Here is a 57,354-nt window from a genome sequence, read left to right as displayed (position 1 = left end):
TCGAAATTTCCCCGCAAGCCATACGTCTGAGACATCTACCGCAACCGGCGTGGCGATCTCTTGCATGTTCTGGACACACGCCCAGGCGTATGCTTCCGCCGAGCGTGCATCCTCCTCGCTCAGCACGCCATTCACCGTCCTACTTTGGCGCTTCAATGCGCTAGAGAGCGCATAGTACACGTCCTTAAGGCTGCTCACAGCGAATGCCAACGTCACGCCCCGTTCGAATGCAGTGTCGAGCAAGACATGGGCGCGCATATGCTGTTTGCGATCACCGTCAAAAGCATCGATCCAGATATTCGTATCGATAAGGAGCGTGGGTCCACTTTTCATAGCAGGTAGCCCTTCTCCCTAAAATGCTCGTCCCTGAGTAGGTCGGTGTACTCTCGATCGGATAATTCGTTACACTCTGGGTCTTGTTCCGCTATGTTCATCGTGGTTCGGACATCTTGCCACAGGGAAAGGCATCTATGATATGCGGCCGCCTTGCGTTGGCGTTCGGCAAGTTCGTCTGCAGAGGGTTCGGCGGAATCTGGGTCAAGGGTGGTGCGCAGTTTCTCCGGTTCGTCCTGATAGCGCACGGCAAGCGACCACAGCATGCGCACCGCCTGTGTAGGCGTAAGTCCAGCGGCGGCGAGTGCAGCATCACCCGAAGCTTTCAAATTGGCATCGATACGCGCGTTCACCTGGGATTGCGCGGGCTTTTGTTCAGGTTTTGCCGAAAGACCCGGCCGAGTCCGCGCTCCACGCGTCGCGCGTGCAGGCCGGGAATCATCCCCCGCAGCTTTCTTACGAACCGGCGCCCCTACCACAGCATTCGCCCGAGTCATAGCTACCTCCTCGAAATAGCCCACCTTGATGGTAACGCGCTGCGGAACGCCTGTAAAGCATGTAAAGCATGTCAAATTACCCCAGGGGTTTTCGGCATCACACGTACCGCGCATAATCCTGAAGCGAGTGGAAGATATGCGCGACCACAATCTTGTCGTCGCGATGAGCGTACAGAACGATGTAGCGCATCACCGGCATCGCCCGATAGCCCCGTGCAGCCACCTCGCTCATACGGCTGAGCGGGTACATCTCTGGCTGCCCGCAAACTAAGGCGATGTTCTTCTCGAACGCGTCAACGAATCGTGCGGCAGCCGAAGGGCTCGCTAATTCGACAGAGAGATAGCGAACGATGTTTTCGAAATCCATCTGCGCCCGAGGGAGAAGAACATAACTACAAGCCATACTGTTCCCTCATGGCAGCGATGAACGTGGCACCGTCTACATACTCGCCCTGCTCATATGCTTTGTCGGCATCAGCCAGCACCCGCACGAGGCGCGCTTTTGCAACCTCCTCGCGCATCATGTCGTAGTCCTCGCTGCGCATGACCACGAACTCGCTATACCCGTTCTTGGTAACTGTGATAGGTTCGGGGGATTCTTTAACGAGCTTGGCGAACGCCGCCGTGTCTTTCATGTCTCTGACCGGAACGCAAACCGCCATGATCGCCGCCTTTCGCCACTGCAGTACGTGGCCTTATTGTACCACAGCATGATAATGCAGAAATGCTCGTCGGAAGTCCGCACTATATCTCTTATTATCCCGTAGCAATCTCGAGATACTCCGCACAGGTCACCGCCCGCACACGCGACCGTTTGAACGCACGGGCATCGCGCGTGAGGATGAAATCGACGTCGTTGAGCTCGGCGACAGCGCGCACAAGCCCGTCCTCAAAATCCGGCTCCCCCGCATGGAGCGACAGCTCGCATTCCTCCGCGCCCACGGGCGCAATAACGAGCAGATCCATCAGCAGGCCGATGGCCTCGCGCGCGGCGGCTTCCCTTCCACCGCGACCGAGCACGTAGTACACGTCCTTGAGCGAACCCGAGGTAACGAGGCCCATATCGCCACCGCCGTTGCAGCGACGCAGAACCTCCCAAGCCTCCTGAGACTGCGGCCTGCCCTCGACGAGCGCGTCGAGCAGAACGTTCGTATCGAAGAGCAGCCTCCGGTCGTTGAAGTTACGCATAGCGGCTCGCAATCATGTCCCTCATCTGGTTGTCATCGAGACTGACAAGGTCTTCGCAAGAACCAAATGACGCGCGAAGCTCACCAAGCCGCTCGAGTGAATCGGGTGCAGCGTCAAACTGCTCGGCACCATCGCCCGCGTCGGGAATCTCGCCTGTCCGCGCGATGCGCTCCCACACCACACGGATCACGTCGCCCGACGAGAGCCCCGCTGCACGAATGAACGCATCCGCACGCGCCTTGACCTGCGCGTCAACCCTGCCGGAAACCACCGCCGTAGCCATACGCGCCTCCTTGTAGACGTGTATACATTATAGCAGATGGGGGATGCGGAATCGGGCTTACGCTGACTGTGCCGATCCTATACCAAGCGCTGTTTTTCGACATAAGTTGGCTCTAGGTTGCCAGGCTATCGCTCGGAAACCGATGTCTGATTACCGTGAGCTCACCGATACCTCTGGTTCATCAACGCCTCGATTGAACTGTCCGACATCAAGGTTGGCCAAGAACCCTCAAAGAGCGTTGCAACCTGGGATCCGTCGCGAACCGTTATCTGAGGGCGCCCGTCATACATCTCTACGGTGCCGCTGATTCGAAACGTAACCGTTATGGGCTGGTCACTCTTAGACCATTCAACGTAGTTATGCAGCTCGTATTGGTCAAAGCTCGCGAGGTCTTGACTCCAGATGACAGCGGCAAAAGCTCCGTCCCCCATATTGATGAAGTAGGGCGAGCCATTGGAAGATCCGGCATACACGATGCTCGAGGGCACTCCCTCGACTGTTACCTCCTGTCCCACGTAGGCGCTCGCGTCTGAGTAGCTGATAACTCTACCTTCGTTATACGTATTTTCCCAGCCGGATTCGGCATCATGCTGGTACAGGTTGGGGTATGGCGTGGGAATATCGCTATATGAGTCGTATCCCGAGGCACTCTCAGAAGAAGCCCGCTCCGCTTCCGAAAAACGACTCTGAGGAGTGTCCTCTACCGGCTGATCGTACGACGGAGTCGATCCGCACCCTGGCAGGAAAGTAATCACCGCAAAGACGAGTACGAGCGCGGCGAGAGAGCGTTTCACACGTTGAAATACCATAACCCCACCAACCTTCATTGGCATAACTTTATAGAAATCCAGCGACAAGCCTTGATAATCCGATGGTAAACCGACGCCCTCGAAACCGCCACAAGCAATCCGGCCCGTTACCACTGCGACGATGCATGCCTCGATGCCGATACGATTGTGGGGCTTGGGGCACTTTTCCGGCATCAGATGGCTGACCAGAAGTCGCTTTCCCGGTCAGTCATTGCCATTCCGCACAATCTATTTGTGATGCTGAGACCGCTTTCCGTAATGCGTTGAATAGTACCAGCTGACCCCAATCGACCAAGCGAGCCATGCTGGGTAGGCAATTAACCCAATCTGCAATGAAATCACGCTGGCAATGCACGGCCCGACAGAGGGAATCCAAGAGTTTAGAACCACCATACCGCAAACAAGCTTTCTCAACTCGTAATCTCGATCCGACGCGTCTTGTACACAAGCGTTCGCGCCAGAAACAAGCAGCCCGACAGTCACTGCCCAAACGAACCAAATCAATGTCCAGTTAGCATTTCTCCCCATATACGGATCAGACAGTTCAATACAGGTAATCACTGTCGTAATCCAGAGAAGCAATGTTCCTGCCGTCAATCTTCCCATGACCTTACTCCCCACTCGCAGCTTATTTTGGATATTTGAAGCGTATATCAGGAGATATACCGAAATAGTTCCTCAAGGGGAAGATGTCGATAAGCCCGTAGAATATCTGCTTCACGCTTCCTGGGGCAACGGGAGTAATGGGGAACGGCTGGAGCAGCTCGGCAAGCTTCAGGGCATTGAGAAGATCCTCATTGGCTTCTCGTGCGTTCTCGATACCATCCTCACATATACCCCAATATGCCTTCGAACGGTCAAAGGGGTCATGAAGCGCTCCGAGGCGCACAAGTTCACTGTAAGCCCAATTAAACGGAGCGTATGAAATAAGCTCGTTCATTGAATTCATCGTCTCGTGAAGCTGGGCGTCCATTACAAACTGGACAAATGCTGCGATGCAATATGCAAGACCGTATATCGAGAGCCAGATATCGGAGTTGTTCCAAATGAAGTTTCCGTAATGGAACGCATCCATATAGTCATCTAGGGTGTCAATGTGGGTCGACCCGGCTTCGCCGGGATTGCGAGCAGGTGCGAGGTTTTCATATATCCCCAGTCTTCCATACATCTGCCTGGCCGATGCCGCAGTAGCAAATGTTGAGATATCAAGTACCAAATACGCAGGCAACGAAAGGATCGCCAAAGCACCAGGGTTAAACGCCCCGGTTACCATTGCAGGAGTTACTGTCAAGTAATCGCCGCGATACGATGTTTGCACGCTTACATTTTGAAGCATGGTAATGCCGCCTTGTTCACGCGTTGAGGAAAAGAAATTGTGCTTCGAGAGCAGCAGGGAATGAACCTCGGACTCCGTTAAATCGCCCAGGTCATATGAGACACACGTTCGCATTAAGCTGAAAAGCACATCAGGGCTCTCCGCGTTTATTGGCATGCTATCAAGAGGAAGATCCATAGCATTGTTTCCGATGTAGCGATAGGAATACGATTTGAGGTTTACCGTGGTGGGATAGGCTTTTCCCTGCTGTATCTGAAATCCTCCACCCATTCGTACCGCTCGAAGAATGTTGAAGTTTCCGAACGCGTCGAACATCGTCATGCCGTTTGGTATGCCCATAAGATCACCCCCTAAAAACTAGGCTCAATGCCACCAAGCTTGATTCCGCCTTCATTTGCAATAATGTCTGGCAAGTTCTTATAGAAAAGCTCGCGGAAACTCGCCATATCGACACCCAGCAGCGTCGTTACTGCATCGTGCACGCGTCGGTATTCAGATCCCGCAAAATAGGTCATGAGGTAGAAGATCGATTTGAACATGAGCTGCTTATCTGTCGTCCTGTGAGCGCGGCAGATGTCTTGCTCTATTGAGCGGAAATTCTGCTTTCTACCAGCAGGGATAAAATCCATTCGGTCATAGCCAAGGTATGCACCGGGGTTCTGCCCGGCAAACCCATGATAGACGAGCGTTGTAATGAAGTGCCTGACTGCCATCTCAAACGTAAGGCCAGGATTGGCGGCCGCAATATTCTCAAGCCTATTAATCTCAATCGAAATGTACTTATAGAGATAGACGTTGAAGTAAAACACAAATAAGTTGCGCTTAGCGCTCTTAATCAATCGCTGGCTCCGATGCTCTTGAACACAGGATTCTACCGACTTCTCTGCCGGCCAGATTCCAAACGGGTCACAATAGATATAGAGCAGGAAATCAATATTGGGCTTGCACGCGTTTTTCCATGCATTCATCTCTTCCGACATGCGACCCTGCACTGCATCGGGGAGCGTTGAGAACGTTGACTCCAATAAGGCATCGTACAGCTCTCCAACAGTATGGTTCGACCAATCTTCTGAACGAGCAAGATCCATTGCCACTGGGGTAAGATATGCCATTGCAACTCCTCCATTTTCCAACGCAGCTCGAAAGGCAATCGCGCTTATAACGTTGCCGTCATCATAGGAGTGGCCATCTCATCCCATTTCCCAATACACCTGAAGAAATGTTTTTCCCAGCTATCGATGGCGTGGTGCAGTGTTTCTCGCACTCGTCGGCGCATAGACATTACTAATGATCCATTGGGAAATGACCTCCCAGATCTGCCCCACAATGCACATCAACGGAACGGCGCTATCGGGGCGCCTGGAGCAAAGGAGGCCATCATGGCATATCGCGGTCATTACTCAAGCGGCAGGAGCAGCTACTCAGGCGGCGGGTTCGTAAACCACCGCACCGGGGCGTACGTCTCCGCGGCGCGCGCCCACCAGCACGTGGGGCAGAGCTTCGGCGGGTTCACCAAGACGAGGAGCAGCTCCTCGGGCAACTTCTACATGAAGGGCAGCTCATCGAATCGCAAGTAGCGTCACGCACTATGGCGGGTTGCAGCAAAGCCGCAACCCGCCATTGACCTGATTAACCATATCAAAGGAAGGAGCGATCATGAGATTCGTATCTGCCAAATGCCCGGCGTGCGCAAAGGACATTGAAATACCTGCCGAGGAAACCGAGTTCTTCTGCCCCTACTGTGGCAGCAAGTTCCTGCGCGACGCAGCGTACGCCTTCGCCGCAATGCCGGAAATGAGCACCGGAGATGCCGACCTGTCCGATTTTGTAATTGTTGGGACAACGCTGGCTGCCTACCGAGGAACAAAAGCACACGTAATCATCCCATTAAATGTAACAACCATTGCGGACGAAGCTTTCATGGGGAATAAATCCATCTCGAGCATAACTATCCCCGATAGCGTGACTTCGATTGGGGCTGACTGCTTCAACGGCTGCACGTCATTGGCGACGGTTGCTATGTCGAATCGGATTACCACGATAGGCAACAAGGCATTCAAAGGATGCTCTTCGCTGACGGAAATCGACCTTCCTCAATCTTTGGAAATACTTGGGCATAATTCTTTCCAGGGCTGCACATCGCTAACCCTAGCGCTCGTTCCCTCAAGCTGCACGCTCGGCGCGTTCCTATTTGATGGTTGTCCAGTAAAGGTAATAAAACGATAGCCTAATATGCTTCGATCTAAAATTGAAGCAGCAAAGAGCCGTCCGGTTTCAGGTCGCGCCGGACGGCTTTTGCCATTATGCTAGGTGCCCTACCGCGCCACGTTGTACACCAGCTGTGACCCGTCGGACTGGATGTCGGCAATCTGCAGATCGGTCTGGGCACTCTGGAACGGGATGAGCTTGTCCAAGATGAAACCGGTTAGCAGATTGCCATCCACGTAGTAGGAAACCTGCACCACCTGGTCGGGGTTCGCATAGAGCCCGTCCGACGAGCTGTAGCCGATCCGCACGCGCTGGCCAATGTACGCGTCATCCGGAATATAGCCCTCGAGCAGCAAGAACGTCCCCGTCTCGAGCATGTCGTCCGACGCCGTCATGGTGTACAGGCGCACCACAATGGCATCCTCGCCGCGGTCGACGATCGTGCCTTCGCTCACCAAACGCCCGCTCACGATGTCTGTATCCCAATGGCTGTAGGGGATGAAGAAGCATGCGATGAGGGCGACAGCAGCGCCGATGGCGATCAGTGCACGCCTGTCTTTGACTTCGTCCAAACTACTCCTCCGCTGGCGCTGGATCGATCACAATCAGAGGATTATAGTCATTAGCCTCAGCCTCAAACGATTCAAAGAGCTCGTTTTCGCTGGTGTAGGTCAACACAGAAGTCGTTCTGCCCGTGCACCATGCAAGCCAGTTTGCCGTCTCTTGATCTTTGGCACGAGCCTCATTAATCTCTCGTGCGTTTCCGGTATATTCCATATCTGCCCAGTCATACATGAGGTAGATTGCAGCGCTTTCTGGCTCAAGCGTATATTCACAGGTAAGAGGTCTCCCATTTTGCCTGTGTGCTTCTTGGAGCCCCGCACAGTAAAAATCAAGATATTCCTGCGCGTGATCCCTGTTATATGCAAGCGCCTCTTGGACAACGCCCTTGAGCACCTCGGTATCGGTCGCAAGGTCTTCATCGCTCGCTTCTGAATAGGGCGCATAATACAACTTGTATAAGTAGCCATCCTGGGTGTAGCAGACACATATTATCGATGTTTTCAGTTGAGCAGCCATGGTGCGGAACCGCTCAACATTGCTGTCGCCTTCAGCAGATGGAGTTGACATATGGTGACCTGCGGGAATAGTTTCGGACCTATACGCCCTAAACAGCACATACGTCCCGCCGTCCTCGTATTCCTCGCGCTCCCAGCCATTCTCAAGCGAATCGGCAATCTCCGCATCGATGATCGCCTGACGTTCCTTCTGAATGGTCTCCTCGGTCTTGCCTATGGTCACCTGAACATGCACGGCAGCATCGTTCCGTACAAGCAGCTCGCCTGCCGCGGGATCAGTCTCCTTCACCTCATAGCCAGCATAATTCCTGATGCTCGAGACATCTTCACCCTCATCCGTCGCATACGAGATCTCCCATGCTCCGGAAAGCTCCGCGAGGGCGTTTTGGGCATCGGTCGGCGTATATCCCGTTATATCCGGCATGGTCGCAAACTGCGTAAGATACACGACGACCGCCACGGCGATAACGAGAACAATACCGCCCGCAATCGCCGCCAAGCGACGCGGATGTGCCTTGAGCTTGTCTAACAGCCCCGCGACCGAGGACTTCTCCTCTTTGCACTCCTCGATGTCTTCCGTCCGGTCAACAGACTCGCCACGTTCCTCAAAACGCACCTCGCTCGCATCATCCTCTGCAGTCCCAACTTCACGGCTATCGCTATCAGAATTGCCCGTCACCACATTCACACCCCATTACAATCCAGAGGCTTCCCATAATTCGGGCAGCCGGCATCGACGACTAGCCCTCTATTCCAGAATCGGTCGGAGCCCCCTCGCTAACCGACCAGAGATCAATAGACAGAGCATTGAGGTTGCTGTTCGCCCACGCCGCAATCTGGTCGGTTCCCTGCGCCGGCTCCCAGTATCCATCCCGACAGAAACCGAGACACAGCATTCCGGAATCCCCAACGTGAAGCTCAGTGAAGCCCTCATCTTGCACGAACATATCAAAATCTTGTGCTTGATAGAAAAATGAAACGTCGCTGATGCCATCCGCCTCAAACCATGCCTCGTACCTCATGCCGGTAGTGATAGGAGGAACGTTCTGACCAGATTGAACAGCAAGAACATAGGCCTGGAATGCACGGAGATACCCCTGGCGCCAATCAGCAGAGGCTACTGCCTCGTTTGTCGCCTGGACTGAGGACGCCTCGAAACCGCAACGTTCCAAGATAGATGAAGGGTCAGCAAGAATTTCTTCGGTAAATGGCTGAAGAATCGTGCATTCGCTCCTAATCTGATTAATCTTTGCCTCAAGCTCGTCTTCAGTAACCTCCGTAGAGCCGTATCCGTATTTGCTCAGCAAATTAAATGCTACGGTTTGATGCAGAGACCATTCATCAGCGCTGGAAGCTGTCAATTGATTCAAATCGTTGTCGACCGTAGGAGGGGCATAGACGAGGTGGAAGTAATCGACTAAGCCTTCGCTGTTGAATCTGACCTCGATTAAAGGATAGGCGTTATCTACTTCACCCGCGAAGTCATTTGGCTCCAATCCGTCGATATCGATTTCCACCACAAGGGGCTCATCCCAGTCTTCATCGCGCTTTGCCGCGTTATACGCTTCTTGCAGGTCAGGGCAGTTCAGCGCACGAACAAAATCGTCCGGCCTATCGATGAGAGATGCCAGATAGGGAAAGTCGGGCCACGCGCCAGCCTTCCTAATCTGCAAGCCCGCTCCAGAAAGAACAAAAACGAACACTGCCAGGATTACCACTGCAGCGACCGCAAGACCGCCATAAAGCATACGCTTAGGCTTCTTTTTCACGTCATCACTTGCCTGCGGCTCTGATTCCCCACTGTCCTCGCCAGCAGGCTTTTTCTCCTCGAGAATAGCTTTTTCTGCGGCTGCTTCGCTTCTAGGCTCCTCCGCTTCTTGAGCATTCTCCATATTCTCCCTAGCCAGCTCATCCTCCCGACCAGCCCCACATTTCGGGCAAGGACTTTCCTCACCAATTTCTTCGCCGCAATTCCAGCACCTCATCGTTTCCTCCGTCCGCAGGAGACTCTATATCCTGCGCACAGTATCCTCTCGTTCAAAACAGTTCGTTTCCCAATGCTCGTCCTTCGCCACCCCAATGGCGCATGACCGACCGCACACGCACCGAGCTGCCGCGTCACACCCGCACCATCTACCTCGTCATTCCGCGCACATCTCAGTGAGCACCCCCCCCCAACCAACAATTCCATTGGCAAATGCCCCAAAACCATTGGCGGTATTGTTTCCTCGGTTGGAAAACTGGCTGCAGCGGGAAGAACCATGGAACCGAAAAGCGGGCGCAAACCCATCAACGTGCTCACGGAATACCTCACCTCCTGGATTCGTGCGAACTCCGAGGAGGCGCTGCCGTTCGATTCGTTCGAGAACCTCAAACCCGGCCGGGTCGCGCAGAAAAACGTCGAGCGCTGGGTCTTCAACTGCAACTACGTCTACAACCGCATGGGCGGCATCTTCTACGACCGCAGCATCTTTCCGCAAGATACCGGCGAGCGTGCAAAACTCATTCGCAGCCTCGACCGCGCCTTCAAGAGCATCAGCGACACCACGCCGCTCGACCTGCGCTCGAAGCCCAGCGAGTCCGTCCCCTACGAGCTCTCGAAAGACTGGCCGCCGTTCACCGAAAACAGCCGCAATACGCTCGAGCGTCTCGAGGACTCGCTGGAGCAATTCCGCGCCGAGAACCCCGCCTTTTGCGACCAGCACGCCGATGCGCTCGCATCAGCCGAGGCGGAGATTCGCGAAGAGGCCGCCTACTACGCACTCGTCGACGAAGAGGCGGGAAACGGTTCTCGCGCGCTTGTCACAACATGCCACGCGCTCTTGCCCATATGGTGCGCGAAGGAGATTAACCCCCTGGTCACGCTGCTCTTCTGGAGCGACGAGGACGCCCTTGCAGAGCTGGTAGACAAGCTCGCTGCCTCGTTTTCCGCACAGCGCGCACTCGACGCGAGCCATGTGCGCGCTATCGAGATGTGGCGCGAGGCAACGCTGCAAGCGCAGGCGCTCTATATCGATCACCTCGATGACGACACCGACCTTACGACGCTCTCCGTGCCAGAGATCGGTCACCTTCTTGCAAGCGAGGGCTTCTCGCTCGATCATGGCAGCTCAACCGAAGCGCTCCCGCGCTGGCTCCTGGGCAAAGCGCGTCTCATCTGGAACGTCGTCATCTGCACGGTGCTCGGCCCGGAGGAAGCCATCGGCAGCGCGCTACCCGACGGCTCGTCGACGGCGGAGTCTGTTTACACCGCTCGTACCTCGCACTGCCCCAGCTGCTTTACCGGCGAGGTACTGCTCAGGCGACGCTATAGCTCTGGTCGCGTGGTGACCATCGACCGCCTTATGCTCGACTCTGTGTGCAGCCCCGGCCTGTGGAAGGTCATAGGGTCTCATTACGACGCGCACGCTCCTCTGCCCAACAGTGCGTATCGCACGCAGTTCGTCACGCTCGGCGCATCGTTCGTGATGAGCGAGGTGCGTGACGGCGTGGGCAAGGTCGTTGAAGGCTCCGGGGATTCCCGCTTCCACCTTGAGCTGGCAATCGAGATAGATGCCCACAAGCATGCACGGGTGGTCGCGCGCGACCTCGATTCGAAGAACGGCACGTGTGTGCTGCGCACCTCCTGCAACGGGTTCACCTGCTTCGCGTTTCCCGGCAGACGCCACCTGGGCGTGGATGACTGGGCAGAGCGACTTGGCGTGTCCGCAGAACACGTGTGTCTGGTGGACGAGCTCGCCCTCGAGCGCGGCGACATCATCCAGCTCGCCGATTCCTGCTTCGAGCTCATCTAGAGCGCTGATAACGTGGTCGTGAGAAGGTGAGAACCTGGTGTTCCCACCCTTGCACAAGCGGCACTGGCAATCTACTCTGCTAAATAGTGTTGTTTGGGGAGGCATGGAATGAACGATCCGAGAAACTATACGGCTTTCATCAGCTATCGGCACACCGAACCTGATCAACGCATAAGCCGTATGGTCCATCACGCCCTCGAGGCATATCGGATTCCTCGTGCCCTACGAAAGGACAGGGAGGGCTCTAGACTTGGCGATATCTTCCGAGACGATGAGGAACTCTCCGCCTCGCCGTCACTGCCCGCTTCCATTGAGCAAGCGCTTGCAAATTCGCAGTGGCTTATCGTCATCTGCACACCAGCCGCAGCAAAATCATTGTGGGTCGAACGGGAAATCAGAACTTTTGTAGCGATGCACGGGCGAGGACGCGTCCTTGCCGTACTCGCCGCGGGCGATCAGAACACGAGTTTTCCACCAGCTATCCGCTCGTCTGATACGGCACATTCAGAACCACTTGCCTGCGACCTCCGCGAGGCAAAAAGTCCTTTTTCTCGCCGTCGTGAACTACTTCGGCTCGTAGCCCCCATCATCGGTTGCGCCTATGACGAACTCATCCAACGGCGCAGGCAACGCGGTGCACGCATCGCCATCGCAACAGCATGCGCGATTATTGCGACCCTCGGCATCCTACTTACGACAGCCTGGATGGAAACACAGCGCCTCCGCATCGCTGAATCCATCGCGCTTTCAGAGCAATCTCGCGACCTTCTTGCAGAGGGAGACCGTATTGGCGCAATCCAGACAGCCCTGGATGCTCTCCCTGACTCGAATTCAAATCCGTTAGCTCGTCCATTCGTTGACGAAGCCCAAAGCGCACTCGCTGACGCGCTAGGTGTCTATCCTTCGGCAGACGCACACCCCTATCAATTCCGCGCGTGCTATGAACACCGCATGCAAGGACGCATCGAAGCTATAGCAATCAGTCCCGACGCAACACTCATTGCTTGCCGAGATGCAACATCCACAATCGATATCCTCGATGCAGATTCGGGGGCGCTCGTCCACTCGTTCTCGTCCGACCCCAACCACATCATGACAAGGCCTGAGCTTTTGATTCCTCATGCTCAATTAGTCCCCAGTTTTACCGGCGATCTCGTGCTTTCCGATTCCTACCTGCTGGTGAGCTATTCGTACTTCCATACTATATGTTTCGATATAGAAACCGGGGACATCATATGGTCGAAAGCCCATAGCAACGCCTCGGGTCACGCTATCTCCCATGACGGAAAGCTCGCTTCCATCGCTTCACGAAATGGCGACGCCAAAGAAGGAACTCCCGACACGCTTCTCTTACTTTCGATGGAAAACGGAGAACAAGTTGCCGAGATACCGTTACCGATGCGCCTCAATGACGGCGAGACACCTTGGTTCAACGCGGATGACAGCCTTATCCTCATTCCCGGAACTGATACGCTCACCATCGTGGATGTAAAAGAAATGACAGCACATATGATGCCGTGGAACCTCGGAAGCGATACCTCTTTGATGGAAATCGAATCGGGCATCATTGCAGCACACGTAGACCAAGGGCCTTCTAGTTCTTGCACCGTTGCCGCGCTCAACCTCGAGGATGGCTCACTGCTATGGAGCACATCAATTCCCAGCAGCGAACAAAGCGATGAAGCTCAAGAAGGCACCCAGCCATTTGTCCTGCCAGCCTACGATGGCGTCTGCTTCCTTGTAACTGGCGCCATGGCGACGGTAATCGATACAGGCTCCGGAGAAGCCCTTGAGACAATACGGCTACCGGGGAACACGATAGACGCCGTTGCTCCTAACCTCACGTTCCCCAAAGGATCAGCTGCGGCCTATATCACCTTGCAAGATGGCAGCAGGCTTTGTCTCACTTACGCAGAAGGACAGCTCGGTTATGCCGAACTTGAAGATTTGAGTGGCCCGCGCCTTTCGGCAAGCCAAAAGACTGAGACGGGGGGCTTGCCTGCATATATCCAAGCATCAGCTCCCAAAACCGATGGCTCTGCGCTTGAAGTGCATAAGCAGGTGGCATTCTCGGCTGTGGATGGATTTGAACCACTCGCCACCGGGCTGTCGCCATCCTTTCCTAATGTGGATGCTTCTCGACTCCTCTTCATCGCTGCAAACCCTGCTCAAGGCAGAAACCAAAATATCGTCTTTGACACTCAGAACCTTGAGAACCTCGGTGCAATCGATCTAGCGGCGCTTGGAATCACAGAATCGGTCGGGGTTTGCGCATCACAAAATCCCGATGTGATCGTGTTCCGCCAGCAAGATGATTCGGGCGCATTCACCCTCTCGACTGTTGATATCGAACAAGGAGATTTGATTGCACAGCGCACATGGCCAGCAGAAGAGCTGGCATTCTGTTCTACCGACCCCGCGTGCGGCCTGCTGTGCGTAACACATGGCGATACGATCGAAGTTCTTGATGAAGAGACCTTGGAGACCGTCGCTGACTACAGAAATCTACCCGTCACTTCCCCGAGAATCATGGGAGCCATCGCTTCTGACAGCACGATAGCGGTCCTTCTCGGGCAGTACGCCGATGGGGAGCACAACCTCGCGCTACTCAACCGTGCAACAGGGGAATTCGTTGACGATGCTGAACTAGGTTTATACAGTGTGGCGACAATGTCTGGCGCATCGGCCTATCTCCGCCTGGATGAAGTGCACAACAACCTCCTTGTCTCGTGCCAAGACGGCATGGTCAGGTCGTTTGACATGGGTACGGGAGACCTGCTCTGGGAATACCCATCGGATGTGTCTGCAGGCGGGTATATGGCAATGAGCCCCGATGATGAGTCCGTGCTGCTGCAGGAATCCAGCGGACGCTTCGTCGCCTTGGATGCAAACACTGGAGAAGAATTGGGAGTCAGCGAAGATATCCCCGGTTTGCTCCAATTCACTGCGCCGACGGCAGAATCCGACGTCATACAGGGTTTCTATGCCAATATTCATGATGATGGAACCTATGGTTTAGGACTTGTCACCTTTCATCTAGCGGAAGATGGGCTGCATATTCGGGATAACATCCCTTATGGGGTCTTTCTTACTGAAGAAAATGATCGGGTGGCAATCTGGCATTCGGGCATTTTGGGCAGCGTCCCATACTACGACTACCGCGATCTACGTGTTCTTGCCGAGGAAACAATAGATGCATACCAAGCGGGGGACCAATGAAGGCTGTCAACGAGGTCAAACCCATCAACGTACTCGCGCGGTTCATCGCAACCTGGATCCGCGACCACGACGACGATGCCGCGCCGTTCGATTCGTTCGAAGCCATGCACCCGGAGCCTATCGAGCAGAAAGACGTCGAACGCTGGGTCTTGAACTGCAACTACACCTACTATCGCCTGGGCGACATGCTCGTTGAGCGCGATCTCTTCCCCGATGACGATGCGCGTGCAGCCGAGATGTTCGCCTTCCTCGACGCCAATATCAAAAGCATTCGCGACTCCAACCCGCTGAATCTTCGCTCAAAGCAACCGGCGGCGATTGTGGGCGAACTCGGGAAGGATTGGCCGCCGTTTTGCAAGAAAAGCCGCAACGACGTGTCCAAGCTCGCTCCCCAGCTGCGTGCGTTTGCGCAGGCCTTCGCCCCCTTGGTACCGGGGCTTCCCAAGGCGCTGCAGGATTTTGCCACCGAACTGGCCGACGAGGCGCACTACTACCGGAGCGTCGCGCAGCAGAAAAGCGATACGGGCGCGGAAGGCGCCGTCGTCGCTCGCTGCCGCAAGCTGCTCCCCGTGTGGTGCGCCAAAGAGATCAACCCGCTCTTCACGCTCCTCATGTGGCAAGATGAGCAGGCCGTTTCTCAGCTCGCCGAAGAGCTCGCACGCGCTTTTGCTGCCAATGGCTATCCGTCGTTCGACGGCGGCAGCAAGCACGATGCCTACCGTGGCGTGGTTCGCGTGTCGCAGAGGCTCTTCCTCGAGGGCATGCGCGACGCAGACGATACCGACGCGCACGGCCTCACCATACCGGACATCGCGCGGCACCTGGACAACGGGTTCTTTTCGCTGGAGCACCCCGCACCCGTCCCCGGCCTCCCCACTTGGCTGCCCGGCAAGGCGCTCCTCATCTGGAACACCGTAATCTGCGCCATAGCCGGTCCGCGCGAGGCGATTCGTCCTACGGGCTCCAACCGGACGGCCACCACGCTCGAGCCGGCTCAGCGCTCGACGGTAACGCGCGCCGTGCACGGTGAGGCGCTGCTTCGGCGCTGTTTGCAGAATGGCGACCGCGAAGTTGCTGGAACGGTCGACCTGAGCGTCTTCGAACCCGAAGGCACCGCGCTTCTTCCCGGCGACAACGGTGCGACGCGGCGCCTCTGGCTCGTCATGGGAAGCGCCTTCGACGAGCAGGCGCGCGTACCTGCAGCGCTCGAAGCCGTTGCGCAAGACATACCGAAGCGCTTTCTTTCCACTGCGCGCTTTGACGAGCACGGGAACCAAATCGAAGGCCGAGGCGATTCGCGCTACCACGCGATGCTCTCGCTGGTGCAGGATGCCCGCGGGTGGTCGGTTGAGCTGCGTGATCTTGGCTCGAAGAACGGCACGTACGTCATGCGTTCACGCGAGGGACGGCGGCTGTTCTTCGTCCTTTCGTCGCGCGGGAGCACGACGGCGGAAGCGTGGGCGGCGCATATGGGCGTCGATGCAAGCGACGTTGCTATCGTAGATGTCATCACCCTGGAGCGCGGAGACATCATCCAGCTCTGTGGCTCCCGCTTCGAGCTGCTGTGAGGGGGCTCCATGGGACAACCAACAGACATGCAAGACCGGCGCATCTCGACCGAAACCGCGACGCTCCCCAACGTCGTCGCGCCCGCCTGCACGGGCTCTTCGTGCCTGAGCTTCGCGACCAATGCCGGGACGTTCGACGCGAGCTCGCTGAAACCCATGGTCTCCTCCGATCGAAAGCATGTCTACCGGGGAGTGCTCACCCAGTCCGACGGCACGCACCTGCCCTGCGTAGCAGTGCTCTTCACCGCGTCCGACGGTTCGTTCTACGCGGCGGAGGTATCCTCACTCGCGCGTAACCAGCTGCTGTGCGTCGGCCCAGATATCTACGAACTGGTTGGGACCGTGATGGTCGACGGGCGAAGTCTGCCGTGCATCCTTGAAGAGGATGCGGGCGTCAATCTTGAGGACGCCCTCTTCCGGAACGCTCCGATACCCGGTGCCGCGAAGGCAGACGGCGCGCGCCTCTCTCCCCTAGGCACGCCCGAACGCGCCATCGAGAACAAGAAGATTTTCTACGACATACTCGACCAGGTTGAACGCCTACACACCCACGGCTTGTACCATCGCGACATTCGCGCGGCGAACATCTGCGTGCGCCGATTTGGCCAGCTCCCCCAGGATATCCACGCCACGCTCATCGACCATGAGCTGGTGACGGATTACACCGGCAGCGACATCCCCGCCTCCGCGGAGCGCTACAGTAGAAGCCTCTTTTCCGACATTCCTCGTCTGAGGTATCCCGACGCCCGGGTGACGCGACCCACTTCGCTCATGCGAGACGTGGGCTATCTTGCGGCGCTGCACTTCGAGCTTGAACGGGGCGCAAGCATCGAGCGCGCCTCAGCTGCAGAGCTCACCTTTGGAGCGCGGCCGCTCTTTCAATATGGCGCGCACGGCGAGGTGGTCATCCGCCGCATCGATCGAGCTGAAGACCTTGACCCGCTTGCCCAGGAGCTCGACCTCACGCCACTCGACGCCAGCCATTTCTTCGACATCAGGCTAATCGCATATGCGCGTGAACGCGTGGCGCCCGGCGGATACCTCGATGCGCGCGCAGACGCCATGCTGCGACGGAATGCATCGTTTTTGCTGCAAGCCCCTATCGACGAGCTGGCGCGTACCGCGAGCTACCAGGCGTGGCTTGAGGAGTGCCGCCGCATCGGCAGAACGCCTGAGTACGGAAGCTTCGACGAACAACCCGAGGTGCTTCGCCAGTCGAACGCCGATCAGGTGCGAGATATTCCTGCGAAACTGTATGCCTTGGGATACCGCCTGGAGCGATTGGACGATGGTGCGTCTCATGAACGCGTGGAGGAGTTCACGCCCGAGGAAATCGAAGAGCTCGCGTTTCTCGAACACCGACGCTGGTGCAACGAGCGACTGCGCCATGGCTGGATCCCCGGGTCCCCGCGAGACGACGTGCGCCGCATTCACCCCGATCTGGTGCCATACGGCGAGCTCTCCGAGCAGAGCCGTGAGTACGACCGCGTCGCCGCGCGAACCATCATACGCATCCTCAAGCAGGCTGGGTTCGCGGTAGTTCGCTAAAGAGCGAACAGCAGGTTAGGCTAAACGTCCCACACCTTTACCTAATCCCTCACCACCTCGCCCAAAAACTCCTCGTCAAACGGCACCGCGCCGGGGAACTGGGTATCCCCGTCCGTCGCCACAACGATGTAGTTGTCGTCGCTCGCACAGGTGTCCTCCTCCACGGGGATCACGCACACGTGGGCGAAGACCTGCGAAAGCGTCGCGACGGTGCTGCGCAGCACGCTGGTGTCGCCGTCACGCGCGACCACATTCGTCGCGTACACGCCACCGGGGTTGAGACACGTGCGCACTGCCTGCGCTGCCTCGACGGTGGCAAGCTCGCGCACGGGCTCTCCGCCAGAAAACGTGTCGTTCACAATCGCATCGTAGCGCTGAGCCTTGGGCTCTCCCGCTTCCAGCCTACGAGCTCGCTTGTCCAGCACCGCCCGGCCATCGCCCTCGTGCACGCGCAGGCGCCGTCCAGCGTAGCGCTCAATCATGTCCAGATAGAACCAACGCCGCGCCGCCTGAATGATCGCAGGATCGATTTCGACCACGTCCACATGCAGACAGTCATGGTCGAGGATCGCATGCTTCGGCCATGAGAACCCACCGCCGCCCAGCGCGAGCACGCGCTCTACGCCATGTCCGGTCGCCGCGCGCACGGCATCTTCGGCATCGAATACCACATCGAAGGCCTTGATGTACTTGAACACCGGCTCGCAACTCTGAAAGCCCAGATACGTCGCAGACTGGTACACGCCGCCCAGGCGCATGACGCGTACGGGCTGCCCCTTCGCGAGCCGTGTATACACAAGCGCACGACCGGCTTGCGTGCGCACGACGTGCGGGTTCACCAGCACGAGCGCGAACATCACAATCGCGATGACCACGATGACGCCGATCACCGGAGCGGGGAACTGTGCCAGCTGGAAGACGAACGCGAGCACCAGCACGAGCGCCACGATGCCCACCGTCACCGCCGCCTGCTTCACGGGTGCGCTCGCGCCGCGCGTGCCCGCGAGCACCTTGCCGGCGACCTTTGCCTCAAGCTCTTCTGGTGTATCGGCCGGGGCGTCACCCAGGAGCTTCGTCTCGATATCACTCGGAACCCTGCGCTCCTCCGCTCCACGCGATGCCGCCGGTTCTTGTACCGTCGCGCCCGCGGGCTTGCCCTCGGTCTGCCTATCCTCGTTCATCGAGACTCCTCTGCTGGTACAGTCCATGGTCGTGGAACCCTAGCATTCTATAGTACTCCCTTGTCCCCACGGCGCTGATGACGTTGATGCGCTTGTAGCCGGCCTCGCGCGCAAGCTCGCAGGCGCGCTCGATAAGCCGACGACCAAGCCCGTGGTGCTGCGCTGCCGCGCCGTCCTCGCCCACGCGCGTCGCCATGCCGTAGACGTGCACCTCACGGATCATGGCCTCCTTGGGATTGATAATGGATGCAATTCCCGTTGGCGAGGCATGGGGAGCGGGATTGAGTGGCTCGAGAGCAGCAGTGCGCTCGCGGGACGGGTCGTCTTGGAGCGACCAGCCAAAATCCCCCGTCCCCAATGGCTGGTGGGGCAGGGAGAGGCGGAGAAAACCGGCGATGCGACCTTCTGGTGTCACCCACTGCAAGAAGCGCTCGTCCGTAGCGCTCGTCTCGTAGGGCACAACGTTGAGCGCAAGCGCGCCCACGTCCACCTCGCTCGTCGCGATCTCGCGATAGCGGATCTCGCGGACCGGTTCGCCCCCGGCAGCAGACGCGCGCGCAAGCCGTTCCTCCACCATCTGCCGCAGGTTCGGCTTCTTGTTGCCCGCCATGATGTCGCCGGACGAAAAGTCGCGGATCATACGCGACACGCGGCAGAACGCCGGCGTTGCGAGCACGTCGGCTGCGAGCACGCCCACAAGCTCATCCTCTGTGTAGGGCACCCAATCTCCCCCTTCGTAGCGCTCGCGCAGGCGCGCGCTCTCAATAAGCGCACAGGGGTAAAGCTTGACCTCGTCCGGCTGGAATGCGGGGTCGGTCACAAAGCGCCGGTAATCCGCGCGGTCGCTCTCGGGCGTGGCACCGAGCAGGTTCACCATGGCGTGCGCGTGGATCTTGAAGCCGAAGAGCCTCAGCAGGTCGAACGCCTGCTCGATCTGCCCAACCGTGGTATTGCGGCCGTTCTTATCGAGAATGCGCTGGTCGACGCTTTGCACGCCCATCTGGATCTTCGTGGCGCCGAGCCGACGGATGTGGACGAGCGCCTCGGGCGTGATGGCGTCCGGCCGCGTCTCGACCACGAGCCCCACCACGCGATGCCGCGCCCGCTCGTTGCGCGCGTGCTCGCGCTCGAGGTCGGCCAGCGTAGCGCGTTGCCACTTCGCTGCCTGGCACCACGCGGAGCTCCCCGCGTAGAGGTGCGCGACCGCTTGGTTGTAGGTGAGCTTGCCGGCGTCGACGGCGCGCTGCGTGGTTTCGAGGACGTCGAGCGGCAACCACGAACCCGCCTCGGGTGCCGACGCGGCGGCGGGCGCGGCCTTCGACATTAACCCGCACGCCACGTACTGAGCGCGGCGCTCGCGAACACCTGGTGGAATCACAGGGACGCCGGGCGCAGCTTGACCGACCGGGTCGCAAGCGGGATCTTCGGCATGCGCCGCACTCTCCGTCCCCGGCATCGCCCCCGGCTCATCCGCGAACCCGCGCAGCATCGGGTTCGCCGCCTCGCCCGCAATGGCGTCGTCGTTGAGCGCGCGAAAAAGCTCCGTCACGAACCAAGTCTGGTATTCCTCGGGGTAATCGCTCCACGTGCCGCCGAGCACGATGAGCTCAATCTTGTCCGTGGCGTGCCCCATCTGGGCGAGCGCCGTGAGCCGCGCGGAAACCTGCAGGTACGGGTCGTAGCAGGCCGCCTCGGCACGGGCGCAGGCAGGTTCGTTGTGCAGGTAGCTCTTGGGGCAGCGCACGTCGTTCGGGCAGAAGACGCACGAGCCGGAACACGGCCACGGCTTGGTGATCACCGTGATCGTCGCCACGCCCGAGGCTGACCGACGCGGCTTCATGCGCAGCACGTTGACGAGTGCGGCCTCGAGCTCCGGCGTGACGTCCCAGCTTGCCCAGCGCTCGGGCTCTTCACGACGTACGCGCTGGTAAAACGGTAGGAGCCGGCGCTTCGCGAACGCGCGCTTGTCACCGCCGAAACGCTTGGCGGCCGCGTGCACGAGCTTTACGAGCGCGCGATCGTCGACCGTCTCCCCGCGGCGCAGCGCAGCGAGTATCTGCAAGATGATCTCTTCCATGTCGCAAGATTCTACCGCATGAGCACGAGCCGGACGCCCGGTGGCCGCGCCGCGAATGTTAAAAAACCCCTGGGGTTATTTTACATACGGCGGCGCATGATGGCGTTGAGCTTCTCGCCCGCCGCAACCATCACGATGAGCAGCGCAGTAAGATAGAACGGATACAGCTCGATGCTCACCATCTGCGCGAGCACTCCGAAGAGCGGCGACATCGCAAGGTTTCCCACATAGGCGAACGCCATCTGCATACCCGTAAGCGCGAGTGCCACGTCGTCGCCGAAGCGCGCCGGGGTGGCATGGATGATCGATGGGTAGATGGGCGCGCAGCCGAGCCCCACGAGCACGAGGCCGACCAGCAGCACCGACTCGTCCAACGGCAACACGATGCAGGCAATCCCCACAGCAACCAGCGCTTGCCCCAACCGAATCATGTTATGGTCGCGCACCTTGAGGGAAATGAAACCGCTCAGGGCGCGGCCGACCGTGATGCCGATGTAGAAGTACGACGCCCAGCTCGCCGCGACCTCAGCGGAAATCCCACGTCCAAGCGTACAGTACGTCGCCGCCCAGTTGCCGCAGGTCGATTCGAGCGCACAGTAGCAGAAGAAGCAGAGCAGCACCGCCGGCACGCCGTCGCGGCGCAAGAGCTCCATGCGCGAAAAACGCGCTGGTTGAACGCGGTCATCACCGGATTCTTCGGCACCTTGCCCCGCAGCGGAGTGCGGTAGCTTCTTCTCTTTCCACAAGGGCAGCGACAGCGTGAGCACCGCGACGATCGCGACCTGGATTCCGCCGAGCACCAAGAATCCGAGCGACCAGGTGCCCACGCCCAGGCATTGCGCCATGATGAGAGGTCCCGCGCTCGCGCCCACGCCCCACATGCAGTGCAGCCAGCTCATATGCTGAGACTCGTAGTGCACGGCCACGTAGGCGTTGAGCGCCGCGTCGACCGCTCCGGCACCGAGGCCGTATGGCACCGCCCAGAAACAGAGCTGCCAAAACTCGCCCGAAAGTGCAAAGCCGGCCAGGCCCGCCGCCGTGAGAAGCACGCTCACCGCGGTCACACGCCCCGTGCCGAACCGCTCGACCACACGCACCGACATGAGGCTCGACACGATCGTGCCGGCAGAGATGATCATCGTCACCGCGCCGACCCAGGAAATCCCCGCTCCGAGCGCCGGAGCCATGAGCGGCCAGGCAGACCCGAGCGCGGCGTCGGGCAGGCCGAGGCTGATGAAGGCCAGGTAGATGATGGGCAAAAGTCCTACGGGCATGGTGCATCTCCTCCGTTTTCGCGAAGGCGCTCCGCTCTCGACGAAACGAGGTCGCCGACTGATTATCATACTGGTGCCGGATCGATTAGTGAAGGAGCACATGGACATCTCGGTCGCCCGACAGCTCATAGATTTGAACACCCGCTTCTACCGCGATAATGCCGCGAGCTTTTCGGCCACGCGCAAGGCACCGTGGGACGGGTGGCGGCGCATCGTGGCACACGTGGCGGCCTGCGTCGACGCCCTCGCGCCGGGTAAGCCCCTCAAGATGCTCGACCTTGCCTGCGGAAACATGCGGCTCGAACGGTTCCTTTCCGAGGAATTGCCGGAGGCGCCTTTCGAATTCCACGCGGTCGATAACTGCGGCGAGCTGGCAACGGAGCCATCGCTGCCGGCGGGCGTCGTCTACCACAACGTCGATATCCTTGGCGCGCTGCTTGACGAGGCTCCGGGCACCCCGGAGATGTTAAAAAACCCCTGGGGTATTTTTACCGATGCGTGCGCCCTCACCTGTTGCTTCGGTTTCATGCACCATGTGCCGAGCTTCAAACTCCGCGTCGCGGGGCTGCGAGAGCTCGTGCGCCACACGGCTCCCGGGGGCATCATCGCGGTGTCGTTCTGGCAGTTCATGCATGACGAGCGACTCGCTTCGAAAGCGCATGATGCCGAAGAAGCCGCTCGCGAACGCGGCCTGCTCGCGCCCGCCGTGCTCGAAGCCTTCGAACCTGGCGACCACCTCCTGGGCTGGCAGGACGGCACGAGCCTGCGCTACTGCCACCATTTCGAGGAGCGCGAGATCGACCAGCTCATCGAGGCACTGCCCGCCGACACGGTGCGCCCGTTTGAGCGTTACTCCGCCGACGGCCGCGCCGGAAACCTCAATCGCTACGTGCTGCTTCGCCGCATCCCCGGCAGCGAACCCGTCATGAAAGCCTAAGCATGGGACAGACGCACATCCGCACGCCGAAAAACTTCGTGCTCGAAGAGCGCCTTGAGCGCTATGCGGACGCCATCGAGGTCGCGCCGGAAATCTACCGTGGCTCCTGGGCGGCAGCGTGCGCGCCCGTCCGCGCGGCAAGCGCTGCAACCGCCGACGACCCCGCCGCCTCCCCCGCGCCCGCGGCTGGCACGTTCGACGCCGTATACCTCGACCTCGGCTGCGGCAAGGGCGCCTACCTCGCCGCCTGCGCCGCACGCGATCCGCGCTCGCTCTACCTCGGCATGGATACGGAACCCATCTGCATCGCGTATGCTGCGCAACGCATCGTCGAAAACAGGCTGAAAAACGCCCTGGTTCTGCCCCGCAGCGCCGAATCGCTCGCACGCATCTTCGCCCCCGGCGAGCTCGCAGGCATCACGCTCAACTTCCCCACGCCGTTTCCCAAGCGCAAGTACGCCGGCAAGCGCCTGGTGAACGTCGACCATCTGCTCGCGTACCGCGCGCTCCTCGCGCCGGACGCCCGCGTCACGTTGCGCACCGACAGCCAACCGCTGCGCGATTACGCGCTCACCCAGTTCGAAGCCGCCGGATACGCGCTGCATTGGGTGTCCGATGACGTGCGCGCGGAACATCCGGGACACCCCGAGACGGAATACGAGGCGCGCCTCGCGGCACAAGGCGCCGCCGTATACGGCATCTGCGCAACACCCGCCGCCGCGCCGACCCCAGCACAAATCCAAGCCGGTCGCGATGCCGAGCAAAGCCTTGCCGAATACCTTCCCCGCGACCTAGGCTCGCTCACCTATGTGCCGCTCGGCATGGAAGGGTACGTCGTGAACGCGCGAAACCGCATGGCGAAAGGCAAGGCGGCAACCCCCAACAGTGATGCGCGAGCACGGTGACGACGGCAATTCCCGTTACCCAGCCGCGGCACGGCGCCGAACGCCTCTCCGCAGCAGGAGTGCCGGAAACAACGGCCTCGAAGGCTCGCCCGCGCTACTCCCGCTTCCTGTGCTCGCGAAGTCGCGCCAGACGCACGCGCTTGTGCTGACGCTCCCGCTCTTCACCCGTAAGATGTTGCACCAATGAGCCGAACACGGCGGCCAAGATCTGCTGGAAGAGCGTCCCCGCCATTACGGGGATGATGGCCGACCCCGGGAAGAACTGCGTCACGATGACCGAGCCAGACGAAATGTTCCGCAACCCAACGCAGAACACCATCGAGAGCATGTCCTGCACAGAAAGTCCTAGGAGGCGGGCCATACCTAAGCCAAGGACGAATCCGAGCGTCGCGAACACGCAAATGAACGCCGCGACCTCGAGCACCAGCGGGTCGAACGAGCGCACGTAGGGAGCAAGCCCCGTGGAATTGCAGGCGATCACGAAGACCGAGAAGAGCCGCGTGAACGCACCGAGGTTCGGCGCAAGCGTCTCGTGGCCCCATCCTTTCGACAACTCGTTCACCGCAACGCCCGCAATGGCCGGCAGGGCGATCATGAACACAAGGTCGCCCACCATGGACCAAGGGTCGACCGTCACCGACGCCCCCATGAGCACGCGCAACGCGAACGGCAACGTCACGGGCGCGAGCACCGTTGAGATGAGGATCGCCGCGAGGCCGAGCGACGCGTTGCCGCGATACATGTCGATCCACATGAAGCTCATGACTGCGATGGGAATGCTGTACTCCACCACGATGCCGGTAATGATGCCCGGATCGGAAAAGATAAGGCCTGCGGCGAGACGAGCGAGCGCCGGCATGAGCACGACGGTGACCGAGAGGATGGCGAGGAGTTCACGCGGGCGGCGGAACGTCTCCGCTACCTGGTGCAGCGAGGTGTTGAGCGAGCCTTGAAAGGTGATGATGGCAAACAGGTACGGCACCGCGGCCTTCGCCGGCCCCAGAACCTGGGGAAACGCGATGCCCGACACGAGGCAGACCGGGACGATGAAGGGCATGTGCCCCGATATGAACGCACTCAGACGGCGTATGTGGCGCATGTGCGAACCTCTCTTTGAACGACCAGCTCATGGTACGCGCACGAACAGTCGAACAGGTGCATGGCGCGAACCTTTAACATGATGGCCGTGAACGCGAAGCCTGCCATGCATACAAGATGCGCCTCAGACACACGATCGCGAGGGCGGCAGCCGGCAATATGGATGATAATGAAAGACGAAACCTCACGAGAAGGACGGAACATGGCATCCAAGGAAACAACGCGGCAGACGGCGGACGCAGGCGCTGCCTCCGCATCGGCCAGCTCATTCGCTGCCGGCACCGGCAGCACGGGCGAGCACGGGTCGCTCGGTGCACTCTCCCCCAGCTGGTGGGAGCCCGAAGAAGGCGAAGAGCCGGAACCCTGGCTCACGCCCGACCAGGCCTTCGAGCGCTTCCTCGCATGGTGCGAGGAGCGCGGCATCGAGCTCTGGCCGCACCAGGAGGAAGCCCTCATGGACCTCGCCGCGGGCGACCACGTAATCTTGGGCACACCCACGGGCTCCGGCAAGTCGCTCGTCGCGCTCGGCATGCTGTTCCTCGGCATGGCGCAGGGACGGCGCGCGTATTACACAGCGCCCATCAAAGCGCTTGTAAGCGAGAAGTTCTTCGACCTCGTCGAGGTACTCGGCCGCGATAACGTCGGCATGATCACCGGCGACACACACATCAACACGCAGGCGCCCGTCATCTGCTGCACGGCGGAGATCCTCGCAAACCAGGCGCTCCGCGAAGGCGAGGACACGGATGTGGGCGTCGTCGCCATGGACGAATTCCATTACTTCGCCGACCCCGACCGCGGCTGGGCGTGGCAGGTACCGCTGCTCACGCTGCCGCACACGCAGTTCATGCTCATGAGCGCCACACTCGGCGACGTGTCGCATATCTCAGCCGCGCTCCACGAGCAAACCGGCACGCCCGTGGACGAAGTCACCGATGCGCCCCGTCCCGTGCCGCTCGCCTACGACTACGTCGACACCGCGCTCGAGGGCACAGTCGAACTCGCGCTTCGCCACGGCGAAGCACCGCTCTACATCGTGCACTTCTCGCAAGATGCAGCGCTCGCCACGGCGCAGTCGCTCGCGAACTTCGGCGTTGCCAGCAAGGAGCAGCGCGAGGCCATCAAAGACGCCGCCAAGGGGACGCGTTTCACCACGGCCTTCGGCAAGATCTTGAAGCGCCTGCTCGCGAACGGCGTAGGTGTGCACCATGCCGGCATGCTGCCGCGCTACCGCCTGCTTGTCGAAAAGCTCGCACAGCAGGGGCTGCTACCGGTAATCTGCGGCACGGACACGCTCGGCGTCGGCATCAACGTACCCATCCACACCGTAGTGCTCACCGCGCTCACCAAGTTCGACGGCTACAAGATGCGCCGCCTGCGGGCGCGCGAGTTCCACCAGATCGCCGGACGCGCCGGACGCGCGGGCTTCGATACCGAGGGCATGGTGATCGCCGAGGCGCCAGAGCACGATATCGAGAACGCGAAGCTCATGGCAAAAGCGGGCAACGACCCCAAGAAGCTGCGCAAACTCAAGAAGAAGAAACCGCCCGAGGGATTCGTGACCTGGAACAAGCAAACATTCGAGCGCCTGTGCGAGGCTGCGCCGGAGACGCTCAAACCGCGCATGCGCGTCACGAACTCCATGGTGCTCGCCATGGTGGAGCGCGGCGGCGACGCGCGCGCCCGCGTCCACGACCTCATCGAGCGCAGCCTGCAGACGCCCGAGGAAAAGCTCAAGCTCGAGATGCGCGCGGACGAGATCTTCGCCACGCTCATCGACACCGGCGTCGTGGTGCGCGAGGAGCTGCCCGCAGGCGACGGATCCGCCCCCGACGCGGAGGCGCAGCCCGCGGTCTCCTACTCCCTCACGGTCGACCTGCCTGAGGACTTCGCCCTCGACCAGCCGCTGTCGCCGTTCCTCCTCGCGGCGCTCGAACTGCTCGACCCGGAGAGCGAGACCTACACGTTCGACCTCATCTCCATGGTAGAGGCGACGCTCGAAGACCCCAAGCAGGTGCTGCGCGCGCAGGAGCGGCAGGCGCGCGACGCCGCGATGGCCGCCATGAAGACCGACGGCGTCGACTACGAGGAGCGCCTGGAGCGCATCCAAGACGTCACGCACCCCAAGCCGCTCGAGGAGCTGCTCGACGTCGCGTTCGCCGAATACTGCGCGAAGGTGCCGTGGGCGGCTGACTACGCCCTGAGCCCGAAGTCCGTGCTGCGCGACATGCTCGAGAGCGCCTCGGACTTCAAGGGATACATCCAGAAGCTCGGCATCGCGCGATCCGAGGGCATCCTGTTGCGCTACCTCGCCGAGGCGTTCCGGTCGCTCGACCGCACCGTGCCACTCGACAAGCGCAACGAGCAGCTCGAGGACATCATCGCGTGGCTCGGCCTCATGGTGCGGAGCATCGACTCGAGCCTGGTGGACGAGTGGGCTGCCGCAGGGGTCGCCGCCGCGCTCGACGTGGCGCCGCCCACGGCAGCGGACGCCGTCGTGGCGGATCGACGCGGCATGACGCTCCTCGTGCGCAACGCGCTCTTCCGGCGCGTGCGGCTCGCCGCCGCGCAGCGCGCAGACGAGCTCGGCGAGCTCGACGGTGCCTGGGGCATGGGCGAGCCGCGCTGGCGGCGCGTGCTGGACGAGTTCTTCGACGAGCACGACGAGCTGCTCCTTGATGCGGATGCGCGCTCCACGGCGTACTTCGCGATTGACGAGCGCGACGAGCAATCCGACCATGTGTGGCACGTGCACCAGATCTTCCACGACGCGGACGGCGATAACGACTTCGGCATCATGGCCGACGTCGACCTCGACGCCTCGCAGGAGGAGAGCGAGGTCGTGTTCAAGAACTACCGTGTGGGCGCAATCGAGGAGCTGCTGGACGTCTAAAGCGACCCTCCACGGGCAGGTGCCGGCCGCCATCGCGCGCGTGTAGCAGGGACGCGCCCGCTGTCAAGCCGGCGACGCACACCGAAGTCCGTGCTACCGCATACCGATTTTTCCCCTTCGCGGCAGGGCGCGGGCGGGACGCGGGGTAAGGTGCATTACACCTATCCACGCGCCGGGCGCCTGCCCGCGTGCGCATCGAAAGGAGCACCATGCTACTTACGGGAAAGACCGCTGTCGTCACGGGCGGCTCGCGCGGCATCGGCCTCGCGATCGTCAAGCGCTTCCTCGAGGAGGGCGCGAACGTCGCCCTGTGCGGCAGCCGTGAGGAAACCGCGCAGAAGGCCGTCAAGGCCATCCTTGCCGAGAACCCCGAGGCGCCCGTCATGGGCATCTGGCCGAACGTCGCCGACGAGGCGGCGCTTGAGGCCGCGTTCCGCGAGGTCGCCGAGCATTTCGGCGGGCTCGACATCGTGTGCAACAACGCGGGCATCTCGCACTCCATGCCGCTCGACTCGTACACGCCCGAGCAGCTCGACCAGATCGTGGACGTCAACATCAAGGGCGTCTTCAACGGCTGCCAGGCGGCGTCGCGCGTGCTGGGCGCGGGCGGCGTGATTATCAACACGAGCTCCATGGTTGCCAAGATGGGCCAGCAGTCCGGCGTGGGCTACCCCATGAGCAAGTTCGCGGTGAACGGCCTCACCGTCTCGCTCGCGCGCGAGCTGGGACCCCAGGGCATCCGCGTGAACGCGGTGGCGCCGGGCGTGACCGCGACCGACATGGTGGCGGCGCTGCCCGAGGAGATGATCAAGCCCATCGCCGACGCCATCCCCTTGAGGCGCGTCGGCCAGCCCGAGGACGTGGCGAACGCGTTCGTGTTCCTCGCGAGCGACCTCGCGTCCTACGTGACCGGCGAGGTGCTTGCCGTCGATGGCGGCATGACCGTGTAAGCTGTCCGCCGTTCTTGCGGGTGCCGCCCATCGACACCCGACCGGCTGAGGGGCGTGCCTCGTGCGCGCCCCTTTTTCGTCGCGTGTGCCGGTGCTACCGTGAATCCACCACGTAGATGCCCGCGCGCACCTGGTGCCACGGGCTGCGGTCGGGCGCAACCTGCTGCACGCGGCATTCGAACGCGTCGCCGTGGCCGAAGAAGAGCATGATGGCAAGCTGCTCGTTGCAATCCTGGGGCACGAACCCGAGCTTGAAGCCCTCGTAGTAGATGGCGATGGCGTTCGGGTCATGCGGGTTGTCGAACTCCGGAACCAGATCGAGCCGCGCGCCGGCTTTGAGCTGCTCGAGCGCGAGCGCCCCATCCCAGAACTGGAACCCCGCGATATAGAACGACAACAGGTTCCTCGACGGCGTGTACATACCAGCCTCCTTGCCTTGCGCGCCCACACCGCGCGGACGCCTTTTCTATAAGGCAAGTGTGCAACCCCGTCCGGACAAAACCGTTTGCGGACGCAAAGCAACCGCTCGCAATTTTTAATCCGCATATCCGGCCACTAGATCTTGATCTAGCGCCCCATGCGAGAGATCATCTCGCTAGCTCCTGGATAGGAGCTGGATTATGGGATCGGATGATCTCTGAACATACAGGCAAAGCGCAGCGAGAGACCGTTTTACCGTTCGTTCAGAGCCGGGTTTCCGGCTTTTCTTCTCTCGGGATTGATTGTCCCTCCCATAGCAATACACCCGCTGTAACGTGGAGGAGATCATCATGAGTAAACCGGGTCTTGTAACCATTCGCGTAGCACAAAAGCAAGAGCAACAACTTCATAGCAGCATCCGAAGGATTATCGGGTTGCTTCCCGCACAGTTCATGGCAGGAATTATCGACAGCCTCGATCTCGATGCGAATCCGCGAAATTCTCGCCTCGGCTCTGTAACCGATGCCATCATTCATTCAATCGAACAAGACGAATTGTCGCAAGACAAGCTCTTTCCCTTCAAAACAAAGGGTATTTTGCTAGCCGCCTCTCGCTATGAGGAGCTTGAGCGAAATCGGTTTGCCCTTCAGTTCGTCGATATAAATACCGAGGGCATTCTCGACGGTGGCCACAATACGCTCGCTGTCGGTACCTACATCCTTCTTCAAGCTATGAAGGCAGCTGGTAAAACCCCTCCCAAGAAAAGCGGAAGAATGATTTGGGAGGACTTTAAGAAGACGTGGGAGGAATGTCGTGCAGACATTGAAGCCTACCTGGAAATGCGCCGCGACAAGACAACTTGCGATAAGCTAGCTTCAAATGGAGTGGGAACGCTCGATTTCGAGATCCCTATCGAGCTGCTCCTCCCTGTAGATCAAAGCAATGAGCTATGTCTCGAAAGCTTCCATACTTCGCTTCTGGAAATCTGCGATGCTCGCAACAACAACGTGCAGCTCACCCAGGGCACAAAAGCAGATAAAGAGGGCATTTTTGATGCGTTCAAAGATCGATTCAAGAAGAAAGATCCCGAACTTGCAGCTGAAATTAGTTGGAAAACCAACGACGGAAATCGCATCGAAAGCCGCACGCTCGTAGCTCTGGCATGGATTCCGCTCTCACTCACTCATTGGGTTAAGGGGAGTGACAAGATTTTCGATGCGCCGACCGCCTCCTCGATTTACAGCGGGAAGCAAAAGTGTCTCGACAAGTTTCTTGACCTCATGCGCTGCGAACAAATCACATCCGAAGAAAAGGATGGGCGTCGAGAGTTGAAGGACGACATTGTGGGAAGCGCGCTCTCTGTCGCCGTCGACCTCCCCTATCTGTTTGACAAGCTCTATGAGATGTTTCCGGATTGCTACAACACGATAGGAAGCTTTGGCCGTATCAGCGCAGTGAAGGGGCTCATGAACAAGCGGAATGAATATGAGACGCCGTTCCTGCGCTCACCGGTTAAGCGACCTGTTCCGGATGCATTCATCTACCCACTCATTTTTGGCCTGAGGGCGCTGATGCGCATAAACAGCACGACGGGTCGCGTAGAATGGAAAATGGATCCGTATGTATTCACGGATAGCGAGCAATGCAGAGAAGCCATCATCCAATACTGTGGTGTAATCCAGCAGTCCGACTATGATCCGCAGAAAGTAGGCAAGGGCGCGTTCAGCTATGTCTCGGCAGAGAACGCCATGAAGCTTGCCTATGGAGATTACCTCGAATCGGAAGCGTAAAACGGCTTAGCTTGCTTTGCCCCGGGCTTCAGCATGCACGAAACCCGGGGCGGCTCACCTAGGCCTTCGCCCTCCGCGCGATCACCTCACCGATGCGGTGCGGGATGCCGACGATGAGCGCGTTGCCCATGCAGAAGGCGCGCTGCTTGTCGGTCATGCCGACGTTCGTCCAACCCTTCGGGAAACCCTGCAACTGGTCGAGCTCGTCCGGCACCAGACGCCGGTACCTGCCGTTCGACGCCTGGATGATATGCGTGCTCCGGGAAGGCGACCCCCCCCCTCGCTCGTGAGGATGGTTCGGGCGGGCGCATTCAATGGGTCGGGAAACGCCATCGCGCCCTCGGAATACCGGTACTCGAAGCCCGTCCGCTTGTTCACGCGCGGTTCGCTCTTCCTCGACTTGCAGTAGCGCCACTTCTCAACCGCATCGTCGGGTACGTAAAATCCGTCCGCCACCTCGCCCTTGGAAACAATCACATCGCCCAAAACAGCACGCGGTCCTTCATATGTGGAACGAACCCGTGCGGTGCAAACCGCTCCTCCCTGCATAACGCCAGCTACCTCGAAAGGCGAGACCTTGCTTCCAACACCGAACTGCTCGGAGTTCTCGAATGGGTCGTCGAGCAGCTCGAACCGGGACGCATCGCCCACCACCTCAGCGGGAAACGCTTCCGCCATGACACCGTCGACAAGGCGCCCATCCAAATCCCACGCCTCGTCCGTCTTCTCGGCATAGATGTACACGCGCCGGCGCTTCTGGGGAAACCCGTAATCCGCGCCGTTGACCACGCGCCATTCGACTGCGTACCCCAGCAGCGCAAGGCACGACAAAATGATGGCGAAATCACGGCCACGTTGCGATGCGGGGCTCTTGAGCAGGCGGTCGACATTTTCGAGCAACACGTACCGGGGACATCCTTTAAGGCTGAGGAACCGGTAGATGTCCCACCAGAGCACGCCCTTCTTACCCTCGATGCCACGCGCGTGCGCGAGCGGCTTGGCCACCGAATAATCCTGGCATGGGAAACCGCCCACCACCATGTCCACATCGGGGATGTCGATTTTCCCCGTCTCGTACGCGTCAAGCACACGGTGAATGTCATCATTGACCACAGAGTCCTCACCGAAACGCGCTCGATAGCATGCCGCAGCGAACTGCTTCGCCGGCGTTCCCGGCGGCTCCCACTGGTTCGCCCAAACCGTACGGAATGGCCCGGCAGCCGGCATCGAGAACTCAGGATGCTCGGGGGCATCGTAGCCCTCGAGGCCCAACCGGAACCCGCCTACGCCGGCAAAGAGCTCGGCCACCCGTATCGTCGTTTCGTCCACGATGCTCCGTTCATTCCTCTGCGCCGCATGAGTGCGCCGCCCCGCGTCGTTCCGCATTACTTTATCGATCTCCTCGCCGATATAGCGCGCATTGAGCCAAAAACACTTTTTCGTCTCCCGCGTACCGTATGGCGTCGGAAGGGTATCGGCTTTGTTGCGACCATGCGGCCGCACATGGCAGCAGCGATTCTCGGTCGATTTCACCGAAAGCTCCGCATGGCCGGCGCGCACGTGGCCTTGCATCTCCTCGTAGCAGCGACGCGCCTCGAGCAGATCGGCGTCGGGCATCTGCCAGAAAAGCACCTCGGACAGCTTGTAGATGTCGCGCGTTCGGTCGTCCTCGCGATAGATGACAAAGAGGTATTTCTGTCGCAGATACCCCAGGAAGTCGCTTTCCTCAAACGGTCGCTCAGCCAGATCGAGATAACTGAACGTCGGAAACGAGATGGATTCCTTCGGCATGCCGTTGCGCTTCAAGCGCATCGTCTTCACCTTGATGCCCGCCTTCTCGAACTCCGCGATCTTCATGTACTCATCGATGCCCAGGATATGCTTCGTGATGAGCGCGCAGAGGTTCTTGGGCTTTCGACGTGCTGTGTCGTAGCCGCAGATACGCGCAAGCTCCTCCTCCGTGCGCCCGAAATATGGCTCGAATCGATGGCGAACGAGCTCAAGCAGGCTCATCTCCACCTCGTCGCATTCGCGCTTGATGCTTTGAACCTTGAGCATTTCATTGAACGTGACCGTCATGTACGACTGCTTGATGGCCCATGCGCGCGGCTTCGCTGGTACGGGGGAGAATGGCTGCGGGCGACGATCGCTCGAGGACGATGCCTTTGTGGCAGCTTCGAGATAGAGCGTATCCGAACCCGAGAGTTCATGCGCATGCCCTGCGCGAATCTTGTTGACGATCGTGTCCCAATCTCGCTTGAACGTGGGCACATCCTCACGGGGGATTCCCCACAGCTCGACGATCTCGATGGGAAAATCCACCGGGCTTATATCTTTGTCGTAGAGATACGCGACGAGCAGGATGCTCTGCAGCTTCTTTTGAAGCGAGCTTGTCTCCCATGTCTCATCCACGACGCTCATGTAATTGATCAAGCTGATGACCAGGCGCTCTTTTGCGGAAAGCGTTCCGTCCTTGCGCAGCTTAAGCGGGGTCGACTTGAGCTCGGTGCCCACCTGGGCAAAATCCGCTTCCGGGTTGCTGTTGATGTCGTAATGGAAGTAGAGTTCCTCGAGCGCGTTACCGAAGGAACCCTTGCGTCGATGGGGATCGGCGATGCCATCGACATCGCATGCCTCGCGCAGCGTCTTTCCTTCGAGCTGCTTCGCATAGGCAAGAATCGAGGCGAGCGAAGCGGGATCGTAGTCTGCCCGCGTATCTGCGGGCCGACTCGCATCCGCTTGCCGTGTATCCCCCATGCATCCACCCCGTAACGAACATATGATCGATCGGCCGATTATATCGATCGATCATGTGTTCTGGGTGGATCATGCGACGTTAAAAGCTGTAGCCTCATTCGAGGAACCCGCTTAACCCGACCTGCCCGGGTTGCATCATTTCACTCCCCTGGCTCGGGCAAGATGACGTCCATCCCGTCATCAACGGGCACGTAGCCCAATGCTGCCAACACGCAGCGACCCACGTGGTACCCCAGGTTCACGGGCACAGCGTTGCCGATCTGCTTGTACTGATGAGCCATGCTCCCGCAGAACTCCCAATCATCCGGAAAGGTCTGGATGCGCGCATACTCACGCACCGTGAGCGGACGCGTCTCCTCCGGATGGCAGCGCTCGGTCTGCTTCTGCGCTGGCGCACATGTGAGCGTGAGACTCGGCTCGTCCCATGAAAGGCGCCGCGCCATGCCGGTTCTGCCGCCGCTCAGGTAATAGCTGCCGCCCATGTACTCCTTTTGCACCGCTTCCGGCAAATCGCGCCAATAGCCGCCCGGGGGAACCTGTTCCATCACGCGGCGCTTCTTCTCCGGATATTCCTGCCCCGGGCTGGCAGGACAATCACGCAGCGCCTCGCGCAGGGTAATCACATAGTCGCGCTCGCGCGGAAAGATGAAGGGGATATCCAAATCGCGCCGGACGGCGAAGATGATGAGCCGCTCGCGCTTCTGTGGCACATCGAGGTACTGCGAGCGCAGCACACGGTAACGCACACGGTAGCCCAACTGGTCGAGTGTCTCGAGCATTGTGGCGAGCGTACGGCCACCATCGTGCTTTACAAGGCCGCGCACGTTCTCGCCGATCGCGACCTTTGGGCGCACATCGCGGATGGCGCGGGCGAATTCGAAGAACAGCGTGCCGCGCGTGTCCTCGAAACCGCGGCTTTTGCCCGCATAGCTGAATGCCTGGCAGGGGAAACCCGCCTGGATGACCTCGGCTTGCATGTCCGTGAAATCGACCTCGCACACATCACGATTGTCGATGTTCCAGCCAAGACCGTGCGTCTCGCTGTTTTGCTTGAGCGTTGCGGCTGCATCGCGATCGATCTCGTTCAGATATACATGGCGAAGCCCTGCGTTATGGAAGCCGAGTGCCGTGCCCCCCGCCCCCGCGAACAGATCGATGCAGGTCGCGTCATCAAAGAGCTCGCCGCTCTCGAGCACGCGGTACTGTGATTCCGCCTCGCCGCTGAGCTTGCGGTGCAGCCGCTCAAGCTCTGCGCGCGAGAACAAGCGCCGGTTGCGCGCATCGCGCGTGTCCTTGATAAGGCCGAGCTTGCTCCAGCGACGTACCGTGTCCACCGACACACCCAGCTCGACCGCAGCCGCCGATGCAGTTACCAGGTCTTCCCGCTGCTCGTTCACCTATGCTCCTTTACAAAAAATAACCCCTACCTATGCAGGGGTTACTTTATCTTACCATGCGGACAATTCTTGCGCGGCCATCACATATGAGAACCGCTCTAGAATAAGCCCTACTCAGCCGGCGCGTCGGGGAACACCGAGTTGAAGAGATCCTCCGCCAACTCGCCATCGGTCGCCGTCGCCAGCGGCAATCCGTGTTCCAGGCGCACGTCGTCTAAGACCGCGGGCAATGCCTCGTATAGCTCGTGTAAGGCGGTGGGACGGTCGAACGCAAAGGCATACGCCGTCACGCCGTCGCAGCATCGGATGCGTTCATCCGCCGCGCGACCCGAGGGAACCCACGGATGGTCATAGGGTTCACGTTTTGAGGGAATCACCTGGATCAGGTAGGACACGGCGTTGTTGCTCTGTGCGAGAAGCTTCAACGTGTCCCACACGTCTTTCTCGTCTGATGCCTTGATGGTATTGAAGCGATTCTTCACTTCGAAATACCCGGGCTTGCCCCACGACGGGAGCAGCACGCCCGGAGCGGTGCGCAAGTCCACTCCGCCGCCATTCGACCCAAGCTCTACGAGGCGCCCCGACAAGCCGAGCACCTTCTGATGCCACAATCCGATAGCATTGGAAAGCGACTTGTTCCGCGAACGCAAATCGTCGAAGTCAACGATGGCGCGAAGCGGCTCATCGAGAATCTTCGCCTGCGCTACGAGCGTAAACGGGTCAGGCGGGAGCGAATCCTTGGAACGGGCGGCGAACATCTTTCCAAAGACGTGGTCCGTCACCTCAAACAGGCGATTCTCATCAATCCACGAAAGCCCGTACGCATGCATGGCCATCACTCCCCTCCCATGGATGGCAATAGCATACCGCATGGTGCGGACAGCAACGAACCCGCGGCTGAAGTTCACCCTGCGCTACTTACTGTGGAGGTCATGCGAGTTTTTGAGAAGCAGTCTCAATATGAGAGAAGGAGAATCCCATTTTGTCATAATGGGACACGCGAAATGCATGGCCGACGTGGCCATGCGCCACCAACTCTACGTAAGGAGAGCAGCATGAAGTTCGTTTGCCCCGTTTGCGGTTACGTTGAGGAGTTCGACGGCGATGAGCTGCCCGAGGGCTTCAAGTGCCCCCAGTGCGGCGTCGACGGCTCCCGTTTCATCAAGCAGTCCGAGACTGAGATGACCTGGGCCGCCGAGCACGTCATCGGCGTCGGCAAGCTCCCCGAGGTCTCCGAGGACATCGTGAACGACCTTCGCGCCAACTTCGAGGGCGAGTGCACCGAGGTCGGCATGTACCTGGCCATGGCCCGTGTCGCCCACCGCGAGGGCTACCCCGAGATCGGCCTGTACTGGGAGAAGGCTGCTCACGAGGAGGCTGAGCACGCCGCCAAGTTCGCCGAGCTCCTCGGCGAGGTCGTGACCGACTCCACCAAGAAGAACCTCGAGATGCGCGTCGAGGCCGAGAACGGCGCCACCGCCGGCAAGACCGACCTCGCCAAGCGCGCCAAGGCCGCCGGCCTGGACGCCATCCACGACACCGTGCACGAAATGGCGCGCGATGAGGCGCGTCACGGCAAGGCGTTCGCCGGCCTGCTCAAGCGTTACTTCGGCTAAACCGCAGGTACATCGCTTGTACAAGGGCTCGTCCTTCGGGACGGGCCTTTTTTTTCGTTTCACGCGCCCGCACGCAGCAGGCGAGCTCGTTCCAGTTGTGTGTGTATCTCGGACGCGCCCCATCGGAAAGCGGGCCGCGGGGCGGCAAAACCCCAGGTCGCAGAATCGCGAAAGCGGCGTCTCGCCACGCAAACGGAAGAGAAGCACACACAACCGCATTGAGCAAACGACCCACACAAAAAGGGAGCCGCCCGAAGGCAGCCCCCTTCACCATGGTTGGATGAGCGAGACGGTTCGCGCAGCTTACCCGCGGTACCCGCCGCGGCCGCCGCCGAAACCACCACGGCCACCACGGTCGTCACGGCCACCGAAGCCGCCGCGCCCGCCGTTGTAGCCGCCGCGGCCACCGCGATCGTCGCGCCCGCCGAAGCCGCCGCGGCCGCCGTCGTTGTAGCCGCCGCGTCCGCCACCGAAGCCACCGCGACCGCCACGGTCGTCATGGCCACCAAAGCCACCACGGCCACCGCGATCGCCACCGCGACCGCCGAAGCCGCCGCGGCCGCCGCGATCGTCACGACCGCCACGGTCATTACGGCCGCCGAAGCCGCCGCGCCCGCCGCGGTCGCCACCACGGCCACCGCCGAAGCCGCCACGGCCACCGCGGTCGTCGCGTGCGCGATCGACGTCGCAGCCCATCTCGGTGAGCGGCTCGATGATCGAATCGAGCACGGCCAGCAGCGTGCGCGCGTCGTCCGCGGAGAGCGTCGGCACGAGCTTCTTGCGCTTGTTGCCGCGCGCCTCGGCCATCGCCACCGCATCCTCGCTCGCGAAGACCACGATGTGGCGCATATCGCCGTCCTCGGGCTCAATGCGCCCGACGATATCGTTCTTCTCAGCCTCGATAAGCAGCTCGTTCAGGGCGCGCAGGCGCATGCCCAGGAGGTCTGCCATCTCCTTCTCTTCCATGCGCGACTTGAGCTCGAGCAGGTGCAGGGCGCGCACCAGATCCTTCGTGCGCTCCGCCTCCTCGGCCGCCTCGTCGGCAAGCGCCGACTTGCGGTTGCGCAGCAGGCGCGCCGCGCGGTTCACCTTGTCAAACAGCAGGTCGTCAAGCTCCTCGGCGGCGGGCTCGGCCTTCTCCGCGGCCTCCTCGTCGCCAGCATCCTCAGCGGAGTCCTCGTCCTCTTCCTCGGCATCCTCGACAACGACCGCCGCAGCCTCCTCGACCACCGCGTCGTCGAGCTCCTCGACCTCGAGGGTCGTCTCGATGCCGTCGACCTCCACCGCGTCCTGCTCCATCATGTTCTCGTTCTCGTCGTACTCAGCCATACGTTCCTCCTACCCTTCCGGGTCTCTCTAGGCGCTCCTTCTCGCGCCCCATACTCAGGCCTTCCGGCCAGCGCCGTTTGGCGCGCACCTAGTGTAGGGGGTAGAGGCGAGCCGTTCGCCGCAGAATTTGCGCGCGCACAAAAGTCGCACGTACGGGGCAGGAGATAGCCTTAGATGTTGTAGATGAGGCGCCGAGCGGCGTGGCAAGCCGCAGCTAAAGCGGCGCGACCACGAGCATGAGGACGAACGCCAGCGAGAACACGACGATCGTCGCCACGTAGACTGCCTGGCTCATGCGGAACGCCCCGTCGCGACCGAAGCGCTCGATGACCGCCTCGGTTCCCTCGGCGCGCATGGCGAGCACGAGGTCGCGTCCCTCGAGCGACGACGCCTGCTCCGCTTCCGCGCGGGCAGCGCCCTCGCGACCGTAGCGCGCGAGCACCACGCCCGCCAGCTCGAACCGCTCGCCCGCGCGGTACGCACGGGTCATCTTCGCGAGGTGCGAGGCGCTTACCCCCACGGGGTAGAGCGCGAGCGCGCAGGCGAAGAACACGTCGGAAAGCGGTTCGGTGACCACCATGATCGCCGTATGGCGCTCCCCCGCTGCCACGAGCAGCAGGCCGAACACCGTGAAGAAGAATGCGGTTCCGAGATGCTTGAGCAGCTGGCCCTTGAGCCCGGTGAACTCGCTGTCGCGCTTGCCCACGACCGCCTGCAACGCTTCCATGGCATCCTCGCTTCCCGGTTCCCCGCGCCGATTCCCGCCGGCGCCGTCGGTGGTATGCAATCTCAACCTACCCGGTGTGCACACGAGTTGCGTCAATGGATTGTCAGCGCTTGGTAAAGACACGGGGCGGTGCCGACCGTTCGGGACGCATATCGCCCCGCTCGCCGCACCGCCCCACGCGTCAACGTCAGATGCTGCCCGGAGTCCCCCCGGGGGGTAGCCCGGGCAACACGATCGCAGCCCTACCGCTCCGCAAGCTCCACGATGGTGGGAAGGAGCCCCTTGATGGTCTCCGCGCTGATGAGGATCGTCTCCGCATGGATGAGCAGCAGCCCGCATCCGAGCGTACCCTGCGCCTCCATCTGAAGCGCCTGATGATGCGCCTCGCTTGCCGCACGGAACGCCTCATCGCCTTGCTCGATGAGCTCATTGGGGTCTTCCCCGCGCTTAGCGCACTCGATCGCCTCGAGGTAGCAGCTCTTCGCGGTGCCCGCGAACGAGATGATCTGGAAGCTCACGGCCTCGTACGGCGGGTTCGCAAGCTCCTCGACGCTCCCGGCCTGATCCGCCATCTAGATCATCCCCTTGATCTGCTGGAGCACCTTCTTGCCGTCCATCATGCCATAGGCCATCATGTCGATTGCGTCCACCGGCTTGTCCGGTGCCGCGGCGCGGATCTTGTCCAGCATGAACCGGATCTGCGGTCCCACGAGGATGACGTCCGCCCAGTCGAGCTTGTCGTTCATCATCGCCATGGCAACCGCCTGCGTCTCGAGCTCCATGCCCTCCGCAGCAGCCGCCTCCTCGATCTTCTTGCACATGCTCGCCGTCGAAGCTCCCATCGAGCAGATCAGCAACACGTTCATGATTCCCTCTCTCCTTCTTTCAGCTTCCAAAGCCTCTGAACGATTCCCTCCACGATGATCAGGCAATTGACCACGAAGTAATCCGCGCCCTCGATGCCGTAGCCATGGCGTCGCTCGACCACGATCCTGTGCCGCGCCCGCTGGCAAAGCGTGCTGCCCGCGTTCGCGGAGAGCACGATGTCCTCGATGCCCTTCTTTTGACAGCGCTCTTGGATGAACAGGAGGTCGGTGGTCTCGCCGCTCTCGCTCACGAAAACCATGAGCACCGGGTCGTCGTCCCTGAAATCGAGCGGGCTCTTCTCGGTAGCGAACACGCCAAGCTCCTGAAGGCGCTGGCAGAAGTACCCGGCCACATATCCCGAATAACCGGTCCCCACGATGTTCACCCGCGCATAGGCTCCCGAGGAGAGCGCGCCGATCAGAGCGCACACCTGCTGGAACGAGTCGTCGGTGGCGAACACGCGTGCAGCGCCCGTGTCGGTTGCCCCGCCCGAGCGCGTGCGATCCGCGCGCATCTCGTACAGCATGGCCGAAAAGCCCGGGTAGCCGAGCTTCTTCGCAAGCCGCATCACGCTCGTCGTCGAGGTGTAGGCGTCCGCCGCGACAGCGCGGATGGGGATCTTCTCCTCCCCATCATCGATTCGACGCTTGATCGCGCGCAGGATGCCCATCTCTATCGAGCTCAGGCTGTTCCAGCGCTCCATCGCATCGATGTCCATCGCCCTCACCTCCCTGCGCGCGTTCGACCAGCACCACGCGGGTGCCACCCACGAGATCGTGGATCATGCGCCGCTGCGCGGTGAGCACCATGAGCCCCACGGACACCGCGCCGACCACGATACCAGCCCATACGATACCCTGTACGATGTCGCGCGGCACCCAGAGGAGCAGCACGTTTCGCAGATAGTTACTGAGCGGTGAGAAGCATCCTTCGATCACGACGATGCCCAACAGCTCGCGCCGCAGATAGCATGCGAGCGTCGCGTCACCGCCCGAGGCGCGCTCCACGCGCACGCGCAGCAGGCGCTTCCCAAGTGTCTGCCCCTTGAACACATAACGCGGAAGCACGCAGAAATAGAGCACGTCTAGCGCCACGAGGACGCAGAAGAGCGCAAGCCGGGACCCGCCGTCGAACGCGGTGAGCGGCACCATGCCCGCGAACACCACGCCCAGCAGCTGGTACGCCGCGATAACGAGCACGAGGTTCATCGCGAACGAGATGAGATACCAGTCGATGGCGTATGCCACCAGCCTGCGCACGAACATACCGAGCCCGCCCTACTACGCGCTCGCCTCGGCGGGCGCCTGCTCGCCGAGCTCTTCCTTGGTGTACTCGCGATCGAGCACCTTGATAAACGGCCAGTAGATCACGCCCGAGATGATGAGGTTCACGATCTGCAGCGCACCGCCGCGCCAGTCGCCGCACATCATCCAGCCGCTGATGGGCGCAGGCAGCGTCCACGGTACCGGCACGCCGATGGGTGTGGGCACGATCCCCGTCGACATGGCACCGAAGGCAACGAGCACGCACACGAGCGGCGCCACGAGGAACGGGATGAGCATCATGGGGTTCATGACGATGGGCAGGCCGAAGATGACCGGCTCGTTCACATTGAAGATGCCCGGGATGATGGCGCCCTTGCCCACGGTCTTAAGGCGCTGCAACTTGCACATGAAGGCCATCTCGATGCACAGCGGCAGCGTGATGCCGGAGCCCGTGAGGTACATGATCATGTTGGAGAAGTCGATCGTGGCGATGTAGGGGCGCACGGCAAGAGCGTCCTCGAGGTACACCTGCCAGTTGGTGTCACGCGCGGCGTACCAGAGCGGCTCCATGACGGAGGCGACCACGTTGGTTCCGTGGATGCCGAAGAACCAGAGCACGGAGTTGATGAACTCGGCGATGAGCGTTCCCACGAGCGACGTGCCCAAGCCGGTGAGCGGCGCCTGGAGGAGGCCGTAGATCATGTTCGAGGCGGTCTCGTACGGGGTGAGCTGGATGAGGTAGCGCACCACGAGCCACAGCACGGCGCACAGCACGGCGGGGATGAGCGCCGCGAACTGCGAGGACACGAACTCCGGCACGGAAGCCGGCATCTTGATGGTGATCTTGCGCTTGATGCAGAACGAGTAGATCTCGACCGAAACAAGCGCCACGATGATGCTCAGGAAGAGCGTCGTCGCGCCGAACTCGCTCTGCGAGATCATGCCGTTCTCATCGGCATGGATGAGCAGGAAGAAGCTCATGAGCGAGATGGCCACGCCGGGCATAGGGGTCACGTCGTTACGACGTCCGAGCTCATAGGACATGCCACACATGGCAACGAGGCTCAGAAGACCGATGCTCGCGGGGTTGAGCACGCTCCAGTTCCACTCAGCCCAAACTTCCTCACCCACGAGGTTCGCCATGAACGTCTGGAACGCATCGATCGGGAAGTCGCTGATGATGCAGGCGAACGCACCCACGAGCAGCAGCGGGATGCTAAGCATCATGCCGTACTGAATCGATGCGAGGTATTTGTTTTCCTGGAAGAACACAGCAGCAGGGTAAATGCGTTTCTCCAGCCAATTGGTTAGCTTATCCATCTCTCGTTCCCCCTCCTCTAACTAATGGAACTCGGGCCACTCGGAGCCGTTGGCGGCCTTGAAGTCGGCGATGATCTTCTTGGCCACGTCCGCGTCGCGCACGAGACGGTTCTCGGTGAACGCCTGCAGAAGCTTCATATCGCTATGCTCGAAAATGGCGTCCACGAGCAGCTTTTCGCACGCATATTGGTTCTCGAGCAGACCCTTTTCGAACGCCGGGACCTCGCCCACCTGGAGCGGCATGAGTTCCTGCGCCCCCGCGAGGCACGTGACCTCGAGCATCATGCCCGGATCGAGATTCGGGCAGATACCCTTGTTCTCGGTCATGACGAGCGTGGGTTCGTGCGCGTTGTTGATGATGGAGATCACGAGCTCCACGAGATACGCGGCATGCACATCGTTCGCGGCGTATACGGTCTCGACGCCAAGGTCGCGGATGCTCGCGCGCTTCTGGGCGATCTTGTCCGTGAGGTCATACTCCGTGCCGATCATATGACCGAGCTCCGCGACCTTGCGGCACAGGCCGAATACCTCGTGCTCGCGGCCTTCGACCACCTCGTCGTAGCGGGTATGGTCGATGCTGTAGTGCCCGTACGTGCGATCCGGGTACAGGTAATACAGGTTGTACGTGTTCGGCAGCGAGTAGGGGAAGTCGCGGATCATCTCCAGGTGGTCGAGGAACGTGATGGGCCAGTGGTCCGTGGGCCCGGTGATGCGCGCCTTGAACTGCGCATGGATCTCATCGTAGTGCCCCAGGATATAGTCCATGAGCTCGGGCAGGACGTCCTCGCCGGTCTTGCGGTCGAGCAGGCGCGTGAACCAACCGAAATGGTTGAGCCCGAAATACACCGGCCAGATGTCCGAGCGCTTCTTGCCGATGAACGGCAGGTAGTGGTTGAGCACATCGGGCGGCATGTCGCAGATGTTCACGAGACGGGTATCGCCGGGGAACGCGCGCTTCGTTGCCTCAGCCACGATCGCCGCAGGGTTCGCATAGTTGATGATCCACGCATCCGGCGAGTAACGGCGGATATCCTTCACGAGTTGAATCATGGCCGGCACGCTGCGGATACCGTAGGCAAGCCCGCCCGGCCCGCATGTCTCCTGACCGATGCGCCCATACTTGTAGGGAATCTTCTCGTCGGCGTTGCGCAGCCCCATGCCGCCCGCGCGAATCTGCACGAGCGCGAAATCGATATCCTCGAACGCTTCGGCCGGGTCGGTGGTATACGAGAACTCAAGACCCTCGTAGTAGTCGCGGAACATGACCTCGCCGAACTTGCCCACGATCTCCTGGCGCTCGGCATCGATGTCATAGAGCTTCACCTTGCGCAGCGGGAACGAATCCTGCAGCAGGCAGAGCAGCTCGATCATATCGGGCGTATACGTGCTCCCGCCGCCGCAGATCACAACCGAATAGCGCTTCATTGGCACCTCCTCAGGGCGCTGCTTGCGCAGCACCAGCCCATCCTCAATTGGAGGCCTCCCCTACGATACCGGTATGCGGTCAATCATATCGATAGCTGCGGCACCGCCGAAGGAGATGAATGAAATGGGGATGTGATTCAAAATTTGTAACCTGTTACGCCCCTGGGAAACGCCTAAGGTGGACGTGCGGCGAAGGCGCTCAAGGGAGCAGAGGACACGAAGGCCATGCAGCGGGCGCGCATATGGGAACGGCTCCCGCGCATGCTATGCGCCTACGGGATTATGGGCTTGCCGGCTATTCTGTTGTGGATGTTCCGCATCTCGGAAAAAGAATCGGGCGGCGTGCCCAAAACGAAGCACACCGCCCGAAACAATGCTCGACGGTCGCAGCCCTACCGTTCCGCGAGCTCCATCCCTCGGAAGCGGATGCCGCACGAGGTGAGGATGCGCTTGGAGATGAGGTTGCCCTCCGTGCCGTCGTACTTGTCGCTCAGGTACACGACCTCGCCGATGCCCACCTGCGCCAGGATCTTGGCGCACTCGTTGCAGGGGAAGAGCGTCACGTAGACGGTCGCGCCGCTCATGTCCTTGAGCGAGCCGCGGTAGTTGAGCACGGCGTTCGCCTCGGCATGCACCACGTAGCTGTGCTTGTCGGCGAGCGGGTCGTCGCTCACGCCCCAGGGGAAGTCGTCGTCGTTGAGCGCCGAGGGCGTGCCGTTGTACCCCACGGAGAGGATGCGGTGGTTCGTGTCGGCGATGCATGCCCCCACCTGCGTGTTCGGATCCTTGCTGCGCATGCTCGCGGCCAGCGCCACGCGCATGAAGAACTCGTCCCACGAGATGACGTCGCTGCGCTTCTTGGACATGGGCGCTCCTATCCCCTTGCCGCGATAATGATAAAAACCAGCCTGTCTGGATTTTATCAGCTCTGGCGGTAATGGGCGAAGAAGTCCGCGAGGTCGTCCATGGCCTCGTGCAGCACCTCCATGCGCGGCAGGTACACGATGCGGAAATGATCCGGCGCGCCCCAGTTGAAGCCGCCGCCGCGCGTGATGAGGATGCGCTTCTCGTGCAGCAGGTCGAGCGCGAACTGCTCGTCATCGGTGATGTTGAACTTCTTCACGTCCATCTTCGGGAAGATGTAGAACGCCGCCTTGGGTTTCACCGCCGTGATGCCGTCGATGGCGTTGAGTGCCTCGTACACGTAATTGCGCTGCTCGTACACGCGGCCGCCGGGCGCCACGTAGCCCTTCACGCTCTGGTGCCCGCCGAGCGCCGTCTGCACGATGGACTGCGCCGGCACGTTCGAGCACAGGCGCATGTTCGAGAGCATGTTGATGCCGTAGACGAAATCCGCCATGCAGCGCTTGTTGCCGGAGAGAATCATCCACCCGATGCGGTAGCCGGCGATCATGTGGCTCTTCGAGAGGCCGGAAAACGTCACGCACGGCAGGTCGGGCGCGAGCGAAGCGATGGAGATATGCTCGTAGCCGTCCATGCACAGCCGGTCGTAGATCTCGTCCGAGAGGATCATGAGCTGGTGCTTGCGCGCGACCTCGACGATCTGCTCCAGGATCTCGCGCGGGTAGACCGCGCCCGTGGGGTTGTTGGGGTTGATGATGACGATGGCCTTCGTGCGCGCGGTGATCTTCGCCTCCATGTCGGCGATGTCGGGGCACCATTCGGCCTGCTCATCGCAGATGTAGTGCACGGGGACGCCGCCGGCGAGCGTGGCGCAGGCGGTCCAGAGCGGGTAGTCCGGGCTGGGGATGAGGATCTCGTCGCCGTTGTCCAGAAGCGCGTTGAGCGTGAGCTGGATGAGCTCCGAGACGCCGTTGCCCGTGTAGATGCCGTCCATCGAGACGTTCGGCAGCCCCTTGATCTGCGCGTACTGCATGATGGCCTTGCGCGCGGAGAAGAGGCCGCGCGAATCCGAGTAGCCCTCGCAATCGGGCAGCTGCTGGCGCATGTCGGTCACGACCTCGTCCGGTGTGCGGAAGCCGAAGGGCGCGGGGTTGCCGATGTTCAATTTGAGGATGCGCAGGCCCTCGGATTCCATCCGGGCGGCCTCATCGGCCACGGGGCCGCGGACGTCGTAGAGAACGTTGTCGAGCTTGGAGGACTTAGTGAACTGGCGCATGGGGGTGCTCCTTTGGGAAGACGCGGATTGGCGGGGGGACGTGGTACGGGCGGCCTCAGACCGCGCGGCAGCTCGCGCGGCGGACGTGGGCGTCGTGGAGGCAGGCACGGGCTCCGGGGCGCCGGCGCGCGCAGGCGCGGGCGGGGCGCCTTCCCCCGTCGCGAGCCATTCCGGGGTGGTGTCCAACACGGCCGCGAGCAGGCGCATCACCTTGGGGCGCGGCATGACCTTGCCGCTCACGTACTGGCTCACCTGGCTTTTCCCGAGCTTGGCACCACGCTGCGCAGCCGCCTGGATGAGGTCGGCCTGCTTCATGCCCGCGGCGGCCATCGCCTGGGCGAGCCGTTCGGCGAATCCCTGATCTGCCATCTGACCCCCTTGCTGCATGGGCGCATACCTGGCTTCGAGCGCCGCATGGCGGGTGAAACGCGATGCTCGTCCGAGCGGCACTCCCTGAAATTGAACCATCTGAAGCTAAGTTCAATTTCAGGCAGTATAGCACGCCAGGCGCGATAGGAAAGTTCAATTTTAAGGTCACTATTTTGAACTCACAGATGAGGCGCGGATCCGTTTTGAACCCGCGGCAGTCCTACCCCAGCTCGACGGTGTGGAGCGGCTTGTAGCGCGCGCCCTCCTGCGTGAGGGTGCTCTTGAAGAAGGTAACACGGCGCGCCGTCGCGGGCAGGGGGAACGCCAGGCCGGGCAGGGTGCCCTCGGGCAGGCGCGCACGGCGCGCGAGCGTGATGTGCGGGCGGAAGGCCTTGCGGTCATACGAGCAGCCGCGCGCATCAAGTTGTGCGCGCACCGCCTCGGCAAGCCCCGTAAGCTCAGGCGTCGGGCGGAGTCCCAACCAGAGCGTCGCGTCGCGCGGGCGCCCGAACGTCCCGAGTCCCTCGGGCGCGAGCTCGACGGGAGCCGCGCCGGCGCACGCCGCGTCGAGCGCTGCCATGGCAGCGCGGGCGCCCATCTCGTCCACATCGCCCAGAAACGCGAGCGTCACATGGTAGGTCTCCCGGCGCATGAAGCGCCCCGCCACTGCATCGTGCAGCTGCCGTGCGAGCGATGCGACCTCGTCTTCGAACAGATCCGGCAGCTCAAGAGCTATGAACGTCCGCATGCGCGCCACCTCGCCGTGCTTTGACCACCATTCCGTTAATACAGGGGCATATACGTCAACCGAATCATACCGTCGGTGCTTCCGTCCTGCGCCACGCACGTGATGCCCCAACCACCCTTTCCTGCTCTCTGGGAGAAAATGGCGTCCGAGTTGGCAACCATCGTCACCTCAGTATCTTGAGGATCGGCGATAATCGCCGCCGGCGCGTTATCGGGCTCACCATAGGCGTCCACATACGCGTCATACAGTGCCTCGTTCGACGCGTAGACGGTTTGCGGGGCATCAAACCCCATGCCATCGATGATCGCGCCGGCCGCCGGCACGAGCTCATCCTCGGAAAGGTCCGCCGCGGCGTAGATACTTACTGCGAAAAGCTCAGACGCATCGGGAATCTCCTCAGGCGATGCGACCTGCTCGGGATCGACTCCCTCGGGCAAGTTCAGTTGGAGCTGCACGTAGGTATATTCTGTAGGCTCAACCTGTGGAAACGCGCCCGAGGTCGAGAATGTGCGCATGCGCACATAGATGAAATTGTCCTCAACTAAAAAGAGGCAAAGGTTGAACGACTCGTCCTCGAGGGCGTCGATGATCGTACTCACCGGCTCGTCGTAGAGCGCGGCATCCAGATATGGCGCGGGCTCCCACGATGCCGCAGAACTATCCGAATCCTGCGCCCCGTCACCCGACGTGCCGCCGCCCGACCCCATCATGGAAAGCCCGACGAAGACGAGCGCCACGATGAGCAGCGCCGCGATCGCGATGATGACAGGAGCGCTCGAACGCCTGCGGCCGGCCGGAGCCCCGACGGGAGCTTCGCTGGCGGAAGCTTTGCTGGCAGGAGCCTCGCTCGCGGCAGCATCGCTCTCAGCACTGGCTTTACCGGCAGGAACCTTACTCGCGGCGGGCGCGCCCTCCGCCGCGCCCGCCGCCTTTGCGAGCGACGCGCCGCACGAGACGCAAAACGAAGCTCCCTCGGGGTTCTTCGCCCCGCAATACGGACAGAACACGATGAGCTCCTTCCCAGCGAGCGCGCGGCAGAACTGCCTGCGGCCCGCGCCGCGCCCTCACGCCGCGACAGCGCGAGGGCGTCGCCCCGCTCCCGTTACTCCCGGCCGTCCCAGCAGTAGGTGCACACCTTCGTGGGATCGATGCCGATGGCCTCGAGCATGCCGGGCAGGCTCTGGTAGCCCAGGCTGTCGAAACCGAGCTTCTCGCAGATGCGCTTGAGCAGGCAGCTGCCGCGCTCGGTGGAGCTGTCGGCGTACTCGTCCAGATGCTCGTCGCCCGCCGGCCCCTCGAGCTCGCGCACCACGCGGCGCGCGATGAGGTCCTGGTCGGACTTGCCGCGCGAGAAGCTCAGGTACTTGCAGCTGTACATGATGGGCGGGCACGCGGAGCGCATGTGCACCTCGGCCGCACCGGCACTGTAGAGGAAGTCGACCGTCTTGCCGAGCTGCGTGCCGCGCACGATGGAGTCGTCCACGAAGAGCAGGCGCTTGTCGCGGATGAGCTCCGGCACGGGGATCTGCTTCATCTCGGCGATATGGTCGCGCACCTTCTGGTTTGACGGCATGAACGACCGCGACCACGTGGGCGTGTACTTGATGAACGGCCGCGCGAACGTGGCACCGCGCTCGTTGGCGTACCCGATGGCGTGCGGCAGGCCGGAATCCGGCACACCCGCCACGTAGTCCACCTCGGGCAGCGTGCCGGCCATCGCCTCGTCGCGCGCCATGATGTGACCGTTCCGGTAGCGCATGACCTCGACGTTCACGCCCTCGTAGTTGGAATTGGGGTACCCGTAGTACACCCACAGAAACGCGCAGATCTTCATGTCGTCGCTCGCCGGCGCCACGCTCTCGTAGCCCTCGGGCGTGATGCGCACGACCTCGCCGGAGCCGAGCTCGTATTCGTCCTGGTAGCCCAGCTTGTGGTAGACGAAGCTCTCGAGCGAGACGCAGTAGCCGTCGCCGTTCACATCGCGCCCGATGATCACCGGCAGGCGGCCGTGCGGGTCGCGCGCGGCGTAGATGACGCCGTCCTCGGTCATGACGAGCAGCGTGAGCGAGCCCTTGATGGCGCGCTGCGCGTACAGGATGCCCTCGACGAGGTCGTCCTTCTGGTTGATGAGCGCCGCCACGAGCTCGGTGTGGTTCACCGCGCCGGAGCTCATCGCCATGAACTGCGCGCCGCCGCGCTCGAAGTACTCGTCGATGAGCTCGTCGGCGTTGTTGATGGCGCCGACGGTGGTGACGGCGAACGTGCCGTGGTGCGAGCGCACGAGCAGCGGCTGCGGGTCGGTATCGGAGATGCACCCGATGCCGCTCGTGCCGTGGAAGCGCTCGAGATCCTTGTCGAACCGCGAGCGGAACGGCGTGTTCTCGATGGAATGAATCTCCTTGTTGAACCCGCCCGTGCCGTCGCAGAACACCATGCCGGCTCGGCGCGTGCCGAGATGCGAGTGATAGTCGACGCCGAAGAAGACATCGAGAACAACGTCGCGCTTCGAAGCCGCACCAAAGAATCCGCCCATATCTTGCCTTTCTGTCGGCGTCCATCCTGCGTTTTCCGCATGCACCCAGTATAAAGCGAGCGCGTCCCCGCGCGGGCGCGAACACCCAGAACGACGGCATGTTCGCCGCGGGGGCGCTCTCGCGCAGGCGGACGCGGCCAAAGCGGGTACATACGTGGTGTCGCAAAACCGTGGACCCCGCGAAGAAAGGACGGCTATGAACACCCTCGAAGCACTCACCACGCGCCGCAGCTGCAGGAGCTACCTGCCCGACCCCGTGCCCGCCGAGCTCATCGACCAGATCCTCGAGGCGGGCACGTTCGCGCCCACCGGCATGGGCCGGCAGTCCCCCATCATCGTCGCCATCACGAACAAGGAGGTGCGCGACGAGCTCTCCCGGCTCAATGCCGCGGTGATGGGCGGCGAGGACGACCCGTTCTACGGCGCGCCGGCGGTGCTCGTGGTGCTCGCGCGCAAGGACGTGGGGACGCATGTCTACGACGGCAGCCTCGTGATGGGCAACATGCTCAACGCCGCGCACGAGCTCGGGCTCGGCAGCTGCTGGATCCATCGCGCGAAGGAGGAGTTCGAGACGGCCGAGGGGCGCACGATCCTCAGCCGTCTCGGGATCGATGCGGACGAATACGAGGGCATCGGCAACTGCATCGTGGGCTATGCCGCCGCGCCCGCGCAGGAGGCGGCGCCGCGCAAGGCGGAGTACATCTACCGGATCGCATAGCGCGCCGCAAGGGCGGGCGGATCGCTCGGCACGACGGCACGCGCGGTCACCGCATGCCATGCCGCGCCGCGTGACGCAGAACGCATGCGGCGCGGTATCATGATGGCAGCTGCCTACAAAGGAGGAATGCCATGTTCTGCACCAAATGCGGGGCGAAGCTCCCGGACGGCGCGCGCTTCTGCGCCATGTGCGGTGCCCCGGCCACGATGCCGGAGACCCCATCGACGCCCGTAGCCCCGGCGAGCGCACCCCAGCCGACGAGCGCGCCCGGCTCCCAGCCCGTAGCCGCTGCGACGCCCGCGCCCGTAGCTGCGCCCGTTGCCGCGCCGGCACCCGCTCCCGTACCCGCTGCCGCTTCTCAGCCCGCACCCGTGGCGGCGGGCGGCCTGCTCAACCCCTTCGTGCAGCAGGTCGCGACGCGCCTGGGAGAGCCCGCGCAGTTCATCCCGGAACTCCAGACGTACCTCTTCGTCACGAAGCGCTTCTCTGCCGCGCTCGCGAACATCCACCAGTACTTCCTCATCTACGAGAACAACGGCGTGGGCTACAACGAGATGCGCGACTACAGCGCCGCATGCACGGACTGGGCGTTGCATAACTACGCTGGCGTGCCGCGCGGCCTGCAGAAGGGCGTCGCCATCTACCCCGTGATGCTGCAGCACCCCATGAACCCCGGCGCCATCCAGTTCGTCAAGGAGAAGCCGAAGGCCAAGTTCGCGGCGTTCACGCTGCCCGTGGTCGTCGACCCGATCGACCGCCAGGTGCAGTTCATGGACACCACGCCCGTCTGGGGCTTCGCCATGTGGGGCGGGGTCAAGAAGGCGGCAACCGAGGTGCTTTCCTAACATCGCGCGCGCTGCTGACGAGCGGTACACCTGCGCGCCCGGCAGCAGCCCGAACCGCATCCAACAGCATCACAGGCAACGAGGCGTCCCGAAGCGGATGCAGGGAGCTATGCGTATGAACATCCTCGTCCTTCCACCCTTCACCGAAGCGCAGCGCCGCGTGCTCGAGGCGGGCGCGCCGGGTTCCGCATTCACCTACACCTCCCCGGCAAACGCCACCGACGAGCAGATCTCCTCGGCCGATGCCATCGTGGGAAACCTCCCGCCCGAGCGGCTCGCGGTCGCGCGCAGGGTACGTCTCCTGCAGCTCAACTCCGCCGGCTACGATGCGTACGCCGCGCCGGGCATCGTGCCGGAGGGCTGCGCGCTCGCGAGCGCCGTCGGCGCGTACGGCCAGGCGGTCGCGGAGCACCTATACGCCATGGTGCTCATGCTCATGAAGCACCTCGACGGGTATCGCGACGACCAGCGCGACCACGTATGGGGCGAACGCGGCGCGGTGACCACGATGGCGGGCGCGCGGGTGCTCGTGCTCGGCGCGGGGGATATCGGGCGGCACTTCGCCCGGCTCGCGCAGGCGCACGGGGCGCGTGTCGTGGGCGTGCGGCGTCATGCGGGTGCGGTTCCCGAGGGCTTCGAGCACATCTACACCATGGATGAGCTGCCCGGGCTGCTGCCCCAAGCGGATGTGATCGCCTCGTTCCTACCGAGCACGCCTGCCACGCGCGGCATCGTAGACAAGGCCTTCCTCACCCGGTGCAAGCGCGGTGCGTACTTCGCGAACGGTGGCCGCGGCGACCTCGTGGTGCAGGCCGACCTCGCCGAAGCGCTCGAGCGCGGCCAGCTCGCGGGCGCGGCGCTCGACGTGACCGTGCCCGAGCCGCTCCCCACCGACGACCCGCTCTGGGATGCGCCGAACCTGCTCATCACGCCGCACGTCGCCGGCGGATTCCATCTGCACACGGTACTCGACAACATCGCGCGCATCGCCGCCGAGAACCTCCGCCGCCTCGGCGCGGGCGAGCCTATCATCAACGCTGTGTAGACACCTGGCGAATGCGCACGGCGGTGCCTGAGGCGACGGTCATGATCATGCCCTCGAACGTCTCGTAACCCAGCGACGCGCCGACGATCGCATTCGCCCCGAGCGCCTCGGCGCGCTGGCCCATCTCCGCGATGCACTCGCTGCGCGCCTGCTGCATCTCATCCTCGTATCCCGCCGAACGGCCACCGAACATGTTGCGCAGGCCGGCACCGATGTCGCGGAACATGTTGATGCCTGCGACGACCTCGCCCGCAACGATGCCCAGGTACTCCTCGATCTCGTATCCCTCGATGGAATTCGTCGTGGTGATGATCATGACATGTCACCTTTCTCGCATGTCTTGTGCTCGATCCGACCCGCGCGCCGCCGCACAGCTCCGCCCCGGCACCGTCGCCGGTTAGTCGAACCTGCTGATGAAGCCCTCGACCACGGCGAGGCAGGCGTCCGGATGCGTGAGGTTCGCCAGGTGCGGCGCGCCCTGGATGAGCGTCCATTCGCACCCGGGAATGCGGTCGACGAGCTCCTTGATGGTGTAGGGCGTGCCCTCGTCATCCGTACCGGACAGCGCCATGCAGGGCACGCGAATCTGCGATACCTCGTCGCGGATGTCCCAGTCCTTGAGCTTGCCCGTGCACACGAACTCGCTCGCCCCTTGCATGACCATGTAGCACTCGCCCGTGCCCTCGTTGGAATCGATCATGATCTGCGGCAAGTCCTTGGCATAGCAGCCGGTCACGTGGCGCTTGTAGTACTCGTCTGCCGCAGCCGCAGCCGCGGGCGCCTCGTAGTCGCCCGTGCGCTCTGCCTCCTCGAGCGCATCCTGCATCTCCTGCGGGAGGAACGTGATGAGGCGTCGCGCCTCCGAGAGCCACGTATCGATTGAGACCGGCGAGCTGTTGATCACGAACGAGTTCACACCCGTGTCGTCGCGCAGCATGCAAAGCATCCCGAGCATGCCGCCCCACGAATTGCCGAAGAGGTGGATGTCGTCGAGACCGAGCGCCTCGCGCACGGCGTAGAACTCGTTCACCCACAGATCGCAGGTGTAGAAGTCGTCCTCCTGGTGCGGGATCGCGCTCTTGCCGCAGCCGATCTGGTCGTAGAACACCACCGTGCGTCCATAGCGATCCGCGATGTCGGCATACGTGAGCAGGCAGTTGTGACACGCCCCGGGGCCGCCGTGCAGCATGAGCAGCGGTTTCTTGCCCGGTTGCGGATCGTCTGGCGTGAACGTCTTGCAGTAGGTCTTGAATCCAGCGTAATCCACATACGTCTCGGTGACATGTGCCATGGCGGCTCCTTCCCTGCATGAACAAGTATGGGAAGGGTACCCGCAAGGCGCACGGGGCAATCGAGCTAACGCGCTTGGGCGGCGAGCGGTACCGTGCGCACGGCGGGGTGCGCGGTACCGCAGGTCTCCTGCGGGCGTGAAGCGAGCCCCTGCCTACTCGTTCACCTTCGTATGCCCCTGCACGATGACGCCGATGATGGCCAGGATGACCGTCGCGACGAGCATCGGGCTGGCGAACGCCTCGGAGAAGGTGCCGCCGATGTAGGTCGAGAGCGCGTCAAACGTCGCGAGCGCGTCGCCGGGAACGGCGCAGGCCATCAGCTGCGGGAACGCCAGCATGGCAGCGAGCACGTTCGAGGCGAGGAAGGTCGCGCCCGTGTACGCCGTGCCGATGCGCACGAAGAGGTCGCACCGCCGCAGCGCGGCAAGCCCCACGAGCACCCCCACCGCGAGCATGATGACCCACAGGAGCGCGCCCGCCCCGGGCACGAGCATCCCCGCGAGAAACCCGAGCGCCGCGCCGGCCGCGAAGCCCACGAGGAACACGCCCGCCTTGTAGGCGAACTTGGAGAGCAGCGCGGCCACCAAGCCGAGCGCCGCCGCCACACCGAGCGCGATCGAATCGCCGCCCGTCGCGGAGAGCGCGACGTTGAACACGCCGAGGAACACGATCACCCCGAGCATGAGGTAGAACAGGCGCTTGCCCATGAAGCAGGCGAGCGCGCCGGCCGCGATGTTCACCAGCAGGTACAGGATGACGAATTCCACGGCAACGCCCTTCCATCTCAAGCAGCCGAGGCCCTCGGCGCGAATCGATCGGCCTATTGTCGCATGCACCCCGCGTCACACGGCATGTTGTAGACAATCAACACGATGAAGGCCGGCGGCCGGTCGGCATCAGTCGCTGTTCACGACGCGGCGCTCCTCCTCCACGGAGAGCGAGACCTCGTCGAGCTCGACGCCGGCATCCTTAAGCTCGCGGTTCAGCCGCTCGACGCTGGGCTCTCTGCCCGTGCCGGCGATCCTCACGTGCAGCGCCCCGTCCTCAAGGTCGAAGCCCGAGATGCGCCAATCCGTCCCGTCGATCCATTCCGTCACGACGCCCTGTACGGTGCGCAGCTGATCGGCTTCGTGCACCACCGAGAAGCTCGTGGCGGCGAGCGACAGGGTCACGATCACGGCGCCGAGTGCGACCGCCCCGTACCACAGGTTCCGCGCCTTGCCCTCGATGACGGAGAACGCGCGCGTGCCCACGCCCGCCGCGAGGTACACCGCGGCGCCCGTGACCTGGATGGCGATGTAGTTCGTGATGAACAGCAGGAAGGCGCCCAGGGCGGAGACCGTCGACCCCTCGTAGAGCGCGGCGCCCACCACGCAGAGGGGCGGGACGATGGACGCCGAGATGGCGATGCCCGGCACCGCGTCGGGGATGTCGCTGCGGATGGAGGCGAGCGCCGCCACGAAACCGGAGGCGAGCGCGATAATCAGGTCGACCAGTCGGGGCGACGTGCGGGCGAGCACCTGGGAGTTCGTGCTCATGTCCACATCGACGGGGATGATCGCCGTGACGCCTATGGCCACGATCACCGCCATGGCCATGCCGAGCACCGTGAGCGCGAAGGTGCTGAACGCCTGGCGCGGGCGCCCCACGGCGACGGCGAGCGCCGTCCCCAGCATGGGCGACATGAGCGGTGCCACGAGCATCGCGCCGATGATCGTCGTCGCCGAGTCCGCCGCGACGCCGGCGGTGGCGATGACCGCGGAGATGATGAGGCGCAGGAAGAAGGACGAGTACTGGCGCAATGGGTTGTCGACGCGCACGAACGAGGAGCGCTCGGCCTGCTCGAGCACCTCGGGATCAAGGTCGCCGCCCAACAGCACCTGTCGTATCCGGTTCATATGCCACCACCATCACAGCGATACAACCAGTTCATCTGGATGGTATCAGAACGCATCGGCGCGCATCACGCGTCGGCTTCGCCATCCGTCCCATCGAGCTCCACGCGCTTCTCGCGCGCCTCCTCGAACGCCGCTTTCATGGTGGGGTTCTTGTACGTGAGCTTGCGGATGGTGAGCCCTTGCGCCTTGTCGTTCGCCAGGCGCAGGTTGCGGTCGCTCGAGAGCAGCGCGTCCTTGATCTTCTGCAGCTGGCCGATCGTCTTGTCGATGCCCTCGATCGCCTCGTTGAACTTGCGGTTCGCACGCTCGAAGTTCGTGGAGAAGCCCGACTGGAACTCCTCGAGCTTCTTCTCGAAGTTCGTGACGTCGACGTTCTGCTGGCGCAGCTCGGCAAGCTCCCGCTTGTAGCCGATCGCCTTCTGCGCCGCGTTGCGCAAAAGCGTGATGAACGGGATGAAGAACTGCGGGCGGATGACGTACATCTTGGGATAGCGGTAGCTCACGTCCACGATGCCCTCGTTATAGAGGTCGCTCTCCGGCTCAAGCAGGCTCACGAGCACCGCGTACTCGCAGCCCTTCTTCCGGCGGTCCGCGTCGAGCTTCGCGAAGAAGTCCTCGTTCTTGTGCTTCGAGGCCGTCGCGTCGTTCTCGTTCTTCATCTCGAACATGATGGAGATGAACTCGGTGCCGTCGTCGGCGTAGTCGCGGAAGATGAAGTCGCCCTTCGTGGCGCGCGCGTCGTCCTCCGTGGCGACCGCCTTGTTGTCCTTCTCGAAGTACGCGTTCGGGAACATGCCCATGCGCACCTTGTTGAACTCGGCCTCGCAGTGCTGCTCGAGCGACTCGCCCACCATCTTGGTGGAGAGGCGCACCTTCATGTCGCGCAGGCGCTCGATCTCCTCGTCACGCAGGCGCACGATCTCGTCGCGCGTCTTGTGCTCCTGCTCGAGCTCGAGGGCGTGCGCCGCCTCGAGCTGCCGGCGCTCGCTCTCGCGCAGCGCCCGCTCGCTGGCGAGCGCGGACCGCGCCTCGTCGCGCTCGCGTTCCACCGCGGCCACGGCACGGGTCGTGGCGAGCTCCGCGTCCTTCTTCTGGCCTTCGAGCTGGGCGCGCAGGTCGTCCGCGGTGCGCTGGAGCTTCGCCTGCTGCTCGGCCGCGTCGGCGCGCGCCTGGGAGAGCTCCTCCTGCAAGCGCTGCTCGGCGAGCGCCCCCGCCCGATCGAGCGCCATCTGCTGCTGGTTCGCCGCCGCCTCGAGCTGCGCTTTGAGCTGCGCTATCTCGGCGTCGCGCGCGGAGATGCCCTCCTGCAGCTCCGCGCGGGCACTCGCCTCCTGGAGCTTGGCCGCCGCCTGCCCCTCCTCGAGCTGGTGCCGGAGCGCGTCGCAGGTGCGCTGCAGCTCCGCGACCTGCTGCTGCGCCGCCTCGCGCGCCTCCGCGGCCGCCTTATCGCTCGCGAGCTCCTGCTCGTGCCGCGCGGCGTCGAGCTGGGCGCGCAGGTCCGCGAGCTGCGTCTCGCGCTCGGAGACCTGCTGGTCGAGCTCGCGCTTCGCCTGCTGCTTGGCGAGCTCCACCGCCTGCTCGCGCTCGTGCGCCATGAGCTCCTCGCGCTCGGCGAGCTGCCGCTTGAACTCCTCGTCGCGCACCTGCCGCACGATGTCGGCATAGCCGCGCTC

54 protein-coding genes (2 of these 54 running past the window's edge) are annotated in these 57,354 nt (G+C 61.8%); 15 read left to right on the top strand and 39 right to left on the bottom strand.

Features of this window, described 5'->3' with window-relative positions; genetic code table 11:
- The 9 genes from B5G02_RS02595 to B5G02_RS02555 all read right to left on the bottom strand — a co-directional run.
- A protein-coding gene (locus tag B5G02_RS02595; protein ID WP_094335066.1) for a type II toxin-antitoxin system VapC family toxin crosses the window boundary here: on the bottom strand, positions 1–333 show its 5' portion. The gene continues 162 nt to the left of window position 1, outside the view; the window shows 333 of its 495 coding nt (coding positions 1–333); its start codon is at positions 331–333; the stop codon falls past the left edge of the window.
- Positions 330–830: a type II toxin-antitoxin system RelB/DinJ family antitoxin gene (locus B5G02_RS02590; protein WP_241146136.1), complete on the bottom strand. Its 501-nt coding sequence runs from the start codon at positions 828–830 to the stop codon at positions 330–332. Before B5G02_RS02590 ends, B5G02_RS02595 begins: the two co-directional genes overlap by 4 nt.
- A gap of 97 nt (positions 831–927) precedes the next feature.
- Positions 928–1,233, bottom strand: coding sequence for a type II toxin-antitoxin system RelE/ParE family toxin (locus tag B5G02_RS02585; protein WP_094335065.1), 306 nt, complete (start codon positions 1,231–1,233; stop codon positions 928–930).
- Complete coding sequence (locus tag B5G02_RS02580; protein ID WP_019238990.1) at positions 1,223–1,492, bottom strand: type II toxin-antitoxin system Phd/YefM family antitoxin; 270 nt, start codon at positions 1,490–1,492, stop codon at positions 1,223–1,225. Before B5G02_RS02580 ends, B5G02_RS02585 begins: the two co-directional genes overlap by 11 nt.
- 94 nt (positions 1,493–1,586) lie before the next feature.
- Positions 1,587–2,018, bottom strand: a complete 432-nt coding sequence (locus B5G02_RS02575) for a type II toxin-antitoxin system VapC family toxin (protein WP_094335064.1) — start codon at positions 2,016–2,018, stop codon at positions 1,587–1,589.
- The gene (locus B5G02_RS02570; RefSeq protein WP_094335063.1) at positions 2,011–2,301 is read right to left on the bottom strand and encodes a type II toxin-antitoxin system RelB/DinJ family antitoxin; all 291 of its coding nucleotides are present in this window, start codon (positions 2,299–2,301) and stop codon (positions 2,011–2,013) included. The genes B5G02_RS02575 and B5G02_RS02570 overlap by 8 nt, the downstream gene beginning before the upstream one ends.
- Positions 2,302–2,462: 161 nt before the next feature.
- The gene (locus tag B5G02_RS02565) at positions 2,463–3,284 is read right to left on the bottom strand and encodes a hypothetical protein (RefSeq protein WP_143758273.1); all 822 of its coding nucleotides are present in this window, start codon (positions 3,282–3,284) and stop codon (positions 2,463–2,465) included.
- 454 nt (positions 3,285–3,738) lie between these two features.
- Positions 3,739–4,785 (bottom strand): hypothetical protein, encoded by a 1,047-nt coding sequence (locus B5G02_RS02560; protein ID WP_094335061.1) that lies wholly within the window; start codon positions 4,783–4,785, stop codon positions 3,739–3,741.
- An 11-nt stretch (positions 4,786–4,796) separates the two neighbouring features.
- Positions 4,797–5,558, bottom strand: a complete 762-nt coding sequence (locus tag B5G02_RS02555) for a hypothetical protein (RefSeq protein ID WP_094335060.1) — start codon at positions 5,556–5,558, stop codon at positions 4,797–4,799.
- Between the two features lie 267 nt (positions 5,559–5,825).
- Between B5G02_RS02555 and B5G02_RS02550 the strand changes: the two genes are divergently transcribed.
- Positions 5,826–6,023, top strand: a complete 198-nt coding sequence (locus B5G02_RS02550; RefSeq protein ID WP_094335059.1) for a hypothetical protein — start codon at positions 5,826–5,828, stop codon at positions 6,021–6,023.
- Between the two features lie 79 nt (positions 6,024–6,102).
- Positions 6,103–6,672, top strand: a complete 570-nt coding sequence (locus B5G02_RS02545; protein ID WP_094335058.1) for a leucine-rich repeat protein — start codon at positions 6,103–6,105, stop codon at positions 6,670–6,672.
- A gap of 89 nt (positions 6,673–6,761) precedes the next feature.
- Here B5G02_RS02545 and B5G02_RS02540 read toward each other — a convergent pair whose 3' ends face one another.
- Genes B5G02_RS02540 through B5G02_RS02530 form a run of 3 tightly spaced genes read right to left on the bottom strand, consistent with a single transcriptional unit; the run spans position 6,762 to position 9,625 of the window.
- On the bottom strand, positions 6,762–7,226 hold the full coding sequence (locus B5G02_RS02540) for a hypothetical protein (RefSeq protein ID WP_094335057.1): 465 nt from the start codon (positions 7,224–7,226) through the stop codon (positions 6,762–6,764).
- A gap of 1 nt (position 7,227) precedes the next feature.
- Positions 7,228–8,421, bottom strand: a complete 1,194-nt coding sequence (locus B5G02_RS02535; RefSeq protein WP_143758272.1) for a PASTA domain-containing protein — start codon at positions 8,419–8,421, stop codon at positions 7,228–7,230.
- A gap of 52 nt (positions 8,422–8,473) precedes the next feature.
- Entirely contained in the window at positions 8,474–9,625 is a 1,152-nt protein-coding gene (locus tag B5G02_RS02530) for a hypothetical protein (protein ID WP_143758271.1), read from the bottom strand.
- A gap of 369 nt (positions 9,626–9,994) precedes the next feature.
- Here B5G02_RS02530 and B5G02_RS02525 point away from each other — a divergent pair, with 369 nt between their 5' ends.
- From B5G02_RS02525 to B5G02_RS02510, 4 genes are all read left to right on the top strand, one after another.
- Positions 9,995–11,527, top strand: a complete 1,533-nt coding sequence (locus B5G02_RS02525; RefSeq protein ID WP_094335054.1) for a hypothetical protein — start codon at positions 9,995–9,997, stop codon at positions 11,525–11,527.
- A 108-nt stretch (positions 11,528–11,635) separates the two neighbouring features.
- A complete protein-coding gene (locus tag B5G02_RS02520) occupies positions 11,636–14,746 on the top strand; it encodes a PQQ-binding-like beta-propeller repeat protein (protein ID WP_094335053.1) in 3,111 nt (1,036 codons plus the stop codon).
- Positions 14,743–16,314 carry an FHA domain-containing protein gene (locus tag B5G02_RS02515; protein ID WP_094335052.1) on the top strand — a complete coding sequence of 524 codons (1,572 nt, stop codon included), beginning with the start codon at positions 14,743–14,745 and terminating at the stop codon, positions 16,312–16,314. The genes B5G02_RS02520 and B5G02_RS02515 overlap by 4 nt, the downstream gene beginning before the upstream one ends.
- 9 nt (positions 16,315–16,323) lie before the next feature.
- Positions 16,324–17,862 (top strand): RyR domain-containing protein, encoded by a 1,539-nt coding sequence (locus B5G02_RS02510; protein WP_094335051.1) that lies wholly within the window; start codon positions 16,324–16,326, stop codon positions 17,860–17,862.
- A gap of 41 nt (positions 17,863–17,903) precedes the next feature.
- Here the strand turns inward: B5G02_RS02510 and B5G02_RS02505 are convergent, their stop codons facing one another.
- The 3 genes from B5G02_RS02505 to B5G02_RS02495 all read right to left on the bottom strand — a co-directional run bounded on the left by B5G02_RS02505 (position 17,904) and on the right by B5G02_RS02495 (position 22,394).
- Positions 17,904–19,043, bottom strand: coding sequence for a spermidine synthase (locus tag B5G02_RS02505; RefSeq protein WP_094335050.1), 1,140 nt, complete (start codon positions 19,041–19,043; stop codon positions 17,904–17,906).
- Complete coding sequence (locus tag B5G02_RS02500; RefSeq protein WP_094335049.1) at positions 19,030–21,120, bottom strand: elongator complex protein 3; 2,091 nt, start codon at positions 21,118–21,120, stop codon at positions 19,030–19,032. Before B5G02_RS02500 ends, B5G02_RS02505 begins: the two co-directional genes overlap by 14 nt.
- Positions 21,121–21,200: 80 nt before the next feature.
- Positions 21,201–22,394, bottom strand: a complete 1,194-nt coding sequence (locus B5G02_RS02495; RefSeq protein ID WP_206383732.1) for an MFS transporter — start codon at positions 22,392–22,394, stop codon at positions 21,201–21,203.
- Between the two features lie 100 nt (positions 22,395–22,494).
- On the opposite strand from B5G02_RS02495, the gene B5G02_RS02490 reads away from it, so the two are divergent.
- Positions 22,495–23,331 carry a class I SAM-dependent methyltransferase gene (locus tag B5G02_RS02490; protein WP_094335047.1) on the top strand — a complete coding sequence of 279 codons (837 nt, stop codon included), beginning with the start codon at positions 22,495–22,497 and terminating at the stop codon, positions 23,329–23,331.
- Between the two features lie 2 nt (positions 23,332–23,333).
- Complete coding sequence (gene trmB, locus B5G02_RS02485; protein WP_094335046.1) at positions 23,334–24,236, top strand: tRNA (guanine(46)-N(7))-methyltransferase TrmB; 903 nt, start codon at positions 23,334–23,336, stop codon at positions 24,234–24,236.
- Positions 24,237–24,330: 94 nt separating this feature from the next.
- On the opposite strand, the gene B5G02_RS02480 is transcribed toward trmB, so the two are convergent.
- The gene (locus B5G02_RS02480) at positions 24,331–25,293 is read right to left on the bottom strand and encodes a bile acid:sodium symporter family protein (protein WP_241146135.1); all 963 of its coding nucleotides are present in this window, start codon (positions 25,291–25,293) and stop codon (positions 24,331–24,333) included.
- Between the two features lie 243 nt (positions 25,294–25,536).
- Here B5G02_RS02480 and B5G02_RS02475 point away from each other — a divergent pair, with 243 nt between their 5' ends.
- Positions 25,537–28,227: a DEAD/DEAH box helicase gene (locus B5G02_RS02475; RefSeq protein WP_094335044.1), complete on the top strand. Its 2,691-nt coding sequence runs from the start codon at positions 25,537–25,539 to the stop codon at positions 28,225–28,227.
- Between the two features lie 209 nt (positions 28,228–28,436).
- The gene (locus tag B5G02_RS02470) at positions 28,437–29,177 is read left to right on the top strand and encodes an SDR family NAD(P)-dependent oxidoreductase (protein WP_094335043.1); all 741 of its coding nucleotides are present in this window, start codon (positions 28,437–28,439) and stop codon (positions 29,175–29,177) included.
- A gap of 94 nt (positions 29,178–29,271) precedes the next feature.
- Here B5G02_RS02470 and B5G02_RS02465 read toward each other — a convergent pair whose 3' ends face one another.
- Positions 29,272–29,598, bottom strand: coding sequence for an HIRAN domain-containing protein (locus B5G02_RS02465; RefSeq protein ID WP_094335042.1), 327 nt, complete (start codon positions 29,596–29,598; stop codon positions 29,272–29,274).
- A 349-nt stretch (positions 29,599–29,947) separates the two neighbouring features.
- Between B5G02_RS02465 and B5G02_RS02460 the strand changes: the two genes are divergently transcribed.
- Complete coding sequence (locus B5G02_RS02460; protein WP_094335041.1) at positions 29,948–31,387, top strand: hypothetical protein; 1,440 nt, start codon at positions 29,948–29,950, stop codon at positions 31,385–31,387.
- 58 nt (positions 31,388–31,445) lie between these two features.
- On the opposite strand, the gene B5G02_RS10140 is transcribed toward B5G02_RS02460, so the two are convergent.
- From B5G02_RS10140 to B5G02_RS02435, 4 genes are all read right to left on the bottom strand, one after another.
- Positions 31,446–31,601 (bottom strand): hypothetical protein, encoded by a 156-nt coding sequence (locus B5G02_RS10140; RefSeq protein WP_342631297.1) that lies wholly within the window; start codon positions 31,599–31,601, stop codon positions 31,446–31,448.
- Positions 31,541–34,144, bottom strand: a complete 2,604-nt coding sequence (locus B5G02_RS10135; RefSeq protein ID WP_206383730.1) for a Sau3AI family type II restriction endonuclease — start codon at positions 34,142–34,144, stop codon at positions 31,541–31,543. Before B5G02_RS10135 ends, B5G02_RS10140 begins: the two co-directional genes overlap by 61 nt.
- A gap of 140 nt (positions 34,145–34,284) precedes the next feature.
- On the bottom strand, positions 34,285–35,541 hold the full coding sequence (gene dcm, locus B5G02_RS02440) for a DNA (cytosine-5-)-methyltransferase (RefSeq protein WP_094335040.1): 1,257 nt from the start codon (positions 35,539–35,541) through the stop codon (positions 34,285–34,287).
- Positions 35,542–35,651: 110 nt separating this feature from the next.
- Positions 35,652–36,377: an Eco47II family restriction endonuclease gene (locus tag B5G02_RS02435; protein ID WP_094335039.1), complete on the bottom strand. Its 726-nt coding sequence runs from the start codon at positions 36,375–36,377 to the stop codon at positions 35,652–35,654.
- 219 nt (positions 36,378–36,596) lie between these two features.
- On the opposite strand from B5G02_RS02435, the gene B5G02_RS02430 reads away from it, so the two are divergent.
- Positions 36,597–37,157 carry a ferritin family protein gene (locus B5G02_RS02430; protein ID WP_094335038.1) on the top strand — a complete coding sequence of 187 codons (561 nt, stop codon included), beginning with the start codon at positions 36,597–36,599 and terminating at the stop codon, positions 37,155–37,157.
- 303 nt (positions 37,158–37,460) lie between these two features.
- On the opposite strand, the gene B5G02_RS02425 is transcribed toward B5G02_RS02430, so the two are convergent.
- The 13 genes from B5G02_RS02425 to B5G02_RS02365 form a co-directional block, all read right to left on the bottom strand.
- A complete protein-coding gene (locus B5G02_RS02425; RefSeq protein WP_094335037.1) occupies positions 37,461–38,486 on the bottom strand; it encodes a hypothetical protein in 1,026 nt (341 codons plus the stop codon).
- 214 nt (positions 38,487–38,700) lie between these two features.
- Positions 38,701–39,213: a hypothetical protein gene (locus tag B5G02_RS02420; RefSeq protein ID WP_094335036.1), complete on the bottom strand. Its 513-nt coding sequence runs from the start codon at positions 39,211–39,213 to the stop codon at positions 38,701–38,703.
- A 242-nt stretch (positions 39,214–39,455) separates the two neighbouring features.
- Positions 39,456–39,785 carry a PTS lactose/cellobiose transporter subunit IIA gene (locus B5G02_RS02415; RefSeq protein ID WP_094335035.1) on the bottom strand — a complete coding sequence of 110 codons (330 nt, stop codon included), beginning with the start codon at positions 39,783–39,785 and terminating at the stop codon, positions 39,456–39,458.
- Positions 39,786–40,079: a PTS sugar transporter subunit IIB gene (locus B5G02_RS02410; RefSeq protein ID WP_094335034.1), complete on the bottom strand. Its 294-nt coding sequence runs from the start codon at positions 40,077–40,079 to the stop codon at positions 39,786–39,788.
- Positions 40,076–40,798 carry a MurR/RpiR family transcriptional regulator gene (locus tag B5G02_RS02405; RefSeq protein WP_241146134.1) on the bottom strand — a complete coding sequence of 241 codons (723 nt, stop codon included), beginning with the start codon at positions 40,796–40,798 and terminating at the stop codon, positions 40,076–40,078. The genes B5G02_RS02410 and B5G02_RS02405 overlap by 4 nt, the downstream gene beginning before the upstream one ends.
- On the bottom strand, positions 40,713–41,345 hold the full coding sequence (locus B5G02_RS02400) for an RDD family protein (protein WP_094335032.1): 633 nt from the start codon (positions 41,343–41,345) through the stop codon (positions 40,713–40,715). The genes B5G02_RS02405 and B5G02_RS02400 overlap by 86 nt, the downstream gene beginning before the upstream one ends.
- Before the next feature lie 15 nt (positions 41,346–41,360).
- Positions 41,361–42,665, bottom strand: a complete 1,305-nt coding sequence (locus B5G02_RS02395) for a PTS sugar transporter subunit IIC (RefSeq protein WP_094335031.1) — start codon at positions 42,663–42,665, stop codon at positions 41,361–41,363.
- A gap of 21 nt (positions 42,666–42,686) precedes the next feature.
- On the bottom strand, positions 42,687–44,093 hold the full coding sequence (locus tag B5G02_RS02390; RefSeq protein WP_019239027.1) for a hypothetical protein: 1,407 nt from the start codon (positions 44,091–44,093) through the stop codon (positions 42,687–42,689).
- 392 nt (positions 44,094–44,485) lie between these two features.
- Positions 44,486–44,959, bottom strand: coding sequence for a deoxycytidylate deaminase (locus B5G02_RS02385; protein WP_094335030.1), 474 nt, complete (start codon positions 44,957–44,959; stop codon positions 44,486–44,488).
- A gap of 56 nt (positions 44,960–45,015) precedes the next feature.
- Positions 45,016–46,602: an aminotransferase class I/II-fold pyridoxal phosphate-dependent enzyme gene (locus tag B5G02_RS02380; RefSeq protein ID WP_094335029.1), complete on the bottom strand. Its 1,587-nt coding sequence runs from the start codon at positions 46,600–46,602 to the stop codon at positions 45,016–45,018.
- A gap of 220 nt (positions 46,603–46,822) precedes the next feature.
- Positions 46,823–47,350, bottom strand: coding sequence for an RNA 2',3'-cyclic phosphodiesterase (thpR, locus tag B5G02_RS02375; RefSeq protein ID WP_094335028.1), 528 nt, complete (start codon positions 47,348–47,350; stop codon positions 46,823–46,825).
- A 35-nt stretch (positions 47,351–47,385) separates the two neighbouring features.
- Complete coding sequence (locus B5G02_RS02370; RefSeq protein WP_162609743.1) at positions 47,386–48,357, bottom strand: zinc ribbon domain-containing protein; 972 nt, start codon at positions 48,355–48,357, stop codon at positions 47,386–47,388.
- Between the two features lie 95 nt (positions 48,358–48,452).
- Positions 48,453–49,883 (bottom strand): amidophosphoribosyltransferase, encoded by a 1,431-nt coding sequence (locus B5G02_RS02365; protein ID WP_094335026.1) that lies wholly within the window; start codon positions 49,881–49,883, stop codon positions 48,453–48,455.
- 196 nt (positions 49,884–50,079) lie between these two features.
- Here B5G02_RS02365 and B5G02_RS02360 point away from each other — a divergent pair, with 196 nt between their 5' ends.
- The 3 genes from B5G02_RS02360 (at position 50,080) to B5G02_RS02350 (ending at position 52,491) form a co-directional block, all read left to right on the top strand.
- Positions 50,080–50,601, top strand: a complete 522-nt coding sequence (locus tag B5G02_RS02360) for a nitroreductase (protein ID WP_094335025.1) — start codon at positions 50,080–50,082, stop codon at positions 50,599–50,601.
- A gap of 131 nt (positions 50,602–50,732) precedes the next feature.
- On the top strand, positions 50,733–51,446 hold the full coding sequence (locus B5G02_RS02355) for a zinc ribbon domain-containing protein (RefSeq protein ID WP_094335024.1): 714 nt from the start codon (positions 50,733–50,735) through the stop codon (positions 51,444–51,446).
- A 115-nt stretch (positions 51,447–51,561) separates the two neighbouring features.
- On the top strand, positions 51,562–52,491 hold the full coding sequence (locus tag B5G02_RS02350) for a D-2-hydroxyacid dehydrogenase (protein WP_094335023.1): 930 nt from the start codon (positions 51,562–51,564) through the stop codon (positions 52,489–52,491).
- Here the strand turns inward: B5G02_RS02350 and B5G02_RS02345 are convergent.
- The 5 genes from B5G02_RS02345 to B5G02_RS02325 all read right to left on the bottom strand — a co-directional run.
- Positions 52,478–52,807 carry a YbjQ family protein gene (locus B5G02_RS02345; protein WP_094335022.1) on the bottom strand — a complete coding sequence of 110 codons (330 nt, stop codon included), beginning with the start codon at positions 52,805–52,807 and terminating at the stop codon, positions 52,478–52,480. The two genes, B5G02_RS02350 and B5G02_RS02345, sit on opposite strands and share 14 nt — an antisense overlap.
- A gap of 81 nt (positions 52,808–52,888) precedes the next feature.
- Positions 52,889–53,782 (bottom strand): proline iminopeptidase-family hydrolase, encoded by an 894-nt coding sequence (locus B5G02_RS02340; RefSeq protein ID WP_094335021.1) that lies wholly within the window; start codon positions 53,780–53,782, stop codon positions 52,889–52,891.
- Between the two features lie 153 nt (positions 53,783–53,935).
- Positions 53,936–54,550, bottom strand: coding sequence for a hypothetical protein (locus B5G02_RS02335; RefSeq protein WP_094335020.1), 615 nt, complete (start codon positions 54,548–54,550; stop codon positions 53,936–53,938).
- Between the two features lie 129 nt (positions 54,551–54,679).
- Entirely contained in the window at positions 54,680–55,681 is a 1,002-nt protein-coding gene (locus tag B5G02_RS02330) for a DUF389 domain-containing protein (RefSeq protein ID WP_094335019.1), read from the bottom strand.
- Between the two features lie 65 nt (positions 55,682–55,746).
- A protein-coding gene (locus B5G02_RS02325) for a DUF2130 domain-containing protein (protein WP_094335018.1) crosses the window boundary here: on the bottom strand, positions 55,747–57,354 show its 3' portion. Its footprint extends 48 nt past the window's final position; only the last 1,608 of its 1,656 coding nucleotides appear in the window; its start codon lies beyond the right edge, outside the window — the gene reads right to left on this strand; its stop codon occupies positions 55,747–55,749.

The sequence above is a fragment of the [Collinsella] massiliensis genome (assembly GCF_002161605.1).
Taxonomy (GTDB): Bacteria; Actinomycetota; Coriobacteriia; order Coriobacteriales; family Coriobacteriaceae; genus Enorma.
The sequence above is the reverse complement of the archived record's forward strand: the minus strand, read 5'-3'. Positions and strand labels throughout refer to the sequence as shown.

Coding starts and splice junctions, on each gene's coding strand:
- B5G02_RS02590 (WP_241146136.1), bottom strand. CDS start 830: ATGACTCGGGCGAATGCTGTGGTAGGGGCGCCGGTTCGTAAGAAAGCT.
- B5G02_RS02585 (WP_094335065.1), bottom strand. CDS start 1,233: ATGGCTTGTAGTTATGTTCTTCTCCCTCGGGCGCAGATGGATTTCGAA.
- B5G02_RS02580 (WP_019238990.1), bottom strand. CDS start 1,492: ATGGCGGTTTGCGTTCCGGTCAGAGACATGAAAGACACGGCGGCGTTC.
- B5G02_RS02575 (WP_094335064.1), bottom strand. CDS start 2,018: ATGCGTAACTTCAACGACCGGAGGCTGCTCTTCGATACGAACGTTCTG.
- B5G02_RS02570 (WP_094335063.1), bottom strand. CDS start 2,301: ATGGCTACGGCGGTGGTTTCCGGCAGGGTTGACGCGCAGGTCAAGGCG.
- B5G02_RS02565 (WP_143758273.1), bottom strand. CDS start 3,284: ATGCCGGAAAAGTGCCCCAAGCCCCACAATCGTATCGGCATCGAGGCA.
- B5G02_RS02560 (WP_094335061.1), bottom strand. CDS start 4,785: ATGGGCATACCAAACGGCATGACGATGTTCGACGCGTTCGGAAACTTC.
- B5G02_RS02555 (WP_094335060.1), bottom strand. CDS start 5,558: ATGGCATATCTTACCCCAGTGGCAATGGATCTTGCTCGTTCAGAAGAT.
- B5G02_RS02550 (WP_094335059.1), top strand. CDS start 5,826: ATGGCATATCGCGGTCATTACTCAAGCGGCAGGAGCAGCTACTCAGGC.
- B5G02_RS02545 (WP_094335058.1), top strand. CDS start 6,103: ATGAGATTCGTATCTGCCAAATGCCCGGCGTGCGCAAAGGACATTGAA.
- B5G02_RS02530 (WP_143758271.1), bottom strand. CDS start 9,625: ATGGAGAATGCTCAAGAAGCGGAGGAGCCTAGAAGCGAAGCAGCCGCA.
- B5G02_RS02525 (WP_094335054.1), top strand. CDS start 9,995: ATGGAACCGAAAAGCGGGCGCAAACCCATCAACGTGCTCACGGAATAC.
- B5G02_RS02520 (WP_094335053.1), top strand. CDS start 11,636: ATGAACGATCCGAGAAACTATACGGCTTTCATCAGCTATCGGCACACC.
- B5G02_RS02515 (WP_094335052.1), top strand. CDS start 14,743: ATGAAGGCTGTCAACGAGGTCAAACCCATCAACGTACTCGCGCGGTTC.
- B5G02_RS02510 (WP_094335051.1), top strand. CDS start 16,324: ATGGGACAACCAACAGACATGCAAGACCGGCGCATCTCGACCGAAACC.
- B5G02_RS02505 (WP_094335050.1), bottom strand. CDS start 19,043: ATGAACGAGGATAGGCAGACCGAGGGCAAGCCCGCGGGCGCGACGGTA.
- B5G02_RS02500 (WP_094335049.1), bottom strand. CDS start 21,120: ATGGAAGAGATCATCTTGCAGATACTCGCTGCGCTGCGCCGCGGGGAG.
- B5G02_RS02495 (WP_206383732.1), bottom strand. CDS start 22,394: ATGCCCGTAGGACTTTTGCCCATCATCTACCTGGCCTTCATCAGCCTC.
- B5G02_RS02490 (WP_094335047.1), top strand. CDS start 22,495: ATGGACATCTCGGTCGCCCGACAGCTCATAGATTTGAACACCCGCTTC.
- trmB (WP_094335046.1), top strand. CDS start 23,334: ATGGGACAGACGCACATCCGCACGCCGAAAAACTTCGTGCTCGAAGAG.
- B5G02_RS02480 (WP_241146135.1), bottom strand. CDS start 25,293: ATGCCCTTCATCGTCCCGGTCTGCCTCGTGTCGGGCATCGCGTTTCCC.
- B5G02_RS02475 (WP_094335044.1), top strand. CDS start 25,537: ATGGCATCCAAGGAAACAACGCGGCAGACGGCGGACGCAGGCGCTGCC.
- B5G02_RS02470 (WP_094335043.1), top strand. CDS start 28,437: ATGCTACTTACGGGAAAGACCGCTGTCGTCACGGGCGGCTCGCGCGGC.
- B5G02_RS02465 (WP_094335042.1), bottom strand. CDS start 29,598: ATGTACACGCCGTCGAGGAACCTGTTGTCGTTCTATATCGCGGGGTTC.
- B5G02_RS02460 (WP_094335041.1), top strand. CDS start 29,948: ATGAGTAAACCGGGTCTTGTAACCATTCGCGTAGCACAAAAGCAAGAG.
- B5G02_RS10135 (WP_206383730.1), bottom strand. CDS start 34,144: ATGGGGGATACACGGCAAGCGGATGCGAGTCGGCCCGCAGATACGCGG.
- B5G02_RS02435 (WP_094335039.1), bottom strand. CDS start 36,377: ATGGCCATGCATGCGTACGGGCTTTCGTGGATTGATGAGAATCGCCTG.
- B5G02_RS02430 (WP_094335038.1), top strand. CDS start 36,597: ATGAAGTTCGTTTGCCCCGTTTGCGGTTACGTTGAGGAGTTCGACGGC.
- B5G02_RS02425 (WP_094335037.1), bottom strand. CDS start 38,486: ATGGCTGAGTACGACGAGAACGAGAACATGATGGAGCAGGACGCGGTG.
- B5G02_RS02420 (WP_094335036.1), bottom strand. CDS start 39,213: ATGGAAGCGTTGCAGGCGGTCGTGGGCAAGCGCGACAGCGAGTTCACC.
- B5G02_RS02415 (WP_094335035.1), bottom strand. CDS start 39,785: ATGGCGGATCAGGCCGGGAGCGTCGAGGAGCTTGCGAACCCGCCGTAC.
- B5G02_RS02410 (WP_094335034.1), bottom strand. CDS start 40,079: ATGAACGTGTTGCTGATCTGCTCGATGGGAGCTTCGACGGCGAGCATG.
- B5G02_RS02405 (WP_241146134.1), bottom strand. CDS start 40,798: ATGGACATCGATGCGATGGAGCGCTGGAACAGCCTGAGCTCGATAGAG.
- B5G02_RS02400 (WP_094335032.1), bottom strand. CDS start 41,345: ATGTTCGTGCGCAGGCTGGTGGCATACGCCATCGACTGGTATCTCATC.
- B5G02_RS02395 (WP_094335031.1), bottom strand. CDS start 42,665: ATGGATAAGCTAACCAATTGGCTGGAGAAACGCATTTACCCTGCTGCT.
- B5G02_RS02390 (WP_019239027.1), bottom strand. CDS start 44,093: ATGAAGCGCTATTCGGTTGTGATCTGCGGCGGCGGGAGCACGTATACG.
- B5G02_RS02385 (WP_094335030.1), bottom strand. CDS start 44,959: ATGTCCAAGAAGCGCAGCGACGTCATCTCGTGGGACGAGTTCTTCATG.
- B5G02_RS02380 (WP_094335029.1), bottom strand. CDS start 46,602: ATGGCAGATCAGGGATTCGCCGAACGGCTCGCCCAGGCGATGGCCGCC.
- thpR (WP_094335028.1), bottom strand. CDS start 47,350: ATGCGGACGTTCATAGCTCTTGAGCTGCCGGATCTGTTCGAAGACGAG.
- B5G02_RS02365 (WP_094335026.1), bottom strand. CDS start 49,883: ATGGGCGGATTCTTTGGTGCGGCTTCGAAGCGCGACGTTGTTCTCGAT.
- B5G02_RS02360 (WP_094335025.1), top strand. CDS start 50,080: ATGAACACCCTCGAAGCACTCACCACGCGCCGCAGCTGCAGGAGCTAC.
- B5G02_RS02355 (WP_094335024.1), top strand. CDS start 50,733: ATGTTCTGCACCAAATGCGGGGCGAAGCTCCCGGACGGCGCGCGCTTC.
- B5G02_RS02350 (WP_094335023.1), top strand. CDS start 51,562: ATGAACATCCTCGTCCTTCCACCCTTCACCGAAGCGCAGCGCCGCGTG.
- B5G02_RS02345 (WP_094335022.1), bottom strand. CDS start 52,807: ATGATCATCACCACGACGAATTCCATCGAGGGATACGAGATCGAGGAG.
- B5G02_RS02340 (WP_094335021.1), bottom strand. CDS start 53,782: ATGGCACATGTCACCGAGACGTATGTGGATTACGCTGGATTCAAGACC.
- B5G02_RS02330 (WP_094335019.1), bottom strand. CDS start 55,681: ATGAACCGGATACGACAGGTGCTGTTGGGCGGCGACCTTGATCCCGAG.